The organism is Kribbella sp. NPDC049227 (assembly GCF_043197265.1).
Classification (GTDB): domain Bacteria; phylum Actinomycetota; class Actinomycetes; order Propionibacteriales; family Kribbellaceae; genus Kribbella.
This window is the reverse complement of the sequence record NZ_JBICST010000002.1, coordinates 172,379-229,157: the sequence shown is the minus strand read 5'-3', so window position 1 is coordinate 229,157 and position 56,779 is coordinate 172,379. Positions and strand designations below refer to the sequence as shown.

Sequence of the window (56,779 nt, the reverse complement as noted above, 5' to 3'; positions counted from 1 at the left end):
AGCCCGACTGTCTGGATAAATGGGTGCTGGTCCCGATGGTCGCGGCGGGCATGGTTGAAAGCAAGGCGCAACTGGGGCGAACGGTGCACAAGATGTGCTTCCGTTAGCTGCAGCGGCGTCTACTTTCGTTTCCTGCGTTCGTGAGAGGACGTACCTTCAGTGACCGCCGTGGCCCACTCCCCCAACGTGACCGTGCACGAGGCACGCCAGCCGAAGACCGCCTGACCGGCGACACCTATGGCACGTGCCAGAGCTGCAAAACCCGCATTCCGATTGAGCGGCTCGAGATCCTCCCCTACGTGCGCCACGCCTTGGAAAGGATGTGAAGTCTTGAGCTACATGTACGCCGTTGTCAACGAAGCCGAACTGGGTCCCGAGGACCTGGTTGCGCTCCGCGCAGACCTCCATGCTGAGCGCGCGTTCCGGCTGGAGCAGCTCGACGACCTCGCCGGCATCTGGCCAAGCCGCGACGACCTGCCAGCCGACAAGCACGCCCGAGAAGAGGTGCTGACCGCCCTCGCTACAGCCGCCCGGATGGTGCTCACCGATGTCAGCGCCGCGCTGCGCCGGATGGATGCCGGCCAGTACGGCTGCTGTCACCTCTGTGACCGGCCCATTCCGCTGGCGTGCCTGCGCATCCTGCCGCACGCCCGGTACTGCGGCCCGTGCCACCAACTCAAGGAGGCAGTCTCGTGACGCGTCAGGCAGGCAGTGCCGTGACTCCGGCCTCGCCGACTTCGTTCCCGCGTACGGTCGCGCGGCGGCGCCGCGGTCCGTGGTCGGCCAGCCAGCGGTTGTCTGGCGTAGCGATCGACCTGGGCAGCGTCCGTACCAGGGCCTGGATGCCGGACCATGGTCTGATCATCGACGCACCCACGATCATCTCGGCGGGCGCGGGCGGTGGCAGTCGTCCCGTGCACCGCGGCGTCGTCGTCGACAAGGCGGGGACCGCTCGCGTCCTCGAACGCCTGCTAGGCCGCCGAGCCGGCCTCGGTCAGTACTCGATGGTTGTCTTGACCACCCCGGTCCTGTGCCCTGGTCAGCACGAGAGCGTCACCCGCGTCGCACTCGAGGTTCTCGACCCACGGGTCGTGCTGACCATCGACGGTGTGAAAGCCGCCGCGCTAGGAGCAGGCGCCGACTTCGCCCGGCCACTGCTGGTGCTGGACATCGGAGCCGGCCTGACCGAAGTGGGTTTGCTCGTAGATGGCGCCGTGACGCAGGCCCATCGATTGAATGTCGGAACCTCCAATCTTGGCGCGACCACGACCGTTGCCGAGCTCGTGCAGTCGATCGTCGCAGTGGTGACCGACCTCCTGCACCTTGACTGCGGTGGACTGGTTGTCGATGCCTTGGATCGTGGGCCGCTACTCACCGGAGGCGGTGCGCTGCGTCCGGAGATCACCTACCGGCTGGCCAAACAGTTGCAGGCCCCGGTGAGCCCAGCTCCCGCCCCCCACACCGCCGCCGTCCGCGGGGCCGGTCTGGCCATGGTCGCAGCCCACCGCCACCCCTCCATGCTCTCCGAACAGCCCCATTGACTCCACAGCGCCGATCAGCGGGGTGAGTTCGGCGCTGCTCAGCTCCGCGATCTGCACGATCACCACGGTGGCTACATCGGCGAAGGCCTGCAGGAGCAGCTCCGGGGCGATGCGTCCGCGTGGTTCAGCCGAGTGCAGGCGATTGTTGCTCACGGCCCGGTACTGTGCCCGGCTCACAGGATGGTTACTGCGTTCTGCTCTTGTGTTCGTCGCGTAGTTGGTCGGTGGTCGTGTTGATGTCGGCGACCTGCCCGGCCAAGCTGGGGTTGCTGGTCTCGAGTTGTGCTCCGGCTTCGGCCAACGGCGCCAGCAGCGCGGAGGTGTCGTTGTCGCCCAGCGCATGCAGAAGCCGGTCGACGCTTTCCTGGGCGTCGGCGTCGAGGTCGTCGAGCGCGGTGATCCGAGCGGCGAGCCGGCGAAGCTGGGCCGCGTTGTCCCGGGCCCAGCGGGTGACGGCGCGGTCCCCGGCGCGGCGGTCGCGGGCCGCCTGCACCCGCTGCTCGCCGGTCATGTCCGGCTGGTCACTGTTGTGCGGGTTGAGCCTCAGGTAGCGGCGCTCGGCAGCCTGCCGGCTGGCAACTCCGAGTGCGGGGGCGAGCTCCGCCCAACTGACTCCCTGTTCGCGCGCCGCTCCGATCAGCAACGGCTCCCACGCCGCCAGCCGATCCTGCACGCCTCGCAGTTCGGCCAACGCCGCGAGAACGTCCACCGAGCTGACGTTGTACGCCGAGGCTTCGTCGAGCTGGGGCGCGAGCTGCCGAACAACCTGCTCCACCGCGGCGAGTGCGACTGCCACCGGACCCGCCGCGTTGTCTGTCTGGTCGTCGGCGGCCACTCCGTCACCTCATCGTCTCGGCGTCAGCGATTGGATGACATCGATGCTTGTCATCGTTTCGATGACATGTTATACCGGAGATGCGTATTGACACCACAGTTGACTCGATGCCGCAGGAGGTGCAGACGATGTTGATGCGCACAGACCCGTTCCGGGACTTCGACCGGCTGGCCCAGCAGGTCTTCGGGAGCCAGGCGCCGGGCACGTGGTCCCGGCCGACCGCGATGCCGATGGACGCCTACCGCCAAGGCGATCAGTACGTCGTTTCCTTCGATCTTCCCGGTGTCGCACCGGACGCGATCGAACTGGATGTGGAACGCAACGTGCTCACCGTGAAGGCCGAGCGCAGACCGCTCGAGCTCGGCGACGAGGTGGAGGTGCAGGTTGCCGAGCGTCCGCTCGGAGTGTTCTCCCGGCAACTGTTCCTGGGCGACACGCTGGACGCCGACCGCATCGAGGCCCGCTACGAGGCCGGCGTACTCACACTGAGGATCCCGATCGCCGAACGAGCAAAGCCACGCAAGATCTCGATCGCGAGCACCGACGGCGATCGCAAGGAGATCAGCGCCTGACCAGGCGCCGGTGGCAGGGCAAGTTGTTGTCGATGGGGTGAGATCGATGACGGTGGACACACGGCAACTCGACGAGGCCTTCCTCGACCTGACGCTCGCCGATGACGAGCTGCTGCGGGCCGAGTTCGACGCCATGATCGCTGCCTGCTGGGAATCGCCGTCCGAGCCGCCGCTCGACAAGCCCTGCCCACCCGGCGGTGGGTACGCGGCACGGCCACGGTCGCGCCGGGCACGCCGAGGCGCACCTGCGCTCCGGCCGGTGCTGCCGCAGCGAACCGATGGCCGTGCTCGCGGCCCTCCGCGGCGCCGGAACAGCTGACGAACCTCGATTCTCGTGTGGGAGGAGGTGAAACCAGCCGTCACTCGACACAAGTCCTGATCTGAGATGCGGTCGCCCGCCAAGTCACACCCTTGACCAGGCGGGCCGCCGCATCACCCCGAACCTAACGATCAAACTTCGGCCGGCAAAGGCGGTGAGCACAATGACCCAACCTGTCACCCAGCGACCAGACCCGGATCCGTACGACGTGCTCGGCGTGACCGCTGAAGCGTCGGACGAGGACCTCGACCTACGACCGACCGCACCCTGACCGAGGACCATCATGGCCGCCGAACACAATTCCTACCGCTACCGCCGAGAGTACGAACCGAGCTGTTGAGGATGTGCTGCCCGGCGGCGGGACAGCGGTGGACTTGGCCTTGGTCACGCAATCCTGTTACCACCGCACAGACGCATGGACGACTGGGACGTGGGTACCCGGAGCCAGCACAGGGGTGTCGGTGAGGGTGGTTCTCATGGGAGTCATCCGCGATGTTCATACGGCGCAGGTGGTGGAGTGCGGCCAGTACGGCGGGCCGGGTCTCCACCACCTCCCGGAGGCGAGTGACGATGACGACGAACCGCTCGGTCTGGCAGATGACCGCGACGATTCCGGAGTACGACGTGATCGATCGCGACCAGCAGTGCGACGTCCTCGTCGTCGGTGGCGGCATCATCGGGCTGACGACCGCGCTGTACCTGCAGCAGGAGGGCACGCGTGTCGTCCTCCTCGAGGCCAGGCGGATCGGCGCACGAACCAGCGGCAACACGACAGGCAAGGTCACCTCGCAGCACGGCGCGATCTATGCAAAGCTGCTCGACCGGCACGGACGTCAGAAGGCCGAGCAGTACGCCTCTGCGAACCAGGGCGCCGTCGACCAGATCGCATCGCTGGTTGACCGGCTCGATATCGAGTGCGAGCTGATCAGAGGGCCATCGTTCGTCTACTCGGGAAGCAACCTGCAGCGGGAAGCAGATGTCGCCTGGGATCTCGGTCTGCCCGCGCAGCTTGCAGGGCCCGACGAAACCGGACTACCAGGGCAGGGCACGTCGGCTGTGCGCTTCGACGACCAGGTAATGCTCCACCCGGTCCGCTACCTCGCTGGCCTCGCCCGCGCCTTCATCGAGGCGGGCGGCCGGATCTTCGATCACAGCCGAGTCACCGACCTCAATCCCATCGGCGACCGCATCGAGGCGCTGACCGCCCTCGGGCCACGAGTCAGCGCAGCACACGCTGTGGTCGCCACTCTGCTGCCGATCGGGACACTCGGCGGGTACTTCGCCCGCACCAGACCGAACCAGTCGCACGGGATCGCCGTCCGGCTCCCGGTCCAAGCACCGACCGGCATGACCATCTCGGCCGACTCACCAGTGCGGTCGACCCGGCCGTGGCCCGGCGGCGGACCCAACGGACTCATCGTGGTTGGCGGCGGACACGAAACCGGTGCCGAGCAGGACACGGACTCGTCGTACCAGAGCCTCATCGACTGGGTCGGCTCGCTCTGGAACACCGACGTACAGCCAGACTTTCGCTGGTCCGCCGAGGACTACAGCACCCCGAACCTGCTCCCGTTCGTCGGCAAGGCGCCCGGCTCACCGATTCTGATCGCGACGGGCATGAACAAATGGGGCCTCACCAACGGAACCGTTGCCGCCGGCATCCTGCGCGACACCATCCTCGACCGGGACAACCCCTGGAGCGAGCTCTACGACGCCGGCCGCATCGGCGACGCACACGCTGTCGCGGAACTCGTGAAGGACAACCTCAAGGTCGGCAAGGAATTCGCCACCGGGCACCTGCGCCGCATCCTGGGCCGGAAGCTTGACCATGTGGAGGTCGGCGAAGGCGGCCTGTACGACCTCGACGGCAAGACAGTCGGCGCGTACCGCGACCACGACGGTCGCCTGCACACCGTCGTGCCCATCTGCACTCACCTCGGCTGCCCCCTGCGCTGGAACCAAGGCGACACCACCTGGGACTGCAACTGCCACGGCTCTCGCTTCGCACCCGACGGCTCCGTCCTTGACGGCCCGGCGACAACCCCACTGCCCGAGCCCGACGAGTGAACAGTTCCCCGCTGCACCCGATCAGCCGCCGATTTCGTCGCCTGGTTTCAGCAGCACCTTGATCGCGCCGTCGCGCTTGTGCTGGAACATCTCGTACGCCGCCGGCCCGTCCGCCAGCGGGAGCCGATGAGTGGCGAAGTCGTCGACGCCGAGCGGGTCGTCGTCACCCAGCAGCGGAAGGATCTGGTCGGCCCAGCGCCGTACGTTGGCCTGCCCCATCCGCAGCTGGATCTGCTTGTCGAAGATCGTCAGCATGGGCAACGGGTCGGCCATTCCGCCGTAGACGCCGATCAGGGAGATGGTGCCGCCACGCCGCACGATCTCGATGGCGAGGTACAACGCCGCCAACCGATCGATGCCGGCCGTCTGCATCACCTTCCGCTGGAGCGCATCCGGCAGCGCACCGGCGAGCTTCTGGCCGACCGCCGCCACCGGCGAGCCGTGCGCCTCCATGCCGACGGCATCGATCACCGAGTCCGGTCCGCGCCCGTCGGTCAGCTCACGTACGGCGTCCGCGACGTCGTCGGCGTACTCCAGCACCTCGACACCGCGTCGGCGCGCGCGTTCGAGCCGCTCGGCGACCAGGTCGACCCCGATCACTCGATGACCGCGATGCAGCGCGACGCGTGCGGCCATGTCACCGATCGGGCCCAGGCCGAGGACGGCAACGGTCCCGCCGGGCGGAGTGTCGGCGTACTCCACCGCCTGCCATGCGGTCGGCAGCACATCCGAGAGGTACACAAAACGATCGTCCGGCGGGCCATGCGGGACCTTGATCGGGCCGTACTGCGCCTGTGGGACACGCAGGTACTCCGCCTGTCCACCAGGGATCTGCCCGTAGAGCTTGGTGTAGCCGAAGAGCGCGGCGCCCATCCCCTGTTCGCGCACCTGTGTCGTCTCGCACTGGGTCTGCAGACCCTGCGCACACATGAAGCATGTCCCACAAGCGATCTGGAACGGCACGGCCACCCGATCCCCCACGGCCAGATCGCTCACCTCGGCCCCGGTCTCCTCGACGACTCCTATCGTCTCGTGGCCGAGCACGTCGCCCGCATCGAGGAACGGCGCCATCACCTCGTACAGATGCAGGTCGGATCCACAGATCCCGCTCGACGTCACCCGGATGATCGCATCGGTCGGCTCCTCGATCCGCGGATCCGGCACCTCGCCGTACTCGATCTTCCGCTTCCCTTGCCAGGTCAGTGCTTTCACGTCACTCCTCCGGTGATCCTGCAGTCAATCGTCGTCAGAGAGCTCGGAGGGTGCGATCCATCTGCGCTCGAACTGCGTCCACTGGTTGTACGCCGTCGTCACCGGGACGTCGACGTCGATCGACTGCGTGATCGTGCTCATCGCCTTCCCTCCAAGGACTCTTGATCTCTCGTCGACACCCGGTGCCCCCTCATCGGCGCGCCGACACCCGCCGATTCGCCCGGAGCGGCGCGGGTACCGCAAACCTGACGTCTCAGGAAAGGACAGTGCGGTGACTGTGAAGCTCAACAAGGTCGCCTTCGACCACGCCAAGGAGCTGGTGCGGAAGGGGCAGACGGTCAAGGACGAGCGGGACGACTGGAGCGAACACGCGCCGACCGCGGACAAAGAGAACGACTACCTCGACAAGCACGGCTGGGCCGAGTACGGCCAGTGGTACCTCGGCATCGACACCGAGATGGGCGAGGAGACCAAGGGGCACTACAAGTTCCCGTACGGCGACTTCCGCCGGGTCCATCGTTGTGGCGTGATCAGCGCCGAATCCCGTGCCGCGCAGAACGACTACGACGACATCACCAAGGCGATCGCCGAGCTCCACGAGCTCCTCGACGGCGACCACGCCTGAGGGCCCGCAAAGGCCGCCTTCGAGGTGCTGGGGACGGCGACCATCGCGTACTGGGTGTGCGCTGAGGACGACGGATGCCGGGACGCCGAGCAGTTGAAGGGTGCAGACGATCTCTTCACGGAGCTGGGAGAGCATCTCGGTGACGCCGTTCTGCCCCGTTGGTGACCGCGTGACTGGCTGAGTCCACACCCGGACACCACCGTGTCAGCACGGTGACTGTTCCGTGTCAGCGCGGTCGGCCACCGTCTCCGCCACGAGCAGTTCAGCGATCGCGACTTGGACGCTGCGACTGCGAAGAATCCTTGAAAGGACGGTGCAGCACGATGAACACGACCAGCGAGGCAGCCGTGCACGGACACGTCGAGGAGGGCTGGGGGAAGGTCGCTGACACGTTCCGGGCGAACTTCGAGGGAGATCCCGGTGAGGTGGGCGCGGCGTGCTGCGTCTATGTAGGTGGCCGCCCGGTCGTCGACCTGTGGGGCGGCGTCGCCGACAGCCAGACCGGGCGACCGTGGAACGAGGACACCATTGTGGAGGTCGCGTCGACGACGAAAGGCGCCACGGCGATCTGCGCGCACCTGCTCGCCCAGCGCGGTGAGCTGGATCTGGATGCGCCGGTGGTCGACTACTGGCCCGAGTTCGGTGCCAACGGCAAAGAAGAGATCCCGGTGCGCTGGCTGCTGTCGCACCAGGCCGGTCTGCCGGTCGTCGACGGGCCTTTGACCTTCGATGAGGCGTGTGCGTGGGATCCGGTGATTCGTGCGCTCGAGGCCCAGAAGCCGCTGTGGCAGCCCGGTACGGAGCACGTCTATCACAGCGTCACGTTCGGCTACCTGATCGGTGAGCTCGTACGCCGGATCTCCGGCAAGTCCCTCGGCACCTTCTTCGCCGACGAGGTGGCCGGTCCGCTCGGGCTGAGCGCGTGGATCGGGTTGCCCGAGGAGCAGGAGGGCAAGGCGGCCAAGATCGACTACGCCGCTCCGTTCACCTTGGAGGAGATGACCGAAGGGATGATCGAGGTCACCGGACTCGACGCGGACACGGTCACGGCATGGATCAACGCGGTGTGGGGTGAGGACTCGGTCCAGGCCCGGGCCGGCATGCTCGGCGGCGCCCTGGACTACACCTCGGGCTACCACACAACGCGTGCATGGCGCGCGGCGGAGTTCCCGTCCGGGAACATGCTCACCGACGCGCGATCGATCGCACGGATGTATGCCGCGACGGTGAGCGACGTCGACGGTATGCGGCTGCTGCAGCCGGCCACGGTCGCCCAGGCGATCGAGGTCCAGACCGACAAGACCCGGATGAACGGGCTCCCGCCCGAACTGAAGGTCCCGGCCGACCGCTCGTTCTACATGTCGCTCGGGTTCTGGCGGTCCTGCCCGCCGATGCCACTGATCGGGCCGAAGTCATTCGGCCACCCGGGCTCGGGCGGATCGATCGGCTTCGCGGACCCCGACGCCGGGGTCGGCTTCGGCTACGTGATGAATCTCTGGTCGTTCCGCACGGGCGAACCGCGGGCATCGAGCCTGGCCGATGCGGTCAAGGCCTGCCTCGACTGAGCAAGTCGGAAACCGTAGGAGGTGCGCGGCCGCACCTCCTACGACCCCGACCCCAGAAGGTAATCCACCGTTGCTCGAGGCAAAGACCCCTAGTGCCGCCCGAACGACGCACGCCCTCTGAGAGAGACGCCATCAACGAGCAAATTCTCGCTGGGCCTTAAGCTGAAGCCGAGATTCCTTACAGGTAAGGCTATTTCAGCTCAGCGGACGTCTTCCCCAACAACCTTCTGGCGACGATTAGTTGTTGGATTTATTGGGTGCCTTCGAAGATGTCGAGGATCTTCCCGGTACAAGAGAGATGGCTGCTGAGTATCCGCCTGGTCGAGTTCGCGGACCTTGCCCGCGAGCTTGGTCAGCAGATCATGAGTACGTCCGAACCGACGATGAGCCGCAGCAGCGGTCAGGAATGGACCGACGACGAGGTGCAGCAGTTGCGCGACGCGACGACTGCGACCCGGTCCGCGGACAGGGCCGCGGTCGGGTCCGTGGTGAGAGCGCGGTGCACTGTTGCCCTGCTGGACCCGACAGCTTGTGCGATCTGGCGAAATGAGAGGCCGTCGTCTCGGAGTCGCCGGGCCGTGCCGATCCGGCCGGGTGTCAAGGATTTGCCGCGGCCGGTTGGGGTGAAGGCGCGGCGTGCGTTGTTCTTGACGTTGTGTTCGCGGGCGATCCGGTACACCGTGGCCCGCGAGACACACCGTACTTGGTCACGAGCTCGTCGACCGGCGTACCGTCGCGAACCGTGCGAGCGTGCTCAACCGCCTTCCGCCGTGCGGAACGCTTCGCCCAAGCGGCCTGGACCGCTTGCTGCGCCGGCTCGCGTCCATGCCGCACCGCCTCGACGACCCCCGCCCCTGCCATGAGTCGAGCGTACTGGCCCCGCCGGGCAGGACTGGGCCGGTGCGCTCAGAAGACTGCGAGTGGATCGAGCATCGAACCTGTTGTACCGCGGATCTTCGTCGGTAGGGCGACGAAGAGGAACTCGTACTGGTGGTGGGTCGCCAGCTTCTCGAGGTACAGGCTCTCGAACAGGTAGATCCCCTGCTCGATCAGCAGATGTGAATGGACCGGCTGCGGGTTCCCGGTCGACTCGACGTCTGGGGCCGGCTGCACCTCGAAGGTTTCGGTGTCCGACCCGGCGCCGATCACCCCGACCGACGAGAGCCACCGGGCCGCGCTGATGTCCGGCCCCGCGGTCAGATGGCGAGCCATTCTCTCCTCGTCGGGCCACAGCGAGAGATAGCCGGTGCGAACGAGGACGACGTCCCACGGCCGCACCTCGACCCGCTGATGGCGCGCGATGGCCTGGAGGTCGTCGGCGGAGAGCGCATGTCCCTTGTCGAGGCAGTCGACACCGAGCCATCCCGCGGCGTCGAGCAGGACACCCCGGGTGAAGAACGCGGGCAGCTGGGATCCGTCTCCCACCGTCGGCCCGAAGTCACCGAGATGATCGGTGACGTTGCCGCCGCCGTACCAGCGACCCTCCGGCCCGATCGTCATGTGGGCGAGCGCGTCGACGTGCGCACCGGAATGTGCCGAGCACTGGACGAGCTCGCTCATGTAGCCCAGCCCCACGTTGTTGATCGGCCCCCAGGGGCGATCCTGGTTCTGTTTCAGGCCCGGCGGGGTCCGGAAGCTGAGCACCTCGAACTGGGGGTGTCCCTTGAACAGGGGCATCTGCCGAAAGCGGGGCAACGCCAGCGACACCCGCTGACCGGTGACGGCCAGCCTCGCCGCGTCCGCTGCCACCTGGTCGGGAACCGAGCCCGCGGGGCCGACCTCGCGGGGCTCGTTCCCGTACTCCGCTGCTGTCGAGGATGTCATGACTGCTCCCTGTCTGACCGGGTCCGGATCCCGAGGATCCGTCGGCTCTCGTCGGGTTCGGCCGGCCGCCGGTCGAGGACGCCGAGCAGGTCCCGGACCTTGGCGACGAGCTCGGCGTTGGACCGCGCCGGCCGGGTGCGGCTGAGCCGCAGGTTGTCTTCCAGACCGACGCGCACGTTGCCGCCGAGCGTTGTCGCCAGGGCGGCGAGCTCGAACTCGGCGGGGTAACCGACGCCGGCGACCGACCACACGAACGACTCCGCCCCGAGCACTCGCTCGGCCGTGCGGAGCATGTGGATCAGCTGGTCCGGCTCGGCGGCGTTCGCGCCCAGCACGCCGAGGACGAACTGTAGGTCGAGCGGCGTCTGCAGGACACCTTCCTTGACCAGTTGGCGGAGGGTGAAGATCTGCCCGACGTCGTACACCTCGACCTCGGGCACTGTACCGGCCGCGGTCATCCGGCTCGCCAGATAGCGGATGTCGGAGAACGAGTTCTTGAAGACGTAGTCGCGGGTGCCTTCCAGGTAGTCGCGTTCCCAGGGTTCGAAGGGGAGGTCCCGCCCTGCCACCGGGTAGATCCCGAAGTTGAAGCTGCCAGCGTTGAGGGTGGCCATCTCCGGCTCGAGCGCCAGTACTCCCGCTCGCTCCTCGACCGTCATCCCGCGTCCGCCACCGGTGGTCAGCTGCACGATGGCGTCGGTCCCGGCGACGAGCCGGGAGCAGATCTTCCGGAAGAGCTCTACGTCGGCAGACGGTGCGCCGGTGACCTCGTCGCGGACGTGGACATGCAGAACCGAGGCACCGGCCTCGGCGGCGTCGAGGCCTTGGCGGACGATCTCATCGACGGTGACGGGGATCGCGGCGCTCTGCGCAGGCACGGTCATTCCACCGGTGAGGGCACACGTGATGATGACGGGCGGCTGCATCGACAGTCACTCCTTCCTTCGTTGTTCTCCGGCGGGACAGGCCGCGAGCACGAGTCGGCTGGGCCGATCGGCGTGGTGGTGGATGGTGTTCCTGGCAACGACGTACGTCGTGTCCGCACCGAGCGGCGCCCCGGTGCCCGGGTTGACGTCCACGTCGGGATAGTTGGACGAGGCAACGATCAACCGAACCCGATCCCCCACCGCGAACCGATGGGCGGTATCGCCCAGGGTGACGCGGTATTCGTGGACCTGACCACGCTCGAGGAGCTGTCGGGGAAACTCGGCACCTCGTGTGTACGACGCTCGGACCCAGCCTCTCGACACCACGCGGGAGGAACCTGTCCCGTCGACCGTGAACAGCGTGACGTGGAAGTCGGTGTCGACGCGGTCGCTCTCCGCGTAGAGGTGGACGACAGGTCGGCCCACAATCTCCAGCTCTCGTTCCAGGGGCGCCGAGGTGTACACGAGCGCGTCGTCCCGCGCCAGGATCCGGTCGTCGTCCAGTGAGCGTGGCGCGGAGAACGCCGTACCGAGGTCCTCCGTACTGAGGTGCGGGTTCGCGGGATCGTGGGTGAACTCATCGGCGGGACCGGTTGGTTCGGCGCTGAGCCGCCCGTCGCCGGCCACGCTGTTCGCGCCACCATCGCTGTCGAGGAAGAAGGTGACCTCGGCAAGGTCCGCGGGTGGCCACGAGGTGGCCGAGCGCCACTCGTTCCGCCCCGTAACGAAGTACTCGACCCGTTCGTGACCCGACTCGAGTCCGTCGTCCAGTGCGCAGCGGAGGAACTCGAGCATGCGGGCCTTGAGGTCGACGGCCGCCGCCTCGCCGAAGTCCACGCCCATCGTCGTCCGGTTCGGTGCGCCGGTGCCGTAGTGGTCCCACGGTCCGATGACGAGCTGCTGCAGGCGGCGCTTCGGTCCGTCGTTCATCCGCTGCCAGGCGCGGAGCTCGCCCCACTTCGCACCGTCGTTCCACCCCGTCACATGCAGCACGGGAAGGTCCAAGTCGGTGAACACCTCGTCCAGGTCGTACGCCGCGATCGGCGCGTCACCGGACTGGGTGGCGAGAAACTCACGCCATGCCGGCAGCGACCGGCCCAGGGCGACATCCATCTCCGCGAGCGGTCTGCTGCGCAGGACACGGTCCCAGTCGAGCGCCGGAGACTCACCGTCGAGCGGCGCCTGCAGAGTCCGGCCGGCGGTGAGGTTGAAGTACCAGAGCCAGTATGGCGAGGCGGCGCCGAGGTCGTGCGGCACCCCCAATGAGGCGATGCCCGAGGTGGCCCGGCTGATCAGCGCGCGCAGATGCGGCGGGCGCTCGCGAGCCGCGGCCCAGCCGCAGTACGACTGGTACGAACCGCCGTAGCCGACGACGGCGCCTGAGCACCACTGCTGATCGGCGACCCACTCGACGGTGTCGTACCCGTCTGCGGCCTCCTGGCGCCATGAGTCGAACTCGCCGTCGCTGTCACCACGGCCGCGGACGTCCTGCACCACTACCGCGTAGCCGTGCGCCGCGAAGTAGGTGGCGATCTCTGGGTGCCGGATGTTGTCGTACGGCGTGCGGTTCAGCAGCGCAGGCCATGGCCCGTCCCCGGTGGACGGGAGGAACACGTCGGCTGACAGCGTGACGCCGTCCCGCATCGTCGCGCGCTGGTCGAACCGGACTCGGGGCCTTCCCAACGGGTCAGTCATCGGCTGACCGGTACCGCGCGAGTGCGGCGTCCACGATCGTCTCGGCCATCATCATCGCGCCGTCGCGCAGCAGCCGGTGCCCGTCGTCGGTGATCGTCAGCTCCGCGAAACGCGGGTCGTGGTTCGGCACGCCCTCGCCGAGGGCGAGCAGCGGATGGATGGTGGGTACCACCTTGCTGACGTTGCCCATGTCCGACGATCCGTGCACCTCTCCCAGGTGTGCGGGTCGCATCGTGCGTCCGTGTCTCGCCGCAGCGTCACGGAAGTACGACGAGAGCACGGGGTCGGTGACGAGATCGTCGTACGCCGGGGCGGCGCTCTCGACTGACGACGTACATCCGGTCGCCTGCGCGGCGCCGAGGAAGCATTGCTCCACGCGTTCGAGCAGCCCCACCAGCGTGCTGGATCGCCGCGCCCGGACGTACCACTCCGAGCGGGTCGCCGCGGGGATGACGTTCGCCGACTCGCCGCCCTCGGTGATGACGCCGTGGATGCGTGCGTCGTCAGGGATCTGCTGACGCAGGAGTGATACGGCGACGTACGCGTTCACCATCGCATCGAGCGCGTTCACGCCCTTGTCCGGCGCCATGGCGGCATGCGACGCGACGCCGCCGAAGCCGACGTCGAGGTGGGCCATCGCCAGAAACCCGGGATCGAGTACGTCGACCGGCGCCGGGTGGACCATGAGCGCCAGGTCGTCGTCCTTGAAGGCACCGGCCGCGAGCATCTCGGCCTTACCGCCCCGATTCTCTTCACCAGGCGTTCCGTACAGGGTCAGCGTGACGTCGAGTTCGCCGACGAGTGGGGCGAGCGCGTGCGCGGCGCCCAGAGCCGTGGTGGCGATCAGGTTGTGTCCACAGGCGTGCCCGACGACCGGCAGCGCGTCGTACTCAGCGCACAGCGCGACCTTCAGCCGTCCCGAGCCGATCGTGGCCCGGAAGGCGGTCTCGAGCCCGTACGCCTTGGGTGTGACTTCGAATCCGTGTCCGGCCAGGAAGTCGGCCAGCAGCCCACAGGCACGGTGCTCCTCGTACCCGGTCTCGGGGTTCTCGAACAGCCATCCGTTCATCGCCTCGAGGTCGGATCGCACATCCTCGTACCGTTCCCGGACGACGTCGTACGCGGCCTGCCCGCCCATGTCAGGCCTCCCCCGCCGACGTGGGCAGCACCGTGTCCAGCCAGTCGTAGACGACCTGGTGCATCAGCGCCCAGTTCCCGATCTGGCAGTGGGCGTCGGCGGCCTCCTCGGCAGTGAAGTGCCGCACGGTCTGCGGTGCCTTCAGCCTGGCCTGGAACTCGAGCGTCTGCTCACGGAACGTCGGCCCTTCGCCCACACTGTCCAGGATCAGGGTCGGGCAGCGGATCGCCTCGACCAGACCGTCGAGGTTGTAGTCGCGGGTGATCTCCTCGACCTCGTCGATGGACGAGGCACCGTAGATCCACTGCAGCAGGCTGGTGACCCACTCCTGCATCGCGTTGCTGTGGTTCAGCATGCGCTGCACGCCCGGCCAGATGACGTCGTGGAAGTTCGTGATCGGAGAGTTCGCGACGAGAGCCTTGATCCGGTCGTCTCCCGCGACCCCGCGAGGAGCGAGGTACCCGCCCTTGCTGAACCCCATCACGGCGAGCTGGGAGCTGTCGACCTCGGGAACGGTCTCCAGGTGGTCGACGACGGCCCGCAGTACGACGTCGTAGTCCGGACGGAAGGTGAGTCCGGGTTCGACCTCGAGCGTGGAGAACTGCCCGGGACCGCTGACACAGAGCAGGTTCCACCCGCGCTCGGCGGCGCGTCTGCCGCCGGCGAAGTAGTACAGCTGCTCGTTGGTGGCATCGGTGCCGGTGAAGACGATCAGCGTCCTGGCGGGCTCGTTTGTCCCCGCCGGGAAGAACCAGCCCGGCAGCGAAGCACCCTCGAACGGCACCAGGACCCGGCGGAACTCCGCCCCCGGAAGTTCGGCCGCGCTCTCGAAGGCGGCCGTCGATCGCCGGTGCAGGGAGAGGAACTCCTCGGATCCCGCGGGCAGGAAGAACGCCGACTGGTAGAAGTACGTCGAAGCCCGCTGGTATCCCGCTCGCGCACTCGCCGACCGCCCGTTACGGCGGTCGTCGTCCGCGGCCACGAGGACCTTCTCCGCGACACCGAGCCAGCCCGCGTGCCACCCCGCGAAGTCGTAGTCGCCGACGCCCTGGACCGCGGCGTAGCACTCGGCCTGCTCGGCTCCTCCGCCGCCTACATAGGACAAGGCGAAGAGCAGCCTGAAGTCGAACTCCTCACACGAGTTGAAGAAGACGCGGCGGCTCATCCGCGGAATCAGCACCTCTCGCCGGGCGTGCTGGTCTGGTACGTCGATGTCGCTCAACTGCGGACCTCCGGGCAGTGTGATGGATTCTCTGATCGATCGGCGGCCGCTGCGAAGGGGCGCGGGACAGCCGCAAGCAATGTCTTCGTGTAGGGGGCACGCGGATGCGCGAGCACCAGCTCACTGGAGCCCTTCTCGACAAGCTTGCTGTCGTGCATGACTGCGATCTCGTCCGACACGTGCCTGACCACGGCGATGTTGTGCGAGATGAACAGGCAACTGATACCGAGCTGCTCGCGCAATCCCATCAGCAAGTTCAGCACGCTCGCCTGGACGGACACGTCGAGCGAGGCGGTGACCTCGTCGGCGATGAGGACAGACGGCCTGACCGCCAGTGCCCTGGCGATCGCGACCCGCTGGCGCTGACCGCCGGACAGCTGATGCGGGAAGCGGTCACGCAGGAACGCGGGGAGCTCGACGAGCGCCATCAGGTTCTCGACGTCGTACCGCTCCCCCCGCGGCAGCAGATTCGCGGCCTCGGTCAGCGCCGCTGCTACCGTGAGCCTGGGATTGAGGGTGGAGTTCGGGTCCTGGAATACCATCTGGACCTCACGCACCAGCCGCTTCCGGTCACCGCGCGACCGCGTCACCGCGCTCCCGTGCAGGCTGATCGTTCCTTCCCTGACCGGCACGAGACCGACGATGGCCTTGGCAACGGTCGATTTGCCAGACCCCGACTCGCCGACCAGTCCGAGGGTCGTACCTTTCGCCAGGTCGAAGCTCACCGCCGACACCACGTCGGCCGCGGCGCGACCGGACCCGTAGCTGACGGACAGTCCGTCGACCGTCAGCGCCGTCATCGGGCCACCTCGGCCAGTGCGTCGACAGGATTGACCGCCCAGCACGCAACCGAGCTGCCCGGCGACCACTCCACCAGCTCGGGACGACCGCGTTCGCACACCTCCGTGGCCAGCGAGCAGCGCGGCGCGAAGGCGCACCCGTGCTCGATCTCGCCCGGCTGCGGCGGCGTCCCGGGGATGGTTGCCAAGGGCCCGTTCCGGCGCTCGTCGACGTCCGGCAGGCACTCGAGCAGGCCGCGGGTGTACGGATGCCGCGGGTTCCGGAGTACCGACCCGGCCGGTCCCTCCTCCACGACCCGGCCGGCGTACATGACGAGCAACCGGTCACAGATCTCGGCAACCACAGCCATGTCGTGCGAGACCAGGACGATCCCCATCCCCCGCTCCCGCAACGCCTGGAGCAGGTTCAGCACCTGACGCTGAGTCGTGACGTCGAGCGCGGTGGTCGGCTCGTCGGCGAGCAGCAGCGACGGCTCCAGGCACGAGCCCATCGCGATCGAGACGCGCTGCCTCATGCCACCGGACAACTGGTGCGGGTACTGCCGCATCCTGAGTTCGGGCGAGGTGAGACGTACGTCGGCCAGCGCCCGCACCGCCCGCACTGCCGCTTGCTTCTTCGACAGGCCGCGATGGGCACGCAAACCCTCGGTCATCTGGGTCCTGATCCGCAGCGCGGGGTTCAACGAGTTCGTCGGATCCTGGAAGACGACCGCGATGTCCTGACCGTCGCGCCGCTCACGTCCCAGCACCTGCAGGTCCGTCGCAGAGACGGACAAGGCGGCCGAGGTCAGCCCCGCGATCGACATCAGGGTCAGCGACTTACCGCTCCCCGATTCGCCGACGATGCCGACCGCTTCCTGCCGATCGACAACGAAGGAGACACCGTCGACGAGGGCCACCGCGCCGGTGGCCGCGGGTGCCGTCACCGTGAGATCCCGGACCTGCAAGACGCTGCCGGAGTCCGTTGTCGCGACGGACCGCGCGGGCAGTCCGTCCACTCGGGTCCGGACCGGACGCGGGCTGCGGATCGGCGCCCACCGTTCAGGGTTGGCGGCGCGTGCCACGGCCTCACCCAGATAGCCGAAAGCAATGCCGGTGAGCACGATCATCACGGTGGGGCCGAGGACGGCTGCCGGCGTGGTGTACATGCTGTTCAGCCCCGACGTCAGCAGGCTCCCCCAGTCGTAGTCGAGCGGCTGTACGCCGAGACCCAGGAAGCTCAACGCCGAGATGAACAACAGGGCGCCCGAGGTCTCCAGGAAGGCCGCGACCCAGAGGGTGTCCGCGGCGTTCGGGAGGACGTGCCGGAACAGGACACGTGCCCGCGAGAGTCCAAGGGTCCGAACAGCCGAGATGTAGTCGCGACTCGTCACGGACGCCGCGACGCTGTGGGTGACCCGGGCGAACCTCGGTGCGACGGCGAGGCCGACGGCCGTGGCCGCGCTCCACGCACCAACGCCAAGGATTGCGGCGATGAAGATGGCGACGATGATCGGTGGGAAGGCGAGTACGACGTTCAGCGCGCTGAGGCACGCCCTGCGCAACCGCGAGGCTGGCAGACCGGAGAGCACCAGCCCGAGTCCCGCACCCACGACCGCGGCGATCGCGGTGGCGGTGACGGCGAGGACGAGCGAGAGGCGGGTCGCGACGAGAGTGCGGGCCAGAACGTCGCGACCCAGATCGTCGGTTCCCAGCCAATGCGCGCCGGACACCCCTGCGCTCGCCTGGAGCGTGTCGGTCCGGGTGGCGGCGTGACCGAAGAGGACGGGACCCAAAACGGCGAGAGCGAGGACGGCGAGGGCGACCCCGAGGGCAAGGACGCCGCTGCGATCCCGCCAGAAAGCTCGCAGGTAGAGGTTGGTCATGGGCTACTTCCCACTGGCGGCGGACCGCGGATCGAGGGTGGCGACGAGGACGTCCACCAGGGTGTTCACGACGACGACGCTGACGCCGAGCAGGAGCACGATCGCCTGCACCACGGGGTAGTCCCGCTGCGAGATCGCCTGGACGAGCTCGGTTCCCAGCCCGGGCCAGGCGAAGACACTCTCGACGACGACCGTCCCGCCCACCAGCGAGGTGAGGATCAGGCCGCTGATGGTGAGTGCCGCGGTCAGCACGTTCGGAAGGACATGCCGAAGGTAGAGCCGAGCACTGGACAGGTTCTTCGCCCGGGCGGCGCGAACGTAGTCGGCCGTCAGGACGTTGAGCGTCTCGATCCGCGTGACCCTGGCCAGGACCGCGCCTGCTCCGGCCGCGATGGCGATGGCAGGCAGCACCACCGCACCGGCGCCGGCAGCCCCGGCGACCGGGAAGATCGGGACCAGAACGGCCAGCACCAGCACGAGGAGAGCGGCCAGCAGGTAGTCCGGGATCGAGTGGATCAAACTGGTACCGCCGGTAAAGACCGCGGCGATGCGCGGACGGAGGCCGTCGCGCGTGACCACTCCCAGCATCAGCCCGAGCGGTATGCCGAGCCCGATAGCCAGCAGGAAAGCTGCCCCGGCCAGCTCGAGCGTCTTCGGCAACCGCTCCGCGATGATCGTCGCCACCGGCTGGTGAGTGCTGAACGACGTACCCAGGTTGCCCGTCGCGAGGCCCAGCACGTAGTCACGGAACTGGCCGAGCATCGACTGGTCGAGACCGAGGTTGGCGCGAATCTGCTCCACCTGCTCTGGCGTGACGTTCGCGCCGCCGATCCGGCGGGCCGGATCGCCGGGGATCAACCGGAGCATCGCGAACGACGCGACGAGTACGGCGCCGAGGGCGCACACCGCCTGGACCAACTGATCCTGCGCGGCCCGGAGCGGTCCCGCCGCATCGACAGTTCTACGCTTCATCGCCGGCACCTAGTCCCGCTTGATCGAGGTCGGCTCGATCAAGGCTGCGAACCCGAACTGGTACGACGCGTGGTTGCCGAAGTAGATGTTGTTGTAGTGCGCCCGGGGAACGACGTCGAGGTTCTTCACGAGGGCGTCCTGCGCCGCCCGCCAGTGCCCGCACGTGCTCTTGAAGTCCGGCGCGACGCCGGCAGCGGTCATCTCTCGCTCGAACGTGACGTTCCTGATGTGCCCGAGGTCGAGCGCGCCGGGCCCGAAGATCAGCGGCGCCAGGGTCGCGGGTGAGTCGCCGACCGCAAGGGTCGCCGCGTAGACGTCCCAGTCGCCCTTCCGCACGGTCTCGATGTACGCAGGCAGCTCGACCTGCTTGCCCTGCGCCTTGGCACCCAGATCAATCAGGGTCTGGGTCAGATAGTCGCCGGCGGAACCTTCCTGGTTGTGCGACCCGACCCGGAGCACCAGCTGCTTGCCGCTCTTCTGGTAGATGCCGTCCGGACCCTTCGTCCAACCGTCGGCCTCGAGCGTTTTCCTGGCCGCGGCCAGGTCCACCTCGGGGCGGTAGGCCGCGCCGTCGGTCTGCGCGCAGATCGTGGTCTCCGCGGGAAGGAGGTTGGCTGACGGCGTCGCCAGCTTCCCTTGTGCCGCGGCGGCGTACGCCGCGGGGTCGACGGCCTGCGCGATCGCCTTCCGGACGGCCGGGTCCGCGCCGGGGCCTTGCGCCTGGTTGAAGAGCAGGAAGCCCAGGGCATTCGGGGAACGCTTCTCCGCGAACCCGCGAGCCCTGATCCGGCTCACGGCGTCCTCGTTGCTGGAGTTGGTGATGTTCAGCTGACCTTGCAGGAAGACGTTCGCGGCGGTCGTCTCGTTCTGCAGGACCTTGGCGACGACGACGTCCGGCAGCGAGCTGACGTTGCCGGCGGTCGTCTCGGGCGTCCACGCGTACCCCTTCCGCCGTTCGAGGGTGTACTCCGATCCGGTGACCGCCTTGGACAGCACGTACGGCCCGCTGCCCGCACTCGCCTTGCTCAGTCTCTTCGGGTCCTCGACCCCGGCAGGACAGACGATCGACAGGACCGGGTTGGCGAACGTCAACAGCAGCGCGGGGTTGGGTTTGCCGGTCTCTGCCGTCACGGTGCCGGCTTGGTCGTCGGCCTTGAACGTCGCACCGCCCTCGAAGAGGCTCGGCGCGATCGGTGACTTGGTCGTCGGGGCGAGCGCCCGGGTCAAGGAGCCCGCGATCGCCGTCGGCGTCAGCTTCGTCCCGTCGGCACACGTCACGCCGTCCTTGATGGTGAAGACGACCCGCTTCGCCGCCACCTTCCACGACGTGGCCAGGTACGACTTGACCTGGCCGCCCGAGACCACGACCAGCCGGTCGTAGAGGAACATCGACAGCTGGTAGCCAGGACCGGAGTTGGTGAGCGCCGGATCGAACGACCCGACATCGTCGTAGAGCCGGATCGCGAACGGCCCTGCTGTATCCGGGACGGGAGCGCTCGCCCCGCCGCACCCGCTGAGGAAGACCGCGGCGCCGAGCAGCGCGCCGATCAGCCTGATCGCGGTGTTCTTGCACGTCATTTCGGTTGCCTCCGGGACCCGGCGGGACAGGGACTGAGATTCCAAGTCAAAACCGATACGTTTCGTTTTGGAATGTTCGCGACGACTTGCCCGGATGTCAAGCCCTCCGACCTGTTCAGGTTGACAGAATGGTGGGCCAGCCGATCACTCTGGGGTAGAGTGAGGCGCGAGACGCAGCGTTCCGTTATGAGAGTTCAAGGGGCACGTATGGCGAACCCGGCAGGTGGGACCGACCGTCGCGGCCGGCACCGCGACTCGCAGTCGCACCAGGCGATCCTCGCGGCAACCCTCGAGTCACTGTCAGAGCTCGGGTACGTCGGGACCACGATCGAAGGTGTCGCCACCCGGGCCGGCGTCGGCAAGGCGACGATCTATCGCTGGTGGACGTCGAAGGGAGCGCTCGTCGGCGAAGCGCTCTCAAGCCGCCTGGACGAAGGACCAGAACCCGAGACCGGGAATCTGCGCGACGATCTCAAACGGGTCATCGAAGTGACCGTGCGGAACTACGCCGAGCCCGAGAACGCGATCGCACTGATGGCGTTCGCCGCGCACGTCGAGCGGGACGAGAGCCTGCTCTCGACGTTCCGGGAGAAGTTCCTGGCGTCTCGCCGACTGCACGCCCGGCAGATGTTGCAGAGGGCGATCGCCCGTGGCGAACTGCCTCCGGACGCCGACCTGGATCTGATGATGGACCTCTGGGCCGGAACGATCTTCTACCGCAGCCAGATCGTCGGCTCGCCCCCGGACCCGACACTCCCCGACCGCCTGGTCGACCTCTTCCTCTCCGGAGCCGTGCCACGGCTGACGCCCGAACGCCGTACCTGACTACCTGACTACTCCCTGGCGAAGTAGCCGGCCACGGCTTCCTCGGTGACGTCGTCGATGCTCGACGGCGACCAGCGAGGATTGCGGTCCTTGTCGATCACCTGCGCCCGCACGCCCTCGAGGAAGTCGTGCGAGCCGTGGAACCGCAACGCCAACCGGTACTCGAGGTCGAGCGCGTCGCGCAGAGCCGGCAGATCCACCGCAGCTCGCAGAGCGCGCAAGGTGACTTTGACCGAGGTCGGTGACTTCGATGCCAGGACCGCGGCCGCGTCGCGAGCCACCGCGAGGTCCGACGTGGCCAGCCTGGCGTGGATCTTGCCCACGTCATCGCCTTCGTAGGCCGCGTCGATCCACGCGCGGTCGGCGAGCAGTTGCGAGGCCGGCGCCGGTTCGGCCACCTCGGCAAGCGCGTCCGCAGGCTTCGACGTCGCCAGCGAGGTGATCAGCGCCGGCAGGCGGTCGCTGGGGACGTACCAGTCGGCCAGGCCTACGCCGATCGCATCGCCGGCGCGAACCGAGCCGGCCGTCAGCGCCAGGTGAGTGCCCAGCTCCCCCGGCGTACGGGACAGCAGGTAGGTGCCGCCGACGTCGGGGAAGAACCCGATCCCTGTCTCGGGCATCCCGACCATCGAGCGTTCGGTGACCACCCGGATGCCGGCGTGCGCCGACAGGCCGACGCCGCCACCGAGCACGATGCCGTCCATGATCGCGACGAAAGGCTTGGGGTAGTCGGCGATGGTGGCGTCGAGCCGGTACTCGTCCGCCCAGAACGCCGCCGCGTCAGTTCCGTGGGCAAGACCGTCGCGGTAGATCGACACGATGTCGCCTCCGGCGCACAGACCACGCTCACCACGACCGGTCAGTACGACAGTCTGTACGTCGGGGTCATCGATCCAGTCGTCCAACGTGGACTGGATAACTCCCACCATCTCGTGGGTCAGAGCGTTGATGGACCGCGGCCGGTTGAGGACGATACGACCCGCGTGGCCGTCGCGGCCGATCAGCACCGGAGATTCGGGGGTCCCGCGTCCCGCGATCGATCGCATCATCTCGTTGGTCCCTTCCTGAATTACTAGGATGTCCTAGTAGATAGTAGGACATCCTACAATCCGCGTCGGCCGATCCTGCCCGGCAACAAGGGGTGCCGGTAAGAACGCTGTCAGCAGCCGCAAACGAGCAAAGGCGGCGCGCGGTGGCGAGCTGTCGTCTGGGGTTTCGGGGTCAGCTGGGCCGAGGACTAGTTGCTCGCAGCAACTCCGACCGAACGCACCGCGCTGCAGCAACTGGCGGGAACCACGACGGCAAGCCGTTCACGTTGGCGTCGAACAGGTCCGGGCGGGTCTGGTGCATCCACACCACCGCCAAAGTGACGTCGCAGCACGGCACGTATCCCGGTCGCTACCTCGCCGGACTGGCCACCGCGTTCAGCCAGGCGGGCGGAAAGATCTTCGAGCACAGCCGGTCGAAGCTCTGCCAGGAATGGCGATCTCCGTCGACGAACAGGTGCCACCGTGCCAGCCGGGGCGCGCCGACGCCCGCCGTACATGCCAGTGAGGTCAGTAGCGGCGTGAGATCCGACGCCGGTTCAGCGGCTTTCAAGGATTCGATGCATTTCTGGCCAAGCGCAGCACGTCGAGGAGTCGCCTCCGGCGCGGAGGCCAGGACCGCGGGGTCTGCAATCTGGAAATGGTGTCGATTGACAGAACAGGATGGCACGGGTTTCATAGGTGGCGGGCCTCGGCGTGGGGTTGGGGCTAGCGATTCGGGACGGTGGGTGTATGGCGACCTCGATGCTCGAGCATGCGGCGCGGCTGGGTGTGAGGCCCGGACGGTTGTACATCGACGGAGAGTGGGGCGAGCCTCTAGCGGGGAAGCGCTGGGCGCATGTGCATCCCGCGACGAACGAGGAGATCACTACAATTGCCCGCGCCGAGCAGGAAGACGTGGATCGGGCGGTTCGGTCCGCGCGGCGGGCGTTCGACGAGGGACCGTGGCCGCACCTGAAAGCACGGGAGCGCAAGCGCCTTCTGCAGCCTTTGATCGATCTCGTGTATGCCAACGCGAGCGAGCTGAGCGACCTGCAGACTCTCGACAACGGCCTGCCGGTCGCGTTCGGCCGGTCGTACCGGGTGTCGGCGGAATTCTGCGCCGACGTGTTCGACCACTACTTCGGCTGGATCGACAAGATCACCGGTGAGGTCTACCCGCAGTTCAGCGAGATGACTCCCCTGCAGTACTTGAGCTTCCGCGAGCCGGTCGGCGTCGTCGCCGGCATCAATCCGTGGAACGCGCCGCTCCTGCAGTTCCCGGAGAAGGTCGGCCCGGCGCTCGCGACCGGCTGCTGCATCGTGATCAAGCCGTCGGAGTACGCGAGCCTGACGATCCTCAGGCTGACCGAGTTGATCGCCGAGCTGGACCTGCCACCGGGAGTCCTCAACGTCGTGACCGGCGTCGGGAGCGAGGCGGGGGAGGCGCTGGTCACTCATCCCGGCGTCGACAAAGTCTCGTTCACCGGAAGTGTTGCCATCGGCAAGCATATTGTCGAGGCCGGTGCCGCGACGCTCAAGCGGGTGACGCTCGAATTGGGCGGCAAGAGCCCCGCGATCGTCTTCCCCGACATCCCCGAGCTCGTGGAGCGAGCAGCTGCTACCATCGCCGGCCAGGTGTTCTACGGCCTGTCCGGCCAGGTCTGCTCGGCCCAGACCCGGGCGATCGTCCACGAGTCCGGGTACGACGACTTCGTTCAGCACCTCGAAGCCCGCGTCGCCGCCGTACGTCAGGGTGATCCGTTCGATGAGAAGACCACCTCGGCGCCGATGATCAACAAGACACAACTCACCAAGGTCCAGGACTTCATCGAGCGCGGTGCCGGCGACGGGGCAACCATCCTGCTGGGCGGTGGCGAACCGGCGCCTGAGTTGGCCGCGGGCAACTGGGTCAACCCGACGGTGTTCGTCGACGTCCCGGCCGGGAGCCCGCTGGTCCGCGACGAGATCTTCGGGCCGGTCCTGACGGTCATCCCGTTCCGCAACGAGGACGAGGCCGTCCGGATCGCCAACCAGTCCGACTACGGCCTGGCGGCCGGCCTCTACACCGCGGACATCGCGCGGGCGCATCGCGTCACGCGTGCCTTGCGTGCCGGAGCGGTCGGCGTGAACGGATACAGCTTCATGCCCAACTCGCCGTTCGGCGGAGTCAAGTCCTCAGGTCTCGGGCGGGAAGGTGGCTGGTCCTCGATCGAGGAGTTCACCGAGGTCAAGACGATGGCCGTCGATCTCTCGGCCGGCTGATGACACTTCGACAAAACGGAGGAACGATGCAGCGGCTCGCCGGCAAGACTGCGATCGTGACAGGTGCCGGGTTACGCGGTGACTCGGGCGGCACCGGGTGCATGGCCGCCGTGCGTTTCGCGGAGGAAGGAGCCCGGGTGTGCGTTGTGGACATCGATCCCGGCCCCGCGAAGGCGACGGTCGAACGGATCGCGGCCGACCGCGGCGAGGCGTTCGCCGCGCAGACTGACATCACCGACGAGCGGGCCTGCCGATCGGTCGTCGGCGCGGTCCTCGAGCGCTGGGGACGGCTGGACGTGCTCGACAACAACGTCGGCCTCGGCGTGCGCGGGACCGTCGTGGACGTGTCCGAGGCGGACTGGGATCGCGCGATGACGATCAACGTCAAGGGCATCTTCCTGATGAGCAAGTACGCGATCCCGGCCATGATCCGGTCCGGCGGCGGCTCGATCATCAACATCTCGTCGATCAACCCGCGCCGACCCTACAACACCACGCCGTACGCCGCGGCCAAGGCCGCCGTCGAGGCGATGACACGCGGGATGGCCATGGACCACGGTGCGGAGAACATCCGGGTGAACTGCATCGCGCCGGGCCCGCTGGCCACCGCGCGCGACAATCACCTGGATCCGGAGTTCCGCGAGATGCGGCGCCTCGCGTCACCGTTGCACCGCGAAGGTCGGGCCGTCGACGTCGCCAACGCGGCCGTGTTCCTCGCGTCCGACGAGTCCGCCTACGTCACTGGCGAGGTGATCACCGTCGACGGCGGTGTGTCGCTGACCGGACCGAGGTACCGATGACAACGCCGACGGAACTGTACGCCCAGACGGTGACCGGCCTCGTGCAGGCCCACGCACTGGGCCGGGTGTTGTGTCACGAACACGTCGTCCTGCGTACGCCGGGCTTCGCCGAGAGCTACCCATGGACGTATCCACGCCGCGAGATCATCGACCGATGCGTCGATGTCCTCGCGGAACTGCGCGACAGCGGAATCTCCACGATCGTCGACAACACGACGATCGACCTCGGTCGTGACGCCGAACTGCTGGCCGAGGTCTCGCAGCGCAGTGGGATCACGATCATCGCCGCGACGGGCTGTCACCTCGTCACTCCGCGGTTCGTCTTCAACCGCAGCCCCGACGAGTTCGCGGCCCTGCTGATCCGCGATCTCACCGAGGGAATCGCCGCGACTGGCGTCCGGGCCGGCGTGATCAAGTGCGCGACCGACGAGGACGGGGTGACCGCGACCAACGAGACCGTCCTGCGCGCGTGTGCGCGGGCCCATCTCGCGACCGGAGCCCCGATCTCCACGCACACCCACGCCGCCGGACGGACCGGGCTCGCGCAGTTGCGGATCTTCGCCGACGAAGGAGTCGATCCGTCCCGAGTGCTGATCGGGCACAGCGGGGACACCGACGACTTCGACTACCTGCATGCGCTCGCGGACGCCGGTGCGTACCTCGGGGCGGACCGGTTCGGCGGGAACGTCCGGTGCTCGGAGGAGACCCGCGTGAAGATCGTGGCCGAGCTTTGCCGGGCCGGCCGCGCCGACCGGGTGATGCTTGCTCATGACACCAATGTGTGGTCGGAGAAGGAGCCGCCCGGATGGCGCGAGCTGCACCGCCCGCAGTGGCACTACCGGCATGTCCTGGACGACGTCGTCCCCGAACTGCGATCGCTCGGTGTCGAGCAGGTCGACGTCGACCGCATGCTCGTCGCCAATCCCGCCGTCTTCTTCCCCTACCTTCGTCCCAGCCAGACCCACCGATAGGACACCCATGACAACGCAGCAGGAGATCCGCAAGGCCTACGAGCAGCACGGCGACCGCTGGTGGCCGGATCTCGATCCGGTGCTGGCGGACAGTGAGCTCGCTGAGGCCTACGTCCGCTTCGCCCAGGTGGCCGCAGCACAGGGAGCCTTGTCGCCGAAGGTCCGCGAGCTCGTCCTGCTCGCAGTCAACGCCTCCACCACCACACTGCACGAGCCGTCGATCAGCCGGCACATCCGGGAGGCCTTGCACCATGGCGCCAGCCGCGAGGAGATCGTCGAGGTCTTCGAGGTCGTCAGCGTCCTGGGCATCCACAGCGCGCACACCGGTCTGCCGGTGCTGCTGGAGATCCTCACCGAGCAGGGGCTGATCGAGCCGGTCGAGCTGGACGAGCGCCGTACCGCCATCAAGGACAAGTACGTAGAGCGCCGGGGGATGTGGGGCGAAGCCCTCGAGGCGATGCTCGTCCTCGATCCCGAGCTAGTCGAGGCGTACCTGAAGTTCTCCAGTGTCCCGTGGCAGAAGGGAGCGCTGTCGCCGGCACTGAAGGAGTTGCTGTACGTCGCGATCGACTGCTCCGTCACGCACCTATACGACCATGGCACAGCCGCGCACATGCAGCGAGCCCTGGCTGCGGGAGCTACCAAGGAGGAGATCGCCGGAGTGCTCGCCTTGATCAGTACGCTCGGGGTCCACTCGCTCACCAGTGGATTCCGGGCACTGAACCAGCTCGGCACCTGATTCTCGCCCCTCTAGAGCTAGTCTTGGGTACCACAAATCGGGTGAGATCCCGACTATCGGAATCCGCGGGACGGAGTTTCAGATTGCCCAGGGACGAGGACGCGTCCACGAACACGTCGGTCGAGAATGCATTCGCGGTACTCAACCTATTCTCGGCAGGGACCGAGGCACTTGCCTTGAGCGACATCGCGCGGCTGCTCGACCTGCCGCTGAGCACCGCTCATCGTGTCGTCACGACGTTGTGCGATGCCGAGTTCCTGTCCCAGCAGCACGCCGGCGGCCTGTACGTGACGGGACTGCGCGTCCGGGAGTTGCTGAACGCGCTGTACAACCGGTACCCGATCCGCCGTCGGTCTGCGCGAACCTTGCGTGAACTCGCCGACGCCACGGGCCAAGCGGCGGCCCTGTACGTGCCGTTCGGTTCGCACTGTCTCCGGATCGCCGGAGCGCAGGATCGACAGCAGATCCACCGGCCGCTGCTCATCGGCGAGGCGTTGTCGCTGACGTCCACGCCGTGCGGGCTGGTGATCCTCGCGTATGCCGGGCCGGACCAGCCGGAGCCGGCCGGGGCGGGACCGAGACCGGCCGAGATCCGCAGTACCGGCTATCTGTCCACGGTCACCGACGGCCTCCGCAGCGTCGCGTTCCCGCTGATCGACGCGGACGGGCGAGCGTTCGCGGCGATCGCCGTCGAGGGGTCGACGCTGGAGTTCCGCGAGCCGGCGCGGTCCAAGCTCAGCACGTGGTCCCGGATCGTCCGCCGGCTGCAGGACCAGTGCCGTGAGCATCCCGACTGGACGGCCACCCCCTTCGAGGGCCTCGATTCCACCCATCTGCACCTGCGGGAGAGCCACGCGCAGGACTTCCAGGGAGCATCGTGACAACGCCGCAGCGGGCTGTGAACGGAGCCGAGCAGGTGGGCGACACCCGCCGTGCGGGCACCTCGGGGAACCAGGCCACCCTGCGGGTGATGGCCATCCTGTCCGCCTTCCTCGATTCCCCTGAAGGTTCGCTCGGAGTCACCGAGATCAGCAAGCAGCTGGGCATGACGAAGAGCATGGTGCACCGCGGCCTGAACAGCCTGGTCCGCCATCAGTACGTTGTTCGTGATCCGTCCGGGAGCCGTTACGAGTTAGGCCCGGCAGTCGCGCAGTTCGGTACGGTGCAGGTCCGCCCACCCGACCTGCACGCCTTGTGCCGCCCGGTCGAGACTGCCTTGCACGAACTCACCGGCGAGACGATCTCGTTGCACGTTCCGGTCGACGACGTCGTGGTCTGTGTCGACGGGATCGAGGGGCGCGGCCCGGTGGCCCGGTGGGTGCCTCTCGGCCGTAGCATCCCCCTGCACGTCAGCCCGGCGTCGCGCGCCGTCCTCGCGCATCTGCCGGACGACGAGGTCGAACTGTACCTCGACCGGCCGTTGCACATCTTCACCCAGAACACCCTGCACACGCCCGGGCAGCTCCGGGCCGAGATCGAGCAGGTCCGGTCCGACGGGTATGCGCGTTCGCTAGGCGATCACTACACGAAGGCAACGGGTACGGCGATCGGCTTCCCGATCCTGGACGTGAACGACGAGCCGCACGGATCGCTGACCGTGGCCGGGCCGACCGACCGCTTCACCCCGGCGGTCATCGAGAAGCTGATGGACACCATGCTCGACCAGGTCGCCGAGCTCAACCGCAGTACCAAGCTCCACCTGTCCGGGCGTGAGCCGGTCACGCCGGCCGGATCGGATCCGGACGCGGGCTAGGCGATCTCGATCACGACCTTCCCGAACGGACGGCCGTCGACCAGGTACTGCTGGGCTCGATCCACCGCGGACATCGGGAAGATGGCATCGAGCACCGGGATCAGCTCCCCCGCTTCGAACGCGGATCCGAGGTCGGCGTACATCCGTTGGGCGATCGCGCCGATCTCCTGGACAGACCGGGTCCGGAAGGTGACCCCGATGATGCTGAGACGCCGCTTCGCCACCAGGTCGAGATCGACCTGAGCCGACTTGCCACCGAGCCGCCCCACACTGATGTACCGGCCGGCCGCTGCGGTCGCGGCGAGACAGTCCGCCAGCACCGGTCCTCCGACCTGATCCACGGTCACTGCCGTACCCACCCCAGCGGTCACGTCCAGGACGCGATCGACGAAGTTCTCCTGGTCGATCAGATGCGTTGTGCCGAGACGGGTGAGCTCGTCGACGTGGTGGCGGGACCGGGTCGTTGCGATGATGCGACGTACGCCGCACCGCCTGGCGATCTGGTGGCACGCGAGCGAGACGTTCGAGGACGCGGCGGTGATGAGTACGTCGGAACCCGGTCGCACCCCTCCGCGAGTCACCAGCGCGTCGTGTCCGGTCATGAACGCGACGGGAACCGCAGCCGCCTCGTCGTACGACAACCCGGCCGGAACGGGAAGCGCAACGTTCTCGTCGACGACGGCCAACTCCGCACAAGCCGCTGACGCCAGCGCCATCACGCGGTCACCCACGACGAAGCGGCTGACCGCACTTCCCACCTGGACGACCTGGCCGGCGAACTCGAACCCGGTCGCCTGGCACTCCGCGTCCCCCAGGTGCCTGTACTGCCCGCGGCGCTGGGCAAGGTCGGCGCGATTCACCCCCACCGCACGAACCCCGACGAGTACCTGGGTCGATGAGGGCACGGGATCGGGCAGGGACATCGTCCGGAGCCGACCCGCGTCGACAACCACAGCTCTCATCGCATCCGCCGTTCAGAGCCAGTCCGGATCCAGCTCGACTGTCGTGCGGTCGAGGCGTGCCAGCAGGTCGAGGTGTGCCGTGACGCGAGGCAGTTCGTAGCGATGGAAGAAGCGGGCCGCATGCCGTTCGCCGTTCCTTAGCGCGTCGTCACCGGTCCCGCACGCGAGAAGCAACTCCAGCCAGATCCACCCGATCACCGTGTGCCCAAACGCCTCGAGGTACACGGTCGCGTTCGCCAGCCGGCCCGGATCATCGGCTGCGTGGATCGTCCGGGTGACGGCACGGAGCTTCTGCCAGATGTCGTCCAGTACGTCGGCCGTCCCGCGCGCCTCGTCATCGCTCTCGCGGGCCTTCGCGAGCGTTGCCCCGATCCGCAGCCCGAGCAGGTCCAGCGCACGACCGTCCTGCAACCGGGTTTTCCGGCCGAGCAGATCGAGGGCCTGGATGCCGGTCGTGCCTTCGTGGATGGGGTTGAGCCGATTGTCGCGGTAGTGCTGTTCGACGTCGTAGTCCCGTGTGTAGCCGTAGCCGCCGAGGACCTGGATCGCCAGGTCGTTCGCAGTGACACACCACTGGGAGGGCCAGCTCTTCGCGACCGGGGTGAGCAACTCGAGCAGCAGTTCCAGGTCGTGTGCCTGCTCAGGATCGGCGGCGGTGAGTTGCTCATCCAGCAGCCGTCCGCAGTAGAGCACCAGGGCCATCGACCCTTCCGCGTAGACCTTCTGCGCAAGCAACATCCGGCGTACGTCCGGATGGTCCACGATCCGAACGGGTTGGCCGGCACGACTGCCCTGGTGCCGGGTGCGTGCGTACTCGAGCGACTTCAGGTAACCGGTCCATCCGAGAGCGGCAGCCTGGGCTCCGACCGCGATCCGCGCCTCGTTCATCATGTGGAACATGTGTGACAGGCCCTCGTTCGGGTTCCCGACGAGGTAGCCGATCGCACCGGGCTGCCCACCGGGCCGATGCAGGCCCTCACCGAAGTTCAGGATGGCGTTCGTCGTACCGCGGAAGCCCAGCTTATGGTTAAGCCCGGCGGTCGCCACGTCGTTGCGCTCAGCAACTTTTCCGTCGTCGTCGAGCAGGAACTTCGGTACCAGGAAGAGCGACAGACCGTGGACGCCGGGGCCGGCGCCGGGGATCCGGGCGAGTACCAGGTGGACGATGTTCTCGCCGAGTTCGTGGTCCCCGCCGGAGATCCACATCTTGTGGCCGTGCAGACGGTACGTTCCGCCCGGCTGCGGTACGGCGCGTGTCGTTAGGTCGGCGAGCGACGAGCCGGCGTGTGGTTCGGACAGGCACATCGTGCCGTGGAACCTCCCGTCGAGCATGGGCAGGACGAACCGCTCGACCTGCTCGGCGGTGCCGAATCGCTGGATCAGGTTGGCATTCGCGATGGTCAGGCTCGCGTACGCCCAGGTCGCGACGTTGGCGGCCTGGAACCAGGCGAAGCATGCCACCGCCACGACTTGGGGAAGTTGGGCGCCGCCGACCGTCGCATCCATACCGGCGCTGAGGAGGCCGGCGCGCGCGACGACGTCGAGCGCCGCGCGAGGCTCGGGGATCATCTGGACGCGTTGACCATCGAAGGTCGGCTCGTGCAGGTCGGACATCCGGTTGTGCGGCGCGAAGTGCTCCCGCGCGATGGTCGCGGCGAGATCGAGCACCGCGTCGAATGTCTCGCGACCGTGCTCGCTATAGCGGTCGAGCCGGCAGAGCTCGTCGACCCGCAGCCAGTCGTAGAGGAGAAAGCTGAGGCCGGCAGGGGACAGCAGGTTCATCGAGGTCGTCCTTCGATCGCTAGTGAGTCGTTGAGATGCCGCCGTCCACCGGCAGGACGACTCCGGTGAGATAGGAGCCCGCCCGCGAGGCGAGGAAGACCGCCGTACCGGCCATGTCGTCGTCGCGGCCGAGCCGTTTCAGCGCCGACGATTCGAGCAGTCGGTCGCGGTGGGCTTCGAACGTCGCGGCCGTCAGCTTCGACACGAACGGCCCGGGCGCCACGGCGTTCACCGTGATGTTGCGTCTCCCGAGCTCGGCGGCGAGCACGCGGGTGAGGTGGTGCAGCCCGGCCTTGCCGGCCGAGTACGAATAGTTGTCGTACTCCGGAACGCGAAGGCCGTCGATGGAGCCGATGTTGATGACCCGGGCCGGGTCGTCGATCGAGGCGGCGCCGACCAGCTGCGGTAGCAGCGCCCGGGTGAGCGCGAAGGGCGTCTTCAGGTTCAGGTCGAGGACCTTGTCCCAGGCATGCATCGGGAACTCCTCCAGCGGTGCACCCCACGACGCGCCGGCGTTGTTGACGAGCACATGCAGTACGTCGGTACGCCGCCTCAGCTCCTCCGCGAGGACGTCACAGCCCTCGGGCATCGACAGATCGACGGCGATCGCGTCGATCTTTCCCTCAGTCGACAACTCCTCGCACGCCTGGCTGCACGCCTCTGTCTTCCTCGATGCGATCACAACCGTGGCGCCGGCGCGCAGAAGCCCGCGCGCGATCATGAATCCGATGCCGCGGGTGCCGCCGGTGACCAGAGCCCATTTGCCGTCGAGACTGAACAGGTCATGTCGGTGGGAGGCCGCCGTACCCGCCCCTGTCATATCGCCACTCCCCCGTCGACCGGGAGCACGGCGCCGGTGATGTAGCCGGCGTCCTCCGAGGCCAGGAACGCGATCGCCGCGGCCATCTCGCCGGGTGCGCCGAACCGGCGCAACGGGATGCCGGCGACGATTGCCTCCCGGCGGTCCGGCGGGATCGACTCGATCATCCGGGTCTCCGCGTTCGGTGAAACGGCGTTGACCGTCGTACCGAAGCGGGCGAGTTCCTTGGCCACAGTCTTCGTGAAGCCGACGATGCCGGCCTTCGCCGCGGCGTAGTTCGCCTGCCCGGGATTGCCCCGCAGGCCGGTGTAGGAGGTCACGTTGATCACCCGGCCGAACTGCTGTTCCCGGAAGTGCGGCACGGCTGCCCGCGTGCAGCGGAAGGTTCCACCGAGATGGACCGCGACTACGGCGTCCCAGTCCGCGTCGGTGAGGTTCCAGAGCATCGCATCGCGCAGGATGCCGGCATTGTTCACGAGCACGTCGAGGCGTCCCGTCTCGGCGACGATACGCCCGACCAGATAGTCGACGTCGCCGGTGGAAGTGACGTCGGTCGCCACACCGACCGCTCCGACCCGGGCAGCGGCCTCCTGCAGTTCCGCCTCGTCGCGGTCGGCCAGGTAGACCGTGGCACCAGCCGTGTGGAAATGTGCGGCCACCGCGTGACCGATGCCACGGGCGGCGCCGGTCACCAGAACGGTGCGACCGCTGAAATCGTATCTGAGGTTCGGCAACGGGTTCTCCGATCGTCGATGGGTGCTCAGCTCAGACGCTGCAGGATCATGGCCATGCCCATACCGCCGCCGACGCACATCGTCTCCAGACCGATCTCGCGGTCACGAGCCTGCAGGCCGTTGATCAGAGTGGTCGTGATGCGGGCGCCGGTCGCGCCGAACGGGTGACCCAGCGCGATCCCGCCGCCGTGAACGTTCAGCCGATCGATGTCGATCCCCAGTTGCCGGTACGACGGGATGACCTGCGCGGCGAAGGCTTCGTTGATCTCGACCAGATCGACGTCCGCGATCGTCATCGACGCCTTGGCCAGCGCACGCCGGCTGGCCTCGACCGGACCTAGCCCCATGATCTCCGGCGAGAGCCCGGACACACCGAAGCCCACGACTCGGGCGAGCGGCGTGATGCCGAGCTCGAGAGCCCGGACGTCGCTCATGACCACGACCGCGGCCGCGCCGTCGTTCAGCGGGCAGCAGTTGCCCGGCGTCACCGATCCGTCCGGCCGGAACACCGGCTGGAGTCCGGCCAAATCGTCCTGCGTCGTCGCCGGGCGCGGGCCGTCGTCGCCGTCCACGACCGTGCCATCGGGCCGGACGACCGGGACGATCTCGCGCTTGTAGAAACCGGCCTCGAGCGCGGCCGCGGTCAGAGTCTGGGACCGCAGCGCGAACTCGTCCTGCTCCTGCCGACTGATCCCGCACAGCGCGGCGACGTTCTCCGCGGTCTGCCCCATCCCGATGTAGACGTCCGGCAACGCGCCGGCCAGCCGCGGATCCACCCAACCGGTACGGTGGCCGCGCGCCCGGATCTTCGTCCGCCGGAGGGCCTCGGCGAACATCGGGTTGGTGTGGTCGGCGGGATCGTCCGGATAGTGCGATACGCATTCGACCCCGGCGGAGACGAAGACCGAGCCGTCACCCGCCCGGATGGCGTTGCAGGCCATCCGGGTGGTCTGCACGCTCGACGCGCAGGCCCGATTCACACTCGACCCGGGCACCGGATCGAGCCCGAGCTGAACCGCGACCCGGCGCGCGAGATTCTCACCCTGCTCGCCGCCGTGTTCCCAACTCCCGACGTACAGATCGTCGATCTCCACGGGATCCAGCGCCGGGACCTGGTCGAGCGCCGCCCGCACCATCACCGCTGCGAGGTCGTCGGGACGCAGGTCGCGCAGCGACCCCTTGCGGGCGCGGCCGATCGGGGAACGGGCGGTCGCGACGATCACGGCCTCGGGCATTCCGGCCTCCTGACTAGTGTTTCACCAATTGGATTGACATCTAAGATACGGAACACCATCCATTGACCCACTGTCAACCCGGTGCTTCCATATGACGGAAGGTTCGTCGCTATACAGAACACCTGAGCTGGAGGAGCTGGTATCGATGCGCTACACCCGGATCTACGCGGATGAGACCGGGGAGTCACACTTCGAGGACGTCACGGTCGAGAGCGAGGAGCGCGCGTCACCGGTCTCGTCCGGCAGGTCGGTGTACTCCGAGCCGATCCGGGCCTGTTCCGTCGTCCTGCGCCGCGTGGTCACTCCGCATCCCGACACCCCGCATCGGACTCCGCGGCGGCAGTTCGCCGTCCATCTGCGGGGGTTGGCCGAGGTCGAGGTGAGTTCGGGCGAGGTCCGCACGTTCGGGCCGGGGGACGTCGTACTGCTCGAGGACGTCGACGGCGTCGGACATGTCACCCGGGAAGCTGGGGACGCGGAGCGGATCACGATGTTCATCGAACTGGCGGAGGAGCCGTCATGAGCACACTGGCCAGAGCGCTCGCCGGCTCGTGGTCACTCGTCTCGTATCTGACCTGCGGCGACGACGGCACGATCGACTACCCGCTCGGCAAGGACGCGGTCGGACTGCTCGTGTACTCCCCCGACGCACACATGTCCGGACACCTGATGCGCAGCGGGCGTGAACCCTTCCGGACGCAGCGCACCCAGCCGGTCGCGCGGTCGGGCACCGACGCCGAGATCCGCCGGGCCTTTGACGACATCTTCGGGTACGGCGGCAGCTACACCGTCGACGAGGAACGATCCGAGGTCCACCATCACCTGCAGGTGTGCGTGATCCCCGGCTGGGAAGGACGCACCCTCTCCCGCTTCGTCGACCTGTCGGACGACGGAGCGGCTCTGACGCTGACGACCGGTCCACGCGTGACCGGCGGAGTCCGCCAACGTGCCGAGCTGCGCTGGCGGCGGCCGGCTCGTGGGAACAGGGGCTAGGTGCCGATGCGCGCAACCATGCAGACCTATCCACTGACGGTCGCCACCATCCTGACCCACGGAGCAACGGTCAACGGATCGTCGACCGTCGCCGTGTCCAAGGGCGGCGGGAAGAGCCGGACACGCCGGTACAACGAGATCGCCGAGACCGCCGAGCGGCTGGCAGCCGGCCTCCACGCCATCGGGGTCCGGCCCGGTCATCGTGTTGCCACCGTGCAGTGGAACAACCTCGAGCACCTGACCGCCTACTTCGCTGTACCGGCGATGGGCGCGATCCTGCACACGGTCAACTTCCGCCTCGCCACGAAGGACGTGGCCTACATCCTCCGCCATGCCGGCGACGAGGTGGTGATCGTCGACGCGTGCCTGGTCGACGTACTGATCCCGGTGCTCGACCATGCCCCGCAGGTCAGGGTCGTCGTGGTCAACGGAAGTGTCGGCGAGGCAGAGCACACTGCTCTGTCGGCGAACGGTCGCCAGACCTTGTCGTTCGACAAGTTGATCGCAGCACGAACCGAGTCATTCTCCTGGCCCGTGGTCGACGAGGATTCCGCCGCTGTCGTTTGCTACACCTCGGGCACGACCGGTAAGCCGAAGGGCGTCGTGTACAGCCATCGGTCGATCTATCTTCATGCGCTCTCCGCGACCACCACGGCGGCGCTCGGTATCGGACCGGCGGACGTCGTTCTCGGCGTGGTTCCGATGTTCCACGCCAACGGGTGGGGACTGGCACATGCCTGTTTCCTCAGCGGAGCAGCACTGGCACTGCCGGATCGCTACACGGCTGCGTCCGACCTGGTGCCGTTCGCCTGTGAGCGTGGGGTCACTCTGTCGGCTGCCGTACCGACGATCTGGACCGACGTGTTCGGCTACCTCGAAGAGAATCCGGAGACCGGCCTGCCGGCGTTGCGCATGATCTTCTCCGGTGGCTCGGCCGTGCCGGAGACCTTGATGCGTACGGCGCGGCGGCTACTCGGTGTGGACCTCATCCAGGGATCCGGGATGACCGAGACGTCTCCGGTGGTCACGGTGTCGCATCCGCCGCTCGGCCTCGAGTCTGAGGAGGAGGCCTACTGGTCCCACCGGCGATCGGCCGGCCGGATCCTGGCGGGTGTCGAGGCGCGCATCGTCGCTGACAACGGTCGGGTCCAGCCACGCGACGGCCGGAGCGTAGGCGAGATCCAGTACCGCGGCGCGTGGATCACCGGTGAGTACTACCTGGATGCGTCCGGCGACTCCTTCCATGACGGGTGGTTGCGGACAGGCGACCTCGGCACCATCACCGCGGACGGCTACATCGCGATCGTGGACCGGGCCAAGGACGTGGTGAAGTCCGGCGGCGAGTGGATCAGCTCGTCGAGCCTGGAGGCGCATCTGCTGGCGCATCCGGCGGTTGCCGAGGCCGCCGTCGTACCCATGCCGGACGAACGCTGGGGTGAGCGCCCGCTGGCGTGCGTCGTGGCCGCGTCCGGGACGACCAAGCTGTCGGTCGATGACCTGCGGAACCATCTGGCGGCGCTGGTGCCTCGCTGGCAGGTCCCGGAGTATTGGTCGGTGGTCACCGAGCTCCCGAAGACAAGTGTGGGCAAGCTGGACAAGAAGCTGCTCAAGGACAAGCAGAAGGGTGGGCAGCTCGCCGTCGTGCGGGTGCCGTGATCGACGAAGGGCCGGATCCCTGGGGGATCCGGCCCTTCGGGCGTGTCAGCGACCAGGGGGCGTCGACGGAACCGTGGCCGCCACCCGGTCATCGGTGGAGGTGGCCGACCGGGTCCTCGACCGGGTGAACCGCACCGACCGCACCCGGCCGAACTTGGTGAGCAGGTAGTAGAGCCCGAAGCCGCGCGGCCAGTTCGTCACCACGTTGCCGCTCGCGCTGCGGAAATAGTTGTGAGTGGCAAGCAATGCCGAGTCCTTCCACTGCTTGCCGAGCCATCGCTCATAGGCCCGGAAGTGGCTCGCGCGCACCTCCGCGCCGGTCGACTTCGTGCGCGCCATCCGCCTGACGACACCGGCGACGAAACTCATCTGGCACTCCAGCACGAACAGGTGGGCGCCGCTGCCGTTGGTGTTCGGGCCGTACAGGATGAAGAAGTTCGGGAACTTCGGCACCATCAGGCCCAGGAACGCCGTGGCGTCGGCCTGCCAGAACTCGTGCAGATCGGTGCGATCCCGGCCGGTGATGCGGACGCCGGACAGGAACTGGGCTGCCTTGAACCCGGTCGCGAGGATGAGGACGTCGACCGGGTGCGCCGTACCGGTGTCGTCGACCACAGTGGAGCCCCTGAGCTCACGGATCCCTTGCGGGACGAGCGTCACGTTCGGGCGCTTCAGCGCGGGATAGAAGTCGCTGGAGCGCACCAGCCGCTTGCCGTAGACCGGATAGTCCGGGGTCAGGGCGGCCAGGAGATCGGGGCGGTCGTCGAAACTCGAGCGCAGGAAGTTCTCGGCGACCCGCTGCACGGCCAGGTTCTGCGCCGTACCGATCTTCTTGGCCCGACCGCCCTTGATGGCCCGCCGGATCCGGTAGAGGGCTACGAGCCGGTTCCACTGTGCGGCCGCGGGACGGGCTCGTCGCTCGCGTTCGTCCTCGGTGTACTGCGTGACCGGCTTCGGCAGGATCCAGCCGGGCTCGCGCTGGAACACCCGCAACTGCCCGACGGACGGTGCGATGGCCGGCACCAGCGACGCACTCGTCGAGCCGGTGCCGACCACGGCAACGCTCTTGCCGGCCAGATCGATCCCTTCCCGCCATGCGGCAGTGTGCACGACCTCACCGGTGAACCGATCGAGTCCCGGCCAGGCGGGGATCTTCGGTTCGCTGAAGAGCCCGACCGCGGAGATGACGACGTCGCTGTGGACGGTCGACCCGTCCGCCGTGCTGAGCAGGTAACCGCCGGTCCTGGTCCATTCAATCGCGGCGATGTCGACGCCGTACCGGATCCGGTCCTGCAGGCCGTACTCCCGGAGTACCTCGTCGAAGTACGCGAGCAGCTCCTCTCGGCGGGCATGGCTGCGGCTCCACGGGTACGGCTTGAAAGAGTACCGGTACACGTCCGACTCGGTGTCAACCTCGGCGCCGGGGAACGAGTTGGCCCGCCAGCACCCGCCCGCGTCGGGCAGACGCTCGTAAATCGTGAACGAGGTGATGCCCTCTTTGAGCAGCTTGACCGCCATGCCGATGCCGGAGAAACCTGCGCCGATGATCGCGATGCTGGGCGTTCGCATGAACCGTCCTTCGACTCTGGGATGCTGAAAGGTCCTGAACCGGCGGGGTCGCCGGGTTACGCGGTGGTCCTGCTCTCGAGGTCGCCGAATGCCGTCTCCCGCACGGCGAGGGTGACAACCGTGAGCGTGACCAGGCCGCCGAACGCGACGTAGAGGATGAACAGCCACGGCCGTCCGAGGGACGAACTGAAGTACGTCCCGAGCAAGGGCGCGGTACCGCCGAAGAGCGAGGACGCCAGGGCGAACCCGACGCCGCAGGCGCTGTAGCGCACGTGCAGCGGGAACTGCTCGGCGAACACCGCGCTGGTCGGCCCGACGACCGCGGTCAGCGCGAGCATGATCAGCACACAGGCGAGGATGCCGAGGATCGTGCGCCCGGATTCGAGCATCGCGAACGCCGGGAACATCACCAGCGCGAGACCGCCGCCGCCCGCAATGAGGACGGGCCGGCGACCGACCCGGTCCGACAGCGCGCCCATCGGCACCATGAGCACGATCCAGAGCACGCTGAGGAGGATGCCGAACGAGTACGTCGTCGAGGCTGGGATCCCGGAGTACTTCTGCAGGTACGTCGGGAGGTAGATGAGCAGCCCGTAGCCGCCGATCACCTGGGCGAAGACAACCCCGATCACGAGCAGCATCTGTCGCCAGTGTTGCTGGAACGCGAGGACAACCGGCTGCTTGACCAGAGTGTCGCGCCGGCGGGCGAACTCCGGGCTCTCCGGTGCGCCCCAACGCAGCAGGAAGACCGTCAGTGCCAACGGGATCGACAGCAGGAACGGGATCCGGAAGCCGAACTGCGCCACCTGGTCCGCGTCGAACAATGAGATCAGCTTGGCCGTACCGACTCCGAGCAGTGTTCCGAGGCCGGATGCGACGTTCAGCACCGAGCCGTAGGCGCCCCGCTTCCCGGGCGGGGCGACCTCGGTGAGATAGGTGAGCAGACCGCCGATTTCGCCGCCCGTCGCGATCCCCTGCAGAAGTCGCGCGACCGTGAGCCAGATCGGCGCCAGGATGCCGACCGAGGCGTACGTCGGCGCGAGGCCGATCAGCACCGTGGCGACGAGCATCACGACGACGCTGATCACCAGGGTGTTCCGACGGCCGTGGCGATCCCCGATGTGCCCGAACATGATCGCGCCGATCGGCCGGGCCGCGAACGCGACCGCGAAGAGGGTGAACACGTACAGCAGCCCCGCGACGTTGTCGTGCTCGGGGAAGAACGTCTTGGCGAGGATCGGCGCGAGAAGGCCGAAGATGTAGAAGTCGTAGAACTCGATCGCGCACGGCAGGATCGCCGACAGGACGGCGCGCCTGCCGCCGAGCTGCCGCACCACGCCGCCGAGCTCGCCGCCTTGGCCCGTTCCGTCCTGCACCTGGATCACCGCTCGGTCTGTTCCGTCGCTGGTCGTCATGACAAGTCTCCGTTCCCTGAAGGCACAGATCGCGGCGCTCGATGGACAGCCGTACGTGCCGTTCCGTGGTGGCAGTCACAGAGAACAACACCCAAATGGTTCTGTCAATCGGTTGCACTTCCAAAATAAGAGACATAGCGTGAGAAGCCGAGCGACGAAGGGAAGCAACCATGAGCGACGCGGACGGCGCGGCCATCGGGTTCGCCGGCCTGGGGAATATGGGTCAGCCGATGGCCCTGAACCTGGCCAGGGCAGGGTTCGCACTGACGGTGTTCGACCCGCGCGCCGAGCGAACTGGTCCGTTCGTGGACCTCGGCGCGACGGTCGCGGACTCCCTGGCCGGGCTGGTGTCCGAGGCCGACATCGTGTTCACGATGCTGCCGGACACCCCAGACGTGGCGAAGGTCGTCAGTGGGCCCGACGGTATCGAGCAGCACGGCAGACCCGGGCTGTTGCACGTGGAGATGAGCACGATCATCCCATCCGCTTCGAAGCGATTCGCCGAGCGGCTGGAGGCACGTGGAATGCGGTTCGTCGACGCCGCCGTCGGGCGATCGGCCTTACACGCGGCGCGCGGCGAGAGTCTGTTCATGGTCGGTGCGCACCAGGCCGATCTCGAGACGGTCCGGCCGCTGTTGCACGCGATGGGCGACGCCGTCGTGCACTGCGGTCCGCCCGGATCTGGAATCGCGATGAAGATTGTCAACAACTTCCAGGGCAACGTCCAGGCGCAGGTCACCGCGGAGGCACTGGTCCTCGGCGCCCGGCTGGGGCTATCCGTCGAACGGATGGTCGAGGTCCTGTCCAGCAGCCTCTCCGTCAACGGCTTCCTCACCGGGTACTACCCGCTGAAGGCGCTGGCAGGCGACGTCGAGCCGGGCTTCGCGCTCAGGCTGGCCAACAAGGACCTGTCGATCGCGGTCAACCTGGCCGGCGAACTCGGCGTCCCGGTCGATGCCGGCGCCACGGCACAGGCTTGCGTCGAGGCCGCCTGCGCGGCTTACGGCGACAACGACGTCACAGCCCTCCTCGACGCCGCGGCCGAGGCGGCTGGCATCGAACCGCCCCGGCTGGCCAGACAGTGACACGTCCGTTTGTTGTTCGAAGCAACGATTGGGGACCATCGTGACCGAGCTCGCGATCGACCGGCTGGGCGCCGACTCCCAGCGACTCGTGCATCCGCCGGAGGTTCTGGTGGCCGGGACGTGGGCGGCCGGCGACGGTACGCCGGTAACGGCCATCGACCCGTACACTGAGGCGATCCTTGCCGACGTACCGACGGCGAGCATCGACCAGGTCCACGCGGCCGTCGCGGGAGCGCGGCGAGCGGTGACAGAAGGAGCGTGGGCTCACCTCGGCCCTGGTGACCGCAGCCGACTCCTGCATCGCGTCGTCGAGGTCTTGGATCGCAATCGGCTGCTGCTCGCGCGCATCGTGACGGCCGAGACGGGATCGCCGATCACGTTGAGCACGATGCTGCAGGTCGACCCGATGCTCGAACACCTGGCATGGTTCGCCGACGCCGCCGCTCGTGGACCACACGGCGGCTACGAGCAAGGCCTGCCGTTACGGGGCAACGTGTCAGCGAGTGTCCTGATCCACGAACCGGTCGGTGTCGTCGCCGCACTCACGCCGTACAACGCTCCCCTCGTGACCGCGGCGTGGAAGGTCGGCGGCGCCCTGGCCGCCGGGTGCAGCGCCGTCCTGCTGCCGTCTCCGCGGTCCGCGCTGACCTCGCTGGCGTGGGCGCGGCTGGTGTGCGAGGCCGATCTGCCCGAGGGAGCATTCTCGTTCCTGGTCGGAGAGCAGCATGTCGGCCGGGCGCTGACCGAGAGCGACGGTGTCGACATGGTGACGTTCACCGGTTCGAACGGCGTCGGTCGCGAGGTGATGCGGCAGGCGGCCGGCACCTTCAAACGGGTGGTGCTCGAACTCGGGGGGAAGAGCCCGAATATCCTCCTGCCCGGCACTGACGTGCAGGCCGTTGCGGGTCCTTCGACGCTGCGGTACGCCCGCAACGCCGGGCAGACGTGTGGCGCGACGACACGGATATTCGTACCTCGAGCGGACTACGACGAGTTCGTGCAGGCCACCCGCGACTTCCTGCCCGGCGTGCAGGTCGGCGACCCTTGGGATCCGCAGACCGTCGTCGGACCGCTCATCACCGCCGAGCACCGGGGGCGGGTCGAGGGGTACGTCGACCGGGCGATCCGCGGCGGCGGGATCGTCGACGCTGGCGGCGGACGACCGGCGACGAAGCACGGGTACTTCATGAACCCGGCCCTGATCGGTGGAGTGACCAACGATGCGGAGATCGCCCGCGACGAACTGTTCGGTCCGGTCGGCGTCGTGATCCCATACGACGACGTCGACTCCGCCGTTGCCATGGCCAACGACTCCGACTACGGCCTGAACGCGAATGTCTGGGGCCCACCACCCCAGGCCGTCGAGGTCGCCCGCCGGATCCGCTCCGGCACCGTCACCGTCAACGGCGGCAACGGCGGCCTCCGCCCCGACACCCCCTTCGGCGGCTACCGTCAGTCCGGCACCGGCCGCGAAGCAGGTGAGGAAGGCTTCCAACACTTCCTCGAGACCAAACAGGTCCAAATAGCCCTCAACCCAACCGGGCCAGTCGTTGCAGCCAGCGTGATTGATCGGTGATCGTCTACTCCTCCCGTGGCTTGTTGTCGTCGTACCGGCCCCTGACCGGGCCTGTGCCTGGCGTTGTGCGGTCGTCGCTGCAGACCGCTGCGGCGACCTCGCGGGCGGGCGCGTGGTCGTCGGAGCGCCAGCGGGCCGCCTCGTCGGCAGCGTCGACTTGTAGCCTTCCTCGGTCGCGCTGCGGTGCTGAATCACGATCCGCGCCCGCCGTGGACAGCCTCGGCGGTCTCCCCCGCACTAGACACGCGCGGTATGTCGGACTCGGCGACCTTCTTCTCGGTCGCCGAGATCTCGCTGATGGCCAGCGTGCCGCGGCAAGCGCCGAGTGGGTTCGCCGAGGCCTTCCTCCGTCCATCCCCACGCCTTCGCGGACATCGGGCAGACCACTGAAACGTTAGGAACGCAGTGCGTTCCTGGTCCTCAACGGGTGCCTCGAGCTCGCGGTCGCTGACGAGCTCATCAAGCGCAACCCAGGCCAGTCGCGGATCGTCAAGAAGCCGGCCAGACGATTCTCCAACGTCGTGGCGTGGTCGGACGAGACGGTCGACCGCATCGTCCAAGCGCACCCCGAGGAGTTCAGGCTCATTCCGATCATCGGATCGGCAGCAGGCCTGCGTCAGGGTGAGATGCTCGGACTGTCGGTCGACGACTTCGACTTCGAAGACCTGGTCATCAGGGTTCGGCGGCAGGTGAAGCGGCTCGGCAAGGAGTACGCCTTCGCGCTGCCGAAGAACGACAGAGAACGCATCGTGCCCATGTCGACGTCCCTGGCGAAGATGGTCAAGACGCACATCGCTCGCTTCGGTACGACGAAAATCTCGCTGCCGTGGGAGCGGCTCGACGGCGAGATCCAGGACCCGTCGTCCTACGACCGGCCCGGCAGGCGGTGGATCGTCGACTGGAGCGGCTTGCTTCACGGCTGACGGAGCAGGGACGGAGCAGAGGTAATCGGGGCCTAGAGGACGGACCGATCGATGATGCTCCGGGCTTGCTCTGACGGAACAACTGCGCAGGCCGAGATTCCTTACAGATAAGGCTATTTCAGCTCGGCGGATGTCTTCCCCAGCAGCCTGCGGGCCACGATTAGTTGTTGGATTTGTTGGGTGCCTTCGAAGATGTCGAGGATTTTGGAGTCTCGGGCCCATTTCTCGAGGAGTTCGTGTTCTGAGTAGCCGAGGGTGCTGGTGAGTTCTATGCAGCGGAGGGTGATGTCGTTGGCGGTGCGGCCGGCTTTGGCTTTGGCCATCGAGGCTTGGAGGGAGTTGGGTTGGGCGTTGTCGGCCATCCAGGCTGCTTGCAGGGTGAGGAGGTAGGCGGCTTCCCAATCGGCTTCGAGTTGGAGGTACGTCGCCGCGGCCGCGGGCTGGAGGTGGACGGAGCGGTCGTAGTCGATCTCGACGCCGGCGTCGGCCAGCAACTCACGGGTGAGTTCGAGCGACGCGCGGGCGCACCCGACGGCCATGGACGCGACCAGCGGACGCGTGTTGTCGAAGGTCTGCATGACACCCGCGAAGCCTTTGTCGGCGTCGATCTCGGGTGAGCCGAGCAGGTTGGCCGCGGGCACGCGGCAGTTGCCGAAGCGAAGAGTGGCGGTGTCGGAGGCCCGGATGCCGAGCTTGTGGTCGAGCCGTTCGACCGTCATCCCTGGCGTGTCCTTCGGTACGACGAACGACTTGATCGCAGCCCGGCCCAGCGACTTGTCGAGCGTCGCCCACACCACCACGGCGTCGCAGCGACCGCCCGCGGTGACGAAGATCTTCTCGCCGTCGATGATGTAGTCCTCGCCGTCGCGGCGCGCGGTCGTCTGGATGTTCGCCGAGTCGGACCCGCACCCGGGTTCGGTGATCGCCATGCCGGCCCACACACCGTCGAACCGCCGCAACTGCTCGTCAGAGGCAACCGATGCGATCGCGGAGTTCCCGAGACCCTGCCGCGGCATCGACAGCAGCAGCCCGACATCACCCCAGCACATCTCCATGATCGACAGCACCGACGACAGGTTCGAGCCGTTCACAACACCTTCACCGGCGGCAGTACGTCGTACTCCGGCCGCACCCGCGCCGGAACTGGTGCCCGAGGCACCTAATCCGTCGACCATCGCCGCGAGCATGTCCAGCTCGACCGGGTACTCGTGCTCGGCCAGGTCGTACCGCCGCGAGTTCGGACGCAGCATCTCCGCGGCGACCTGGTGCGCCTGGTTCACGAAGGCGCGGAACTTCCGTGGTGTCTCGAGGTTGATCATCAGACCAGCACCGCGCCTTCCATCACGCCGATCGCTCGTAGGTCGCGGTACCAGCGTTCGACCGGGTGCTCCTTCACGAACCCGTGCCCGCCGAGCAGTTGCACACCGTCAGTCCCGATCTGCATGCCCTTGTCCGTGCACAACCGGCGCGCCAGCGCGACCTCGCGGGCGAACGGAAGCCCTTGTTCCGCACGCGATCCGGCCCGATAGGTGACGAGCCGCATGCCCTCCAGCTCGATCCCGATGTTCGCGACCATGAACGCCACCGACTGCCGATGGCTGATCGGCTCACCGAACGCCGTCCGCTCACTGACGTACGGCGTGACGTAGTCCAGCACCGCCTTCGCCGTACCCAGTGACAACGCACACCAGCCCAGCCGCGACAGCCGTACGCACTCGGCGTAGTCGTCGAGCGTGCCCAACTGCACCGCCGGCACATCCTCGAGGATCACCCGGCTGAGCGACACCGCCCGTAGCCCCATCGACGGCTCGGCCTCGATCGTCACGCCGGGATGATCGGACTCGACCAGGAAGAGCGCCGGCCCCTGATCCTCCAACTGCGCGGCGATCACGAACAACTCAGCCTCGGCACCACGCGGCACCAGCGACTTCACGCCGTTCAACCGCCCGCCGACGGCCGTGGTCCGCAAGTCGAAGGGATCGAACAACGGCCGCGGCTCCAAGATCGCCAACGCCGCCGCCGGAACCGACGATCCGGTGAAAGCGGACAGGTACGTCGCCTGCTGCGTCTCGTCACCCCACAACGAGATCGCCGTACTCACCGCCGCCGGCGCGAGACACGCGACCGCCTGACCCATGTCACCGTGCGCCATCGCCTCGGCGACCAGTACGCCGGTCATCGCGGACCGCTCGGTGACGATGCCACCGAGTTCCTCCGGCACCTCGATCAGACTCAGCCCGAGCTCGGCCGACGACGCCAGCACCTTCGGATCCGTCGTACACGCGGTGTCCGCCGCGGAAGCCGCCGGACGCAGTACTTCGGCGGCGAACTCCTTCACGACCCCGACCACCATCTGCTGGTCCTCGGTCGGCGTCAGGTCGAAGCGGCCGCTCCCCCGCGCTGCCGGCAACCGGGACGGCGTGCTGAGCTTCGACGCCGCCGAGAAACTCCGGGACAGCGCCCCCGCCGTCCGGAAACCCGTCTTGGTCGCCTCGAACACCACCCGCTCGGTCTGCTTCCGCAACCCGAACCGATCGATCGTCCGCCACCGGGCGAGCCGGTTCAGCAGCGCGACCCCGACCCCGATCGCGTCCCGCCGCCCCCGGTCCCGCGCGCGTGTCCGCTCCTCAAGGCTCATACCCGCCACTGTAAACCGAAGTTACAACCCGGGTCACGTGACCGCAGTCACACGGAGATCGCGGCGGCCTTCGCCTGGAGGTAGCGCTGCTCCGGCAGGCTGGTGGTACGCCGGGCCGCGGCAAGGTAGTGCTCCTGCGCCTTCGCCGGCTCCCCCGCCCGCTCGTACAGATGCGCCCGTACGGCGTCCAGACGGTGGGTCTCGGTGATGTTCTTGTTGCCGTCGAGCGTGGCGAGCAGGTCGAGACCGGCCTGGGGACCCTGCACCTGCGCGAGCGCGACCGCCCGGTTGAGCGTGACCATCGGATTCGGCGTGAGCCGCTCCAGCAGCACATAGAGCGAGAGAATCTGGTTCCAGTCGGTCTCGTCGGCACTCGGCGCCTCGGAATGCACGGCGGCGATCGCGGCCTGCACCTGATACGGACCGACCGCGCTCTGGGCCAGTGTGGCCAGGATCAGCGTGGTGCCTTCCTCGATCTGCTCGCGATCCCAGAGCGTGCGGTCCTGCTCGTCGATCGGGATCAGGCCGCCATCGGCGGTCGTCCGCGCCCTTCGACGGGAGTCCGTGAGCAGCATCAACGCCAGCAGGCCCGCAGCCTCACCGTCGTCGGGCAAGGCCGTACGCAGCATCCGGGTCAGCCGGATCGCCTCGGAGGTCAGGTCGAGCCGCTGCAGTTCCTCGCCGGAACTGGCGGTGTACCCCTCGTTGAAAATCAGGTACAGCACCTGCAGGACAACCCGCAGCCGGTCCGCGCGCTCCTCCTCCGGCGGCATCTCGAACCGGCTCCCGGCCGCCTTGATGCTCTTCTTCGCCCTGCTGATCCGCGGCGCCATCGTTGCCTCGGGCACCATGAACGCCCGCGCGATCTCGCCCGTGGTCAGACCGCCGACCGCGCGCAGCGTCAGCGCGACCTGCGACGCCGGCGTGACGGCCGGATGGCAGCACAGGAACAGCAGTGTCAGCGTGTCGTCCTCGTCCGGAGCCTTATCGACATCGGCGCCAGGGGCAACCAACTCCTCCGGCCCGGCCATCGACGCGACGCTGTCCTCGCGGCGGCGGCGCGCGGCCTCACTGCGGAACTGGTCGGTCAGCCGCCGCGTCGCGACCGTGATCAGCCAGCCGCGCGGGTTCGCCGGTACGCCGTCCACCGGCCACTGCGTCGCGGCAGCGAGCAACGCCTCCTGGACGGCGTCCTCACATAGATCGAACTGCCCGTGCCGCCGCGCCAGGAACCCCAGCACCTGCGGCGCGAGTTCGCGCAGCAACCCCTCCACTTGCGTCATCCGCACCTCCCTGCCAGCACCCTACGCGTCAGGAGTACGACCACCCGGACCATTGGTCGACCCGGATCCCGATCACCGGTCCACGTGGCGGGTCCGCCTCGTACTGCGGATACTTCGCCACCAGCAACTCCAGTGCCGCCGATCGGGCCTCCACCACCCGCGCGACGCCGTCGACGCGCACCCACCACAGATGCGTCCAGTCCTCGTCGTACTGGTCGACCAGGACCGCCACGCGTTCGTTCTCCGTGATGTTGCGCAACCGCTTCAGATCGGTCGTCGTCTTCGGCTTCTGATCGATCCCGATGAACAACTCGTCCCCGCGCACCGCATAAGTCACCGGTACGACGTGCGGCCGCCGATCACCGCCGACCGTAGCCAACCGCCCCACCCGCGCCGCCGCGACCCGCGCCCGGCACGTCGCCTCATCCAGTCGCATGCTCCCGACCCTAAACCGCCCCACCACAGCTCCCAGGTCCCCGACCGCTGGCGGGTTGTTTCACCGCTGGCGCCGTACGAACCCGCCAGCGGTGACACAAGCCGCTATCCACCGGCTGACCTCGCGGAGGCCGCCGGTGGCGGAGGCGGTCAACGCTGGAGGTGGCGGAGGGTTGCGGTGGGTAGGGTCCGGGTGAGGGGGCCGATGATCGAGGCGTCGCGGAGGGCGGTGCGCGCGGCGAGGTGGCCGCAGGCGCCGTGGACGCCGCCGCCGGGGTGGATGGCGGAGCTGCCCAGGTAGAGGCCGGCGATGAAGGTGCGCGGACTGCCCAGACCGATGGTCGGGCGGAACACGAGCTGCTGATGCAGCTGCATGGTGCCGCCGCCGACCGCGCCCAGGCCGAGGGCCGCGTTGCCGGACTCGAGGGCGCTCGGCCGTTGCAGATCACGCGAGATGATGAGCTCGCCAAAGCCCGGTGCGAAGCGTTCGATCGCGCGTTCCATCCGGCCGGCCAGCTTGCCGGCGGACTCGTCGTCGGCAATCCCCCGCGGCAGGTGCGAGTACGCCCAGACGGCCTCGGTCCCTTCCGGCGACCGGGACGGATCCGACTTCGTGGACTGCCCGATCAGCAGGAACGGCTGCGACGGCAGCCGGCCGGTGTCGAGGTCGGCGGACAGATGCACGAGCTCGTCCGCCGTCCCGCCGAGGTGGACCACCCCGGCGGATCGCGCCTCGGCCGACTTCCACGGGATCGGCCCGCTCAGCCGGAAGTTCAGCTTCACCGTCGGGTAGTCCCACTCGAACCGCTCGTCCAGATCCCGCCGCAACCCGGCCGGGATCGTTGTGCCAGGCAACAACTGGTTGTAGAGCACCGGAGCAGACGTGTCCGCGATCACCGCGCGGCTCACCGCGACCGTCTCCCCGGATGCCGTCCGTACGCCGGTCACTCGTCCGGATGACGCGTCGATCGCGGAGACCGGCGTACCCGAGATGAGCAAGGCGCCCGCGCGCTCGGCTCGACGGACCAGAGCACCCGAGAATGCGCTCGATCCACCAGTGGCCACCGGATAGCCGACGTCCTGCGCCAGCATCGCGAGCAGCCAGCCCATCGTGCCGCTGACGCTGCCGGACAGCGGCGAGTCCGCGTGCAGCGCGTTGCCCGCCAGCAACGCCGCTCCGCGCGGGCCGGCGAACAGTTCCTTGCCCATCCGGTGCATCGGCATCGCCATGAACCGCGCGAACCGCAGCAACTCCCCCGCGGACCCGAGCTTGCGCGCCAGCTTGATGCCAGGCACGACCGGTGGCCACGAGGTCAGCAGTGACTTCAGCAGCGGCTCGCGGATCGCGACGTACTGCTGGTAGAGCCGCAGCCACGCCTCGCCGTCGCCCGGGTGGTCGGAGCCGATCGACTTCGCGGTGTCCTCCGGATCCGGGTGGATCGCGACCGAGGTGCCCTCCTCGGCCTCGAGCAGATGCACCAGCGGCAGCGGAGCGTGGGCCCACTTCAGGCCGAACTTCTCCAACTCCAGCGCGCGCATGACCGGTGACGCCACGCCCAACGGGTAGTTCGAACTGAAACGATCACTGATCCAGCCGTCGTCCTCGGTTGACCGGACCGCGCCGCCGAAGGTCTCGGCGGCCTCCAGCACCAGCACGTCCCAGCCCGCGTCGGCAAGGGCGATCGCGCTCACCAGGCCGTTCGGCCCCGAGCCGATCACCACGGCATCAACACTGCGCGGCAGCATGTGTCGAGCCTAACTTGACCGGGACTCGATCTCCCGCATCAGGGTGCTGAGCTCCCGGGCGCGCCCCACCATGGCGGGATCGACCATCCGGCCGTCTGGAAGGACGATGACGCCGCCGTCGGAGACCCCGGCCTTGTCGACCGCGGCCAGCAAAGCCTCCGCTTCGGCGATCTGTACGGCGGTCGGCGTGAAGCACTCGACGATCGTGGCCAGCTGCCGCGGATGGATCGCCGTACGCCCGACGAATCCGAGGGCACGGCCCTCCAGACTGGTCTGCCGCAAGCCGTCGAGGTCGTTGACCCGCGGATACACCGACATCATCGGAGCGCCCAGTCCGGCCGCCCGCGACGCCGACACCAGCCGCCCGCGCGCCCACGCCAGTCCGGCCGATCCGTCCACACCCAGTGCACTCGCCAGATCGGCCTCGCCGAGCGCGACCGCCACCACCCGTGGATCCGCGGAGGCGATCTCGAACGCCCGTTCCAGACCCAGCGGCGACTCGATCAGCGCGGTGATCCTTGCCGTCGGCACCTGTTCCAGGATCGAGTGGACGTCGCCCGCACTCTCCACCTTCGGCACCCGGATCCGGATCACCGGCAGGGCGGCCACCGCGGCCAGGTCGTCCTCGATCCACGGCGTCCCGGGCGCGTTGACCCGGACCTCCACCGAACCAGCCACGTTCGCCGCGATCCAGGCGACCGCCCAGCCGCGCGCGTCCACCTTGTCGTCGACCGGAACCGCGTCCTCCAGGTCGAACACGACCAGATCGGGGCCTGCGGCAACAGCTTTCGCGAACCGATCCGGACGGTTGGCGGGTACATACAGTGCGGTCAGCACTTCAGGCCCCCTCAGGCATCAGCGTCAGACCACGCCGGCCGCGCGCAGCGCAGCGAGTTGCTCGGGACTGACGCCGATCTCGGCGAGCACCTCGTCGGTGTTCGCGCCGTGCGGCCGCCCGGCCCAGCGGATCGACCCCGGCGATTCGGACAACCGGAACAGCACGTTCTGCATCTGCACCGGTCCGCCGAGCTCGTCGTCGTCCACGGCGACGATCGTGTTCAGCGCGGCGTACTGCGGGTCGGTCATGATGCCGCGGATGTCGTGCACCGGGCCGACGGCGGCCTCGGCCTTCTCGAACTCCGCCATCACCTCGTCCAGCGGCCGCTCGGCGATCCACGACCCGACCGCGTCGTCCAGTTCGTCGGCGTGCTGCGCCCGCTCACGCCCGGTGGCGAACCAGGGCTGCGCCACGAGGTCAGCGCGACCGACCAGCGTCACCACCCGCTCGGCGATGCTCTGCGAGCTGGTGGACACCGCGACCCAGCGCCCGTCCGCGGTCTTGTAGACATTGCGCGGAGCGTTGTTCGACGACCGGTTCCCCAACCGCGGCTGGACATACCCGGTCTGTTGGTACGCCGTGATCCCACCACCGAGCATCATCAGGATCGGCTCGATGATCGCCAGGTCGATCACCTGGCCGGCCCCGGACCGATCCCGTTCGCGAAGCGCGACCATGACGGCGTACGCCGTGGCCAGCGCGGTGATGCCGTCCGCCAGCCCGAACGGCGGCAGCGTCGGCGGCCCGTCCGGCTCACCCGTGACGGCCGCGAACCCGCTCATCGCCTCGGCCAGCGACCCGAATCCGGGCCGGCTCGACCACGGGCCGACCTGGCCGAACGCGGTCACCCGGGCGATCACGAGCCGCGGGTTCGCCGCCAGCAACACGTCGGGCCCGAGTCCCCAGCGCTCAAGCGTGCCCGGCCGGAAGTTCTCGACCAGGACGTCCTGCGTGCGCACCAGGTCGAGGAAGACGTCGCGACCGCGGGACAGGTCGAGCGTCGCGATCCGCTTGTTCCGCCCGAGGGTCTTGAACCACAGCCCGACGCCGTCCTTCGACGCGCCGTGCGTCCGGGCGGCGTCGGGCCGCGCCGGGTGCTCGATCTTGGTGACATCGGCCCCGAAGTCACCCAGGAAGGTTGCCGCCAGCGGTCCCGCGAACAGCGTCGCCGCCTCGAGCACCTTCACGCCGTCAAGTGGAGCATCTCTCATCCCGCACACCTGAAGCCAATGGTCTCCGAGCGATCGAGACCACCACCGGTCAGCACCAGCTTGAAGCTCACGTCGGGCTCCTGCGGACCGCCGTCGGCGTACCAGTCGGAGCCCTCGGCCACGTAGTGCGAACCGCCCTTGAGAATGCAGAACCGGCTGCGGCCGTCCCGGTGCTCGCTCTCGGTCAGGTTCCACACCAGCGGCTCGGCGCGGGTGAACCCGTCCAGCCCGGCGGCGAGCTGCCACTCGTCCTCGGTCGGCAACCGCCCACCACGCCAGGCCGCGTACGCCCGCGCGTCCGGCAGATCGACGTACGTCACCGGCTGGTCCTCGGTCCCCGGGGCAGGCGCGCCGGCGACCCAGTGCGCGAGGAAGCGGTTCGGCACCAACGGCCGGTAGCCGGTCTCGGCGAGGAATTCGGCGTACTGCGCGTTGGTCACCTCGGTCGTCGCGACCGAGACACCGGAGAGCGAGACCTCGCGCGTCTCCGTCCGCATGTCGTGCAGACGCGGCGGCAGCGGTTTCCACTCCTCCACGTACGGCGCCTGGTCGTACAACCCGGTCTCGCGTCGCCGATGCCGCACCTTCAGCACCCGGTCCCCTGCCGGTACGACGACCACCGGGCCGAGTGACGCGTCACCGGAGACCTCGGGAACGGGAACCCGCCGGGCCGGCGCCATCGGGAACGCCGAGTCCTTCAGATGGGGACGCGGCATCGTGCCGAGCCGACGGGCGGTCGTCCGGCAGGATGAGCCGGCGGTCGCGCCCACCCGGATGATCCCGGCGACGCCACGACCCGGCACGACCAGATGCACACCGTCGTCGTCCGAGGTGATCGGCACGCCCGACGTCACGTCGTACCAGTCGCCGACCTGGTCCTCCGAGCGCAGCACGATGCCGTCGAAGTCCTCCTCGTCGCGGTTGATCAGCGTCCAGAAGGTGATGTCGGCGAGGTCGAACCGCGAACCGTAGACGCCGTGCTCGCGCGCCTTGTCCGGGATCTCCGGGGTCAACTGGATCCAGTCGCCGTTGAGCAGCACCGGCGCGAACGCCCGCTGCGCCGCGACCATCCGCCGCAGCGTGGCGCGGTCCCGCGCGTTCCAGCCGACCCAGGCCGAGAACACGGACTCCCAGACCAGCATGCCGACGCCGTTGATCCAGGCGGACTGCAACTCGTCGCTGTGGTCGCGGTTCCACCGGCGGGTGTGGTGCATCATGTGCCGGCGCTCGAACAGGTGCGCACGCAGAATGCCGGGCGCGTGGGTGTCGGCGAACCACTGCGCCCAGGACAGCGCGTGGTCACCGATCCTTGCCATCGGCAACCGTGACTCGCCCTCGAACGCGATCGCCGGATTCGCCTTGCGCAGCGCGCGAGTGAAGGCCGGGTCGCCTTCCTTCAAGGTGTCCAGGAAGACCCCGTCGACGTCGTACTCCGTGACGAGGGCCGCGAACTCCTCCGCGTCCGAACGGGCCGCCCGGCGGGTGCCGACATCCCACGGGTTGTAGTCGAAGAACACCTTGAGCCCGAGCCGGTGCAGGTCGTCGATCAGCTGCCGAAGACCGGGCGCGTCCCGGTAGAAGTCGAACTGGTTGCGCGAGTCGATCCCGATCACCGGATAGGCGTGCCAGAGCACGACCGCGTCGTACCCACCGAAGTCGGCGACACCGTGCTGGACGAACTTCTCCGGCGTGAACCTCCCGGTCGCGACGTCGTACAACTGGTCGTCCCAGAGCCAGACCAGCGCCACCGAGTACGCCGTCTGGGTCCATTCGCGACCGGGGACCTCGTAGTGGGAGCCGTCGTACGGCGTCCGGTCGTAGGCACCGATCAGCCACTCGGCGAGCTTGGCGCGCCACCGCGGCAGGTCGGCCGGGTCCTCCGGGGCGCCGAGGATCTTGGCGTCGTCGAGGAACGACAGGTCGGCCCGAAGCCCCAGATCCACCCTGGCGGGCAGATCGATGGGCCGCGGCTCGAGCGGATTCACAGGTACACCTCCGCGTAGCGCGCGTCGATTGCATCCCCGTGAGGCACCGAGGGAATCGCCCCCGCAGCCTGAACACTCAATGACGCTGCCACGGTAGCGCGTCGGACCGCATTCGTCAGGTCGCTCGACGTAATCGCTGCGGTATTTGACACGGCAGACAATGCTGCCGCCAGCACCCCACAGAACGTGTCCCCCGCGGCCGTCGTGTCGACGACGTCGACCGGCAGGCCGGGAACCGCGATCTCGTCGTCGCCACGAGTCAGGATCACCGCGCCGGCGGCACCGAGCGTGACGACCGCGGCCGGCACCTTCTTCAGCAGTGCGGAACGGTCCGCGCCCGCGATCGCCTCGGCCTCGGTCTCGTTGACCACCAGCAGGTCGACCTCGGCGAGCAATTCGTCCGGCAGCTCGGCCGCCGGTGCCGCGTTCAGGATGAAGTAGGAACTCGCCGCCGCCGCGTCCTGCACGGTCCGAAACGGGATCTCCAGCTGGGCCAGAACGACTTTCGCCGCCCGGACGGCAGCGGCCGCCGCGTCGGACAGCGACAGCTCGCCGTTCGCGCCGGGGGCGACCACGATCGAGTTCTCGCCACTCTCGTCGACCGTGATGATCGCCGTACCGGTCGGGGCGGAGGTCGCCGAGACCAGCGAGAGGTCGACGCCCGAACTGCCGAGGGCATCGCGCATCAGTGCACCACCGTCGTCGTCACCGAGCGAAGCGACCATCGCCGTACGTGCACCCGCCCGCGCGGACGCGACGGCCTGGTTGGCGCCCTTGCCGCCCGGTCCGCGGGTCATCACTCCCGCCAGCACTGTCTCGCCGGGGCGCGGGATCCGCTGGACCGGCAACACCAGATCCACGTTCGCGCTACCTACGACGACAACGTCAGGCTCCACCCCGGGCCACCTCCACAGTCCTCAGTGCCAGCTCGTCGATCGCGATCTGGTTCATCCCCGGCAGGCTCGTGGCCACCCGGTTGTCCAGTGGTGTGGACCACTCTGCCGGAACCCCGCGCACAGCGCCAAACACCGCACCCACCGTCGCCCCGGCCGAGTCGGTGTCCCACCCGCCCATCACCGAGCGGCCGACCGCGGTGGCGAAGTCCGGAGCGGTCAGCGCGTACGCCGTCAGGGCGCTGTTGTTCACCGCGTGCACCCAGTGCAGGTCGCCGTACTCGGCATGCAGCGCGTCGAGCGCGTCGTCCAGCGGACGGTCGGCGAGCCCCAGCCCGAAGCGAACGGCTCGCGCGATCGCTCCGTCCGCCGCGATCACCTCGAGCCCGGCGAGGGCGACCTCGCTCGGCGAGTCCAGCACCAGCGCGGCGGCCGACATCGCAGCGACCCAGAGAGCACCGTCGACGCCCGCGCCGGTGTGACTCAACCGGGCATCGACCAGCGCGACCCGGGCGGCCGCGGTGCGGTCTCCCGGATGGGCCCAGCCGTAGGCGTCGGTCCGGATCTGAGCACCGATCCACTCCCGGAACGGATTGCCGACAACGGCCGCCCTGGACGGCTCCACACCCTCCAGAAGGTTGCGGTAAGCAACACGCTCGGCGGTGAACACGCGTCCGGCCGGAAGGTCGTTCAGCCAGGCTTGCGCAACGTCCTCGGTGGTCAGGGCGGAGCCGTGGCGCTCCAGCAGTTGCAGCGCCAGGATGGCGAAGTTGAGGTCGTCGTCCTCAGGCATCCCGTCGATGACCTCGCGCAGACTGGTCGGCTTCGACCGCTTGTTCCACGGCCACCGCTGCTGCACGTCCTCAGGTACGCCGACCGCCGTGATGTACTGCGACAGCGGCCACTGGCCCGACGACTGCAGGATCTCCCGGATCCCCTCGCGCGGGATCTTCTCCACCGGTTTGCCGAGCAGGTTCCCGGCGGCCCGGCCGAGCCACGCGTTCAGCGTCCGCCGCTCGAGGTCCGCCGGTTGGCCCAGCGACGGCAACTCGGGGATCACCGGCTCGTGCCACTCCCCCGCACGTGCGTCCAGCTCGGCGAGCAGCTCGCGCGCGAGCGTCCGCAGTTCGGGAGAGGCCGGTTCGTCCGATGCACCCGACGCCGGGGCGTCCGTCGTACCGCCGGCTGCACGCCAGCGCGACTCGACGTCGGCGACGTCGACACCCTCGGATCGCGATTGGACCAGTTGGTGCGGCAGCAGATCCTCCGGCTGCACCCAGGTCAGTCTCATCGGGCTTCTTCCTTCCCCTGTTGCATCACGCGAAACGTGTGCCTGGTTCGTTGTGTCACCGCGGACAGATACTCCGTCCCATGCCCACCCGCCGAAGCTTCCTCTCCGCCACCGGCGCCGCCGCCGCTCTTGCCCTGACCGGCACCCTGCCTGGTCTTGATGCAGTAGGAATACCGCACCGCACCGACAAACGCCCGCTGTTCACTCTCGGCGTCGCCTCGGGTGATCCGCTGCCCGACGCCGTGGTCATCTGGACCCGCCTCGCGCCGGGTCCGCTCGAGCCGTTCGGCGGGATGGACGACCGCACGGTCGGGGTCGAGTGGGAGGTCGCCGAGGACGAGCACTTCCGCCGCGTGGTCCGCCGGGGCACGGCCCACGCTCGCCCGGAGTACGCCCACACCGTGCACGTCGACGTTCGCGGTCTGCGCTCGTGGCGGCACTACTTCTACCGCTTCCGCGCGAACGGTCAGGTCAGTCCGGTCGGCCGCACCCGGACCGCGCCGGCGCCGGCCGACCAGCCCGCGGTGTCGATGGCGGTCGCGTCCTGCCAGGCCTACTACGACGGCTTCTACACG

Annotated in this window: 52 protein-coding genes and 1 pseudogene (1 of these 53 only partly in view); 23 read left to right on the top strand and 30 right to left on the bottom strand. The window is 68.1% G+C overall.

What is annotated here, in order from left to right:
- The first annotated feature begins 140 nt into the window (after positions 1-140).
- The 3 genes from ACGFH6_RS07805 to ACGFH6_RS07795 are packed head-to-tail and all read left to right on the top strand — an operon-like array spanning position 141 to position 1,541.
- Complete coding sequence (locus ACGFH6_RS07805) at positions 141-326, top strand: TraR/DksA C4-type zinc finger protein (protein ID WP_393381483.1); 186 nt, start codon at positions 141-143, stop codon at positions 324-326.
- 4 nt (positions 327-330) lie between these two features.
- The gene (locus tag ACGFH6_RS07800; protein WP_393381481.1) at positions 331-696 is read left to right on the top strand and encodes a TraR/DksA family transcriptional regulator; all 366 of its coding nucleotides are present in this window, start codon (positions 331-333) and stop codon (positions 694-696) included.
- Positions 693-1,541: a rod shape-determining protein gene (locus ACGFH6_RS07795; RefSeq protein ID WP_393381480.1), complete on the top strand. Its 849-nt coding sequence runs from the start codon at positions 693-695 to the stop codon at positions 1,539-1,541. The genes ACGFH6_RS07800 and ACGFH6_RS07795 overlap by 4 nt, the downstream gene beginning before the upstream one ends.
- A gap of 184 nt (positions 1,542-1,725) precedes the next feature.
- Here the strand turns inward: ACGFH6_RS07795 and ACGFH6_RS07790 are convergent, their stop codons facing one another.
- On the bottom strand, positions 1,726-2,376 hold the full coding sequence (locus ACGFH6_RS07790; RefSeq protein ID WP_393381478.1) for a hypothetical protein: 651 nt from the start codon (positions 2,374-2,376) through the stop codon (positions 1,726-1,728).
- Between the two features lie 107 nt (positions 2,377-2,483).
- On the opposite strand from ACGFH6_RS07790, the gene ACGFH6_RS07785 reads away from it, so the two are divergent.
- From ACGFH6_RS07785 to ACGFH6_RS07775, 3 genes are all read left to right on the top strand, one after another.
- On the top strand, positions 2,484-2,948 hold the full coding sequence (locus ACGFH6_RS07785) for an Hsp20/alpha crystallin family protein (RefSeq protein WP_393381476.1): 465 nt from the start codon (positions 2,484-2,486) through the stop codon (positions 2,946-2,948).
- Between the two features lie 46 nt (positions 2,949-2,994).
- Positions 2,995-3,267, top strand: coding sequence for a hypothetical protein (locus ACGFH6_RS07780; RefSeq protein WP_393381474.1), 273 nt, complete (start codon positions 2,995-2,997; stop codon positions 3,265-3,267).
- Between the two features lie 570 nt (positions 3,268-3,837).
- Positions 3,838-5,334, top strand: a complete 1,497-nt coding sequence (locus ACGFH6_RS07775; protein WP_393381472.1) for an FAD-dependent oxidoreductase — start codon at positions 3,838-3,840, stop codon at positions 5,332-5,334.
- Positions 5,335-5,355: 21 nt separating this feature from the next.
- On the opposite strand, the gene ACGFH6_RS07770 is transcribed toward ACGFH6_RS07775, so the two are convergent.
- Complete coding sequence (locus ACGFH6_RS07770; protein WP_393381470.1) at positions 5,356-6,546, bottom strand: alcohol dehydrogenase catalytic domain-containing protein; 1,191 nt, start codon at positions 6,544-6,546, stop codon at positions 5,356-5,358.
- Positions 6,547-6,817: 271 nt separating this feature from the next.
- Here ACGFH6_RS07770 and ACGFH6_RS07765 point away from each other — a divergent pair, with 271 nt between their 5' ends.
- Together ACGFH6_RS07765 and ACGFH6_RS07760 are read left to right on the top strand one after the other, a co-directional pair.
- Positions 6,818-7,171, top strand: a complete 354-nt coding sequence (locus ACGFH6_RS07765) for a hypothetical protein (RefSeq protein ID WP_393381468.1) — start codon at positions 6,818-6,820, stop codon at positions 7,169-7,171.
- A gap of 323 nt (positions 7,172-7,494) precedes the next feature.
- On the top strand, positions 7,495-8,736 hold the full coding sequence (locus tag ACGFH6_RS07760; protein WP_393381467.1) for a serine hydrolase domain-containing protein: 1,242 nt from the start codon (positions 7,495-7,497) through the stop codon (positions 8,734-8,736).
- Between the two features lie 400 nt (positions 8,737-9,136).
- Here ACGFH6_RS07760 and ACGFH6_RS07755 read toward each other — a convergent pair whose 3' ends face one another.
- The 10 genes from ACGFH6_RS07755 to ACGFH6_RS07710 form a co-directional block, all read right to left on the bottom strand.
- Positions 9,137-9,415, bottom strand: coding sequence for a helix-turn-helix domain-containing protein (locus ACGFH6_RS07755; RefSeq protein ID WP_393381465.1), 279 nt, complete (start codon positions 9,413-9,415; stop codon positions 9,137-9,139).
- A 227-nt stretch (positions 9,416-9,642) separates the two neighbouring features.
- Positions 9,643-10,560 carry a cyclase family protein gene (locus ACGFH6_RS07750; RefSeq protein ID WP_393381464.1) on the bottom strand — a complete coding sequence of 306 codons (918 nt, stop codon included), beginning with the start codon at positions 10,558-10,560 and terminating at the stop codon, positions 9,643-9,645.
- Entirely contained in the window at positions 10,557-11,486 is a 930-nt protein-coding gene (locus ACGFH6_RS07745) for a 3-keto-5-aminohexanoate cleavage protein (protein WP_393381462.1), read from the bottom strand. The genes ACGFH6_RS07750 and ACGFH6_RS07745 overlap by 4 nt, the downstream gene beginning before the upstream one ends.
- A gap of 6 nt (positions 11,487-11,492) precedes the next feature.
- Complete coding sequence (locus ACGFH6_RS07740) at positions 11,493-13,181, bottom strand: CocE/NonD family hydrolase (RefSeq protein WP_393381461.1); 1,689 nt, start codon at positions 13,179-13,181, stop codon at positions 11,493-11,495.
- Positions 13,174-14,319, bottom strand: a complete 1,146-nt coding sequence (locus tag ACGFH6_RS07735) for a M20 family metallopeptidase (protein WP_393381459.1) — start codon at positions 14,317-14,319, stop codon at positions 13,174-13,176. The genes ACGFH6_RS07740 and ACGFH6_RS07735 overlap by 8 nt, the downstream gene beginning before the upstream one ends.
- Before the next feature lies 1 nt (position 14,320).
- Positions 14,321-15,541: an alpha/beta hydrolase family protein gene (locus ACGFH6_RS07730; RefSeq protein ID WP_393381457.1), complete on the bottom strand. Its 1,221-nt coding sequence runs from the start codon at positions 15,539-15,541 to the stop codon at positions 14,321-14,323.
- Positions 15,538-16,341 carry an ABC transporter ATP-binding protein gene (locus ACGFH6_RS07725; RefSeq protein WP_393381455.1) on the bottom strand — a complete coding sequence of 268 codons (804 nt, stop codon included), beginning with the start codon at positions 16,339-16,341 and terminating at the stop codon, positions 15,538-15,540. The genes ACGFH6_RS07730 and ACGFH6_RS07725 overlap by 4 nt, the downstream gene beginning before the upstream one ends.
- Positions 16,338-18,206 carry a dipeptide/oligopeptide/nickel ABC transporter permease/ATP-binding protein gene (locus ACGFH6_RS07720; protein ID WP_393381453.1) on the bottom strand — a complete coding sequence of 623 codons (1,869 nt, stop codon included), beginning with the start codon at positions 18,204-18,206 and terminating at the stop codon, positions 16,338-16,340. The genes ACGFH6_RS07725 and ACGFH6_RS07720 overlap by 4 nt, the downstream gene beginning before the upstream one ends.
- A 3-nt stretch (positions 18,207-18,209) precedes the next feature.
- Positions 18,210-19,178, bottom strand: coding sequence for an ABC transporter permease (locus ACGFH6_RS07715; RefSeq protein ID WP_393381451.1), 969 nt, complete (start codon positions 19,176-19,178; stop codon positions 18,210-18,212).
- Positions 19,179-19,187: 9 nt separating this feature from the next.
- On the bottom strand, positions 19,188-20,756 hold the full coding sequence (locus ACGFH6_RS07710; protein ID WP_393381449.1) for an ABC transporter substrate-binding protein: 1,569 nt from the start codon (positions 20,754-20,756) through the stop codon (positions 19,188-19,190).
- A gap of 207 nt (positions 20,757-20,963) precedes the next feature.
- Between ACGFH6_RS07710 and ACGFH6_RS07705 the strand changes: the two genes are divergently transcribed.
- Entirely contained in the window at positions 20,964-21,581 is a 618-nt protein-coding gene (locus tag ACGFH6_RS07705; protein WP_393381448.1) for a TetR/AcrR family transcriptional regulator, read from the top strand.
- Between the two features lie 8 nt (positions 21,582-21,589).
- Here the strand turns inward: ACGFH6_RS07705 and ACGFH6_RS07700 are convergent, their stop codons facing one another.
- On the bottom strand, positions 21,590-22,630 hold the full coding sequence (locus tag ACGFH6_RS07700) for an enoyl-CoA hydratase/isomerase family protein (RefSeq protein ID WP_393381446.1): 1,041 nt from the start codon (positions 22,628-22,630) through the stop codon (positions 21,590-21,592).
- A gap of 729 nt (positions 22,631-23,359) precedes the next feature.
- On the opposite strand from ACGFH6_RS07700, the gene ACGFH6_RS07695 reads away from it, so the two are divergent.
- The 6 genes from ACGFH6_RS07695 to ACGFH6_RS07670 are packed head-to-tail and all read left to right on the top strand — an operon-like array spanning position 23,360 to position 29,134.
- Positions 23,360-24,871: an aldehyde dehydrogenase family protein gene (locus tag ACGFH6_RS07695; RefSeq protein ID WP_393381444.1), complete on the top strand. Its 1,512-nt coding sequence runs from the start codon at positions 23,360-23,362 to the stop codon at positions 24,869-24,871.
- A 26-nt stretch (positions 24,872-24,897) separates the two neighbouring features.
- Positions 24,898-25,671: an SDR family NAD(P)-dependent oxidoreductase gene (locus tag ACGFH6_RS07690; protein WP_393381443.1), complete on the top strand. Its 774-nt coding sequence runs from the start codon at positions 24,898-24,900 to the stop codon at positions 25,669-25,671.
- Positions 25,668-26,642 (top strand): phosphotriesterase, encoded by a 975-nt coding sequence (locus tag ACGFH6_RS07685; RefSeq protein WP_393381442.1) that lies wholly within the window; start codon positions 25,668-25,670, stop codon positions 26,640-26,642. The genes ACGFH6_RS07690 and ACGFH6_RS07685 overlap by 4 nt, the downstream gene beginning before the upstream one ends.
- A gap of 7 nt (positions 26,643-26,649) precedes the next feature.
- Positions 26,650-27,381: a carboxymuconolactone decarboxylase family protein gene (locus tag ACGFH6_RS07680; protein WP_393381440.1), complete on the top strand. Its 732-nt coding sequence runs from the start codon at positions 26,650-26,652 to the stop codon at positions 27,379-27,381.
- A gap of 41 nt (positions 27,382-27,422) precedes the next feature.
- The gene (locus ACGFH6_RS07675; protein WP_393381439.1) at positions 27,423-28,262 is read left to right on the top strand and encodes an IclR family transcriptional regulator; all 840 of its coding nucleotides are present in this window, start codon (positions 27,423-27,425) and stop codon (positions 28,260-28,262) included.
- Entirely contained in the window at positions 28,259-29,134 is an 876-nt protein-coding gene (locus ACGFH6_RS07670) for an IclR family transcriptional regulator (RefSeq protein WP_393381438.1), read from the top strand. Before ACGFH6_RS07675 ends, ACGFH6_RS07670 begins: the two co-directional genes overlap by 4 nt.
- On the opposite strand, the gene ACGFH6_RS07665 is transcribed toward ACGFH6_RS07670, so the two are convergent.
- The 5 genes from ACGFH6_RS07665 to ACGFH6_RS07645 are packed head-to-tail and all read right to left on the bottom strand — an operon-like array spanning position 29,131 to position 34,667.
- Positions 29,131-30,096, bottom strand: coding sequence for a zinc-binding dehydrogenase (locus ACGFH6_RS07665; protein WP_393381436.1), 966 nt, complete (start codon positions 30,094-30,096; stop codon positions 29,131-29,133). The two genes, ACGFH6_RS07670 and ACGFH6_RS07665, sit on opposite strands and share 4 nt — an antisense overlap.
- 12 nt (positions 30,097-30,108) lie before the next feature.
- Positions 30,109-31,878, bottom strand: a complete 1,770-nt coding sequence (locus ACGFH6_RS07660) for an acyl-CoA dehydrogenase (protein WP_393381434.1) — start codon at positions 31,876-31,878, stop codon at positions 30,109-30,111.
- 19 nt (positions 31,879-31,897) lie between these two features.
- Positions 31,898-32,698, bottom strand: coding sequence for an SDR family oxidoreductase (locus tag ACGFH6_RS07655; RefSeq protein WP_393381432.1), 801 nt, complete (start codon positions 32,696-32,698; stop codon positions 31,898-31,900).
- Positions 32,695-33,432, bottom strand: a complete 738-nt coding sequence (gene fabG / locus ACGFH6_RS07650) for a 3-oxoacyl-ACP reductase FabG (RefSeq protein ID WP_393381431.1) — start codon at positions 33,430-33,432, stop codon at positions 32,695-32,697. The genes ACGFH6_RS07655 and fabG overlap by 4 nt, the downstream gene beginning before the upstream one ends.
- Positions 33,433-33,458: 26 nt before the next feature.
- Positions 33,459-34,667, bottom strand: a complete 1,209-nt coding sequence (locus ACGFH6_RS07645) for an acetyl-CoA C-acetyltransferase (RefSeq protein WP_393381429.1) — start codon at positions 34,665-34,667, stop codon at positions 33,459-33,461.
- A 145-nt stretch (positions 34,668-34,812) separates the two neighbouring features.
- Between ACGFH6_RS07645 and ACGFH6_RS07640 the strand changes: the two genes are divergently transcribed.
- The 3 genes from ACGFH6_RS07640 to ACGFH6_RS07630 are packed head-to-tail and all read left to right on the top strand — an operon-like array spanning position 34,813 to position 37,316.
- A complete protein-coding gene (locus ACGFH6_RS07640; RefSeq protein ID WP_393381428.1) occupies positions 34,813-35,190 on the top strand; it encodes a hypothetical protein in 378 nt (125 codons plus the stop codon).
- Positions 35,187-35,660 carry a lipocalin-like domain-containing protein gene (locus ACGFH6_RS07635; protein ID WP_393381426.1) on the top strand — a complete coding sequence of 158 codons (474 nt, stop codon included), beginning with the start codon at positions 35,187-35,189 and terminating at the stop codon, positions 35,658-35,660. Before ACGFH6_RS07640 ends, ACGFH6_RS07635 begins: the two co-directional genes overlap by 4 nt.
- Before the next feature lie 6 nt (positions 35,661-35,666).
- Positions 35,667-37,316 carry a long-chain-fatty-acid--CoA ligase gene (locus ACGFH6_RS07630; RefSeq protein WP_393381424.1) on the top strand — a complete coding sequence of 550 codons (1,650 nt, stop codon included), beginning with the start codon at positions 35,667-35,669 and terminating at the stop codon, positions 37,314-37,316.
- 45 nt (positions 37,317-37,361) lie between these two features.
- On the opposite strand, the gene ACGFH6_RS07625 is transcribed toward ACGFH6_RS07630, so the two are convergent.
- Both ACGFH6_RS07625 and ACGFH6_RS07620 read right to left on the bottom strand, forming a co-directional pair.
- Positions 37,362-38,885 carry a flavin-containing monooxygenase gene (locus tag ACGFH6_RS07625; protein ID WP_393381422.1) on the bottom strand — a complete coding sequence of 508 codons (1,524 nt, stop codon included), beginning with the start codon at positions 38,883-38,885 and terminating at the stop codon, positions 37,362-37,364.
- A 56-nt stretch (positions 38,886-38,941) separates the two neighbouring features.
- Positions 38,942-40,300 carry an MFS transporter gene (locus ACGFH6_RS07620; RefSeq protein ID WP_393381421.1) on the bottom strand — a complete coding sequence of 453 codons (1,359 nt, stop codon included), beginning with the start codon at positions 40,298-40,300 and terminating at the stop codon, positions 38,942-38,944.
- A 167-nt stretch (positions 40,301-40,467) separates the two neighbouring features.
- Between ACGFH6_RS07620 and ACGFH6_RS07615 the strand changes: the two are divergent.
- The 4 genes and pseudogenes from ACGFH6_RS07615 to ACGFH6_RS07600 form a co-directional block, all read left to right on the top strand.
- A pseudogene (locus ACGFH6_RS07615) lies at positions 40,468-40,959 on the top strand (NAD(P)-dependent oxidoreductase); the annotation flags it as partial.
- Positions 40,945-41,385: an NAD-binding protein gene (locus ACGFH6_RS07610; protein WP_393383005.1), complete on the top strand. Its 441-nt coding sequence runs from the start codon at positions 40,945-40,947 to the stop codon at positions 41,383-41,385. The pseudogene ACGFH6_RS07615 and the gene ACGFH6_RS07610, both read left to right, overlap by 15 nt.
- Before the next feature lie 40 nt (positions 41,386-41,425).
- Positions 41,426-42,961, top strand: coding sequence for an aldehyde dehydrogenase family protein (locus tag ACGFH6_RS07605; protein WP_393381419.1), 1,536 nt, complete (start codon positions 41,426-41,428; stop codon positions 42,959-42,961).
- 521 nt (positions 42,962-43,482) lie between these two features.
- Positions 43,483-43,884: a tyrosine-type recombinase/integrase gene (locus ACGFH6_RS07600; RefSeq protein WP_393381418.1), complete on the top strand. Its 402-nt coding sequence runs from the start codon at positions 43,483-43,485 to the stop codon at positions 43,882-43,884.
- A gap of 113 nt (positions 43,885-43,997) precedes the next feature.
- Here ACGFH6_RS07600 and ACGFH6_RS07595 read toward each other — a convergent pair whose 3' ends face one another.
- From ACGFH6_RS07595 to ACGFH6_RS07550, 10 genes are all read right to left on the bottom strand, one after another.
- On the bottom strand, positions 43,998-45,203 hold the full coding sequence (locus ACGFH6_RS07595; protein ID WP_393381416.1) for an acyl-CoA dehydrogenase family protein: 1,206 nt from the start codon (positions 45,201-45,203) through the stop codon (positions 43,998-44,000).
- The gene (locus tag ACGFH6_RS07590; RefSeq protein ID WP_393381414.1) at positions 45,203-46,522 is read right to left on the bottom strand and encodes an acyl-CoA dehydrogenase family protein; all 1,320 of its coding nucleotides are present in this window, start codon (positions 46,520-46,522) and stop codon (positions 45,203-45,205) included. Before ACGFH6_RS07590 ends, ACGFH6_RS07595 begins: the two co-directional genes overlap by 1 nt.
- Positions 46,523-46,569: 47 nt before the next feature.
- Positions 46,570-47,805, bottom strand: a complete 1,236-nt coding sequence (locus ACGFH6_RS07585) for an RNA polymerase sigma factor (RefSeq protein WP_393381413.1) — start codon at positions 47,803-47,805, stop codon at positions 46,570-46,572.
- A 28-nt stretch (positions 47,806-47,833) separates the two neighbouring features.
- Positions 47,834-48,241, bottom strand: a complete 408-nt coding sequence (locus ACGFH6_RS07580) for a TIGR03668 family PPOX class F420-dependent oxidoreductase (protein WP_393381411.1) — start codon at positions 48,239-48,241, stop codon at positions 47,834-47,836.
- A gap of 149 nt (positions 48,242-48,390) precedes the next feature.
- A complete protein-coding gene (locus tag ACGFH6_RS07575) occupies positions 48,391-49,986 on the bottom strand; it encodes a phytoene desaturase family protein (RefSeq protein WP_393381409.1) in 1,596 nt (531 codons plus the stop codon).
- A gap of 9 nt (positions 49,987-49,995) precedes the next feature.
- Positions 49,996-50,823 carry an HpcH/HpaI aldolase/citrate lyase family protein gene (locus ACGFH6_RS07570; protein WP_393381407.1) on the bottom strand — a complete coding sequence of 276 codons (828 nt, stop codon included), beginning with the start codon at positions 50,821-50,823 and terminating at the stop codon, positions 49,996-49,998.
- A gap of 24 nt (positions 50,824-50,847) precedes the next feature.
- A complete protein-coding gene (locus ACGFH6_RS07565; RefSeq protein WP_393381405.1) occupies positions 50,848-52,035 on the bottom strand; it encodes a CaiB/BaiF CoA transferase family protein in 1,188 nt (395 codons plus the stop codon).
- On the bottom strand, positions 52,032-54,020 hold the full coding sequence (locus tag ACGFH6_RS07560) for an SUMF1/EgtB/PvdO family nonheme iron enzyme (RefSeq protein ID WP_393381404.1): 1,989 nt from the start codon (positions 54,018-54,020) through the stop codon (positions 52,032-52,034). The genes ACGFH6_RS07565 and ACGFH6_RS07560 overlap by 4 nt, the downstream gene beginning before the upstream one ends.
- Positions 54,017-54,916, bottom strand: a complete 900-nt coding sequence (locus tag ACGFH6_RS07555; protein ID WP_393381402.1) for a ribokinase — start codon at positions 54,914-54,916, stop codon at positions 54,017-54,019. Before ACGFH6_RS07555 ends, ACGFH6_RS07560 begins: the two co-directional genes overlap by 4 nt.
- The gene (locus ACGFH6_RS07550) at positions 54,906-56,204 is read right to left on the bottom strand and encodes an ADP-ribosylglycohydrolase family protein (RefSeq protein ID WP_393381401.1); all 1,299 of its coding nucleotides are present in this window, start codon (positions 56,202-56,204) and stop codon (positions 54,906-54,908) included. The genes ACGFH6_RS07555 and ACGFH6_RS07550 overlap by 11 nt, the downstream gene beginning before the upstream one ends.
- Before the next feature lie 80 nt (positions 56,205-56,284).
- On the opposite strand from ACGFH6_RS07550, the gene ACGFH6_RS07545 reads away from it, so the two are divergent.
- Positions 56,285-56,779 carry the 5' end (the start) of an alkaline phosphatase D family protein gene (locus ACGFH6_RS07545; RefSeq protein ID WP_393381399.1) on the top strand. 1,068 nt of this gene lie beyond the right edge of the window, so 495 of the gene's 1,563 nt are visible here — the first part of the coding sequence; its start codon is at positions 56,285-56,287; the stop codon falls past the right edge of the window.

Excerpts from the sequence above, each read along its gene's own strand:
- ACGFH6_RS07640 (WP_393381428.1), top strand. The coding sequence starts at position 34,813 with ATGCGCTACACCCGGATCTACGCGGATGAGACCGGGGAGTCACACTTC.
- ACGFH6_RS07620 (WP_393381421.1), bottom strand. The coding sequence starts at position 40,300 with ATGACGACCAGCGACGGAACAGACCGAGCGGTGATCCAGGTGCAGGAC.
- ACGFH6_RS07660 (WP_393381434.1), bottom strand. The coding sequence starts at position 31,878 with ATGAACCTGCTGTCCCCTGCCGGCCTCAGCTTTCTCCTCTACGACTGG.
- ACGFH6_RS07580 (WP_393381411.1), bottom strand. The coding sequence starts at position 48,241 with ATGCGACTGGATGAGGCGACGTGCCGGGCGCGGGTCGCGGCGGCGCGG.
- ACGFH6_RS07745 (WP_393381462.1), bottom strand. The coding sequence starts at position 11,486 with ATGCAGCCGCCCGTCATCATCACGTGTGCCCTCACCGGTGGAATGACC.
- ACGFH6_RS07645 (WP_393381429.1), bottom strand. The coding sequence starts at position 34,667 with ATGCCCGAGGCCGTGATCGTCGCGACCGCCCGTTCCCCGATCGGCCGC.
- ACGFH6_RS07735 (WP_393381459.1), bottom strand. The coding sequence starts at position 14,319 with ATGGGCGGGCAGGCCGCGTACGACGTCGTCCGGGAACGGTACGAGGAT.
- ACGFH6_RS07780 (WP_393381474.1), top strand. The coding sequence starts at position 2,995 with ATGACGGTGGACACACGGCAACTCGACGAGGCCTTCCTCGACCTGACG.
- ACGFH6_RS07715 (WP_393381451.1), bottom strand. The coding sequence starts at position 19,178 with ATGAAGCGTAGAACTGTCGATGCGGCGGGACCGCTCCGGGCCGCGCAG.
- ACGFH6_RS07565 (WP_393381405.1), bottom strand. The coding sequence starts at position 52,035 with ATGAGAGATGCTCCACTTGACGGCGTGAAGGTGCTCGAGGCGGCGACG.
- ACGFH6_RS07685 (WP_393381442.1), top strand. The coding sequence starts at position 25,668 with ATGACAACGCCGACGGAACTGTACGCCCAGACGGTGACCGGCCTCGTG.
- ACGFH6_RS07705 (WP_393381448.1), top strand. The coding sequence starts at position 20,964 with ATGGCGAACCCGGCAGGTGGGACCGACCGTCGCGGCCGGCACCGCGAC.
- ACGFH6_RS07750 (WP_393381464.1), bottom strand. The coding sequence starts at position 10,560 with ATGACATCCTCGACAGCAGCGGAGTACGGGAACGAGCCCCGCGAGGTC.
- ACGFH6_RS07725 (WP_393381455.1), bottom strand. The coding sequence starts at position 16,341 with ATGACGGCGCTGACGGTCGACGGACTGTCCGTCAGCTACGGGTCCGGT.
- ACGFH6_RS07680 (WP_393381440.1), top strand. The coding sequence starts at position 26,650 with ATGACAACGCAGCAGGAGATCCGCAAGGCCTACGAGCAGCACGGCGAC.
- ACGFH6_RS07700 (WP_393381446.1), bottom strand. The coding sequence starts at position 22,630 with ATGATGCGATCGATCGCGGGACGCGGGACCCCCGAATCTCCGGTGCTG.
- ACGFH6_RS07630 (WP_393381424.1), top strand. The coding sequence starts at position 35,667 with ATGCGCGCAACCATGCAGACCTATCCACTGACGGTCGCCACCATCCTG.
- ACGFH6_RS07785 (WP_393381476.1), top strand. The coding sequence starts at position 2,484 with ATGCCGCAGGAGGTGCAGACGATGTTGATGCGCACAGACCCGTTCCGG.
- ACGFH6_RS07720 (WP_393381453.1), bottom strand. The coding sequence starts at position 18,206 with ATGACCAACCTCTACCTGCGAGCTTTCTGGCGGGATCGCAGCGGCGTC.
- ACGFH6_RS07710 (WP_393381449.1), bottom strand. The coding sequence starts at position 20,756 with ATGACGTGCAAGAACACCGCGATCAGGCTGATCGGCGCGCTGCTCGGC.
- ACGFH6_RS07635 (WP_393381426.1), top strand. The coding sequence starts at position 35,187 with ATGAGCACACTGGCCAGAGCGCTCGCCGGCTCGTGGTCACTCGTCTCG.
- ACGFH6_RS07690 (WP_393381443.1), top strand. The coding sequence starts at position 24,898 with ATGCAGCGGCTCGCCGGCAAGACTGCGATCGTGACAGGTGCCGGGTTA.
- ACGFH6_RS07590 (WP_393381414.1), bottom strand. The coding sequence starts at position 46,522 with ATGAGCCTTGAGGAGCGGACACGCGCGCGGGACCGGGGGCGGCGGGAC.
- ACGFH6_RS07665 (WP_393381436.1), bottom strand. The coding sequence starts at position 30,096 with ATGAGAGCTGTGGTTGTCGACGCGGGTCGGCTCCGGACGATGTCCCTG.
- ACGFH6_RS07695 (WP_393381444.1), top strand. The coding sequence starts at position 23,360 with ATGGCGACCTCGATGCTCGAGCATGCGGCGCGGCTGGGTGTGAGGCCC.
- ACGFH6_RS07595 (WP_393381416.1), bottom strand. The coding sequence starts at position 45,203 with ATGATCAACCTCGAGACACCACGGAAGTTCCGCGCCTTCGTGAACCAG.
- ACGFH6_RS07550 (WP_393381401.1), bottom strand. The coding sequence starts at position 56,204 with ATGAGACTGACCTGGGTGCAGCCGGAGGATCTGCTGCCGCACCAACTG.
- ACGFH6_RS07655 (WP_393381432.1), bottom strand. The coding sequence starts at position 32,698 with ATGACAGGGGCGGGTACGGCGGCCTCCCACCGACATGACCTGTTCAGT.
- ACGFH6_RS07575 (WP_393381409.1), bottom strand. The coding sequence starts at position 49,986 with ATGCTGCCGCGCAGTGTTGATGCCGTGGTGATCGGCTCGGGGCCGAAC.
- ACGFH6_RS07610 (WP_393383005.1), top strand. The coding sequence starts at position 40,945 with ATGGGCGACGCCGTCGTGCACTGCGGTCCGCCCGGATCTGGAATCGCG.
- ACGFH6_RS07625 (WP_393381422.1), bottom strand. The coding sequence starts at position 38,885 with ATGCGAACGCCCAGCATCGCGATCATCGGCGCAGGTTTCTCCGGCATC.
- ACGFH6_RS07585 (WP_393381413.1), bottom strand. The coding sequence starts at position 47,805 with ATGACGCAAGTGGAGGGGTTGCTGCGCGAACTCGCGCCGCAGGTGCTG.
- ACGFH6_RS07740 (WP_393381461.1), bottom strand. The coding sequence starts at position 13,181 with ATGACTGACCCGTTGGGAAGGCCCCGAGTCCGGTTCGACCAGCGCGCG.
- ACGFH6_RS07775 (WP_393381472.1), top strand. The coding sequence starts at position 3,838 with ATGACGACGAACCGCTCGGTCTGGCAGATGACCGCGACGATTCCGGAG.
- ACGFH6_RS07760 (WP_393381467.1), top strand. The coding sequence starts at position 7,495 with ATGAACACGACCAGCGAGGCAGCCGTGCACGGACACGTCGAGGAGGGC.